This is a genomic window from Brevibacillus sp. HB2.2 (assembly GCF_013284275.1).
Classification (GTDB): domain Bacteria; phylum Bacillota; class Bacilli; order Brevibacillales; family Brevibacillaceae; genus Brevibacillus; species Brevibacillus brevis_D.
The window spans coordinates 57,672-112,868 of sequence record NZ_JABSUV010000020.1 but is presented as its reverse complement, the minus strand read 5'-3'; the positions used below and the strand labels follow the sequence as shown (position 1 = coordinate 112,868).

Below are 55,197 nucleotides of genomic sequence, written 5' to 3'. Positions count from 1 at the left end.
CTTGATCCATAACGGGTCAAGGGCTGTTTTATATTGTGTACTAATACAGGCGAATTTTTTAAAAAAACGTGTTGCACTGTACTAATCTCTGTTATATAATAAAAACAAATTTTAAGAATATTGTTTTAATACAGAAATGGAGGAATGGAGAATGGACTGCTATCGGTGTGAAGGAAACGGAGAACAAAATTGCCCAAGATGTGGAGGCGTTGGTCGTGATGCCAACGGAGCGGCTTGCCACAAGTGCATGGGAGACGGACATGTATGCTGCAGTCATTGTAGTGGCAGCGGGTATCAGGAGTAAGGACATTTTTTTTGTCACTACTGTTATATAATAAAAATAATTTTATCAATCTGTACCATAATAACTTTGAATTGAGGGAGGAGGGGCTGTTTTGACTACCGTACCAACGAATCCATATCCGCTGGAGGTGCAGATTTCCGGTGAGATGCACCCTGGTTATCAAGAAATCCTGACACCAGAAGCGATTCAATTCGTGATGAAGCTGGAGCAAAGGTTTGGCGACAGACGACAACAATTGTTGGCGAAACGCGTGGAGCGTCAATTGCAAATTGATGCAGGTCAACTGCCGGATTTTCTACAGGAAACAGCGGACATTCGTAAAGGAGATTGGACTGTTGCTCCATTGCCCAAAGATTTGCAGGACAGACGGGTGGAGATTACAGGACCTTCGGGTGACCGAAAAATGGTCATCAATGCACTGAACTCGGGTGCTCGGCTTTTCATGGCTGACTTTGAGGACGCGAACTCACCGACCTGGGAGAACACCATCCAAGGCCAAATCAACATGAAGGATGCGGTACGCCGCAATATCTCTTACATCAGTCCAGAGGGAAAATCATACACCCTCAATGAAAAGACAGCGGTTTTGATCGTGCGTCCTCGTGGCTGGCATCTTGAAGAAAAGCACATCCTCCTCGATCAAAAACCGATCTCCGGCAGCCTGCTTGATTTTGGGCTTTACTTTTACCACAACGTAGATGCTCTTATCGCGAATCAGACAGCACCGTATTTCTACTTACCGAAACTGGAGAGCCACTTGGAGGCTCGACTCTGGAACGACGTCTTCCTTTTCGCGCAGGATGAATTAAATATTCCACGCGGTACAATTCGCGCGACAGTACTGATCGAAACGATTCTCGCAGCTTTTGAGATGGATGAGATTCTGTATGAGCTGCGCGAGCATAGTGCAGGACTGAATTGCGGACGTTGGGATTACATTTTCAGCTATATCAAAAAGCTGCGGAATCAGCCTGATGTGATTACACCGGATCGTGCCCAAGTAACCATGACCGTTCCGTTCATGAAAGCATACACAACGCTGGCCGTGAAGACTTGCCATAAACGGATGGCACCCTGCATCGGCGGAATGGCGGCACAAATTCCGGTGAAAAATGACCCGGTACAAAATGCAGAAGCCATCGCCAAAGTGCGCGCTGACAAAGAGCGGGAAGCGTACGATGGACATGATGGGACTTGGGTTGCTCACCCTGGGCTAGTGCCGGTAGCCATGGAAGTGTTCGATCGCCTGATGAGAGAGCCGAACCAAATTTGGTACAAACGTGAAGACGTAGACGTATCTGCTAGTCACCTGCTGGCAGTCCCAGAGGGCACGATTACAGAAGCGGGCGTCCGTACGAACATAAGTGTAGGCTTGCAGTACATCGAGGCTTGGTTGCGAGGCTCTGGGGCTGTGCCGATCAACAATCTGATGGAGGATGCGGCTACAGCAGAAATTTCGCGGGCACAGGTCTGGCAATGGATGCGCCATCGTCACGGAGTCTTGCAGGATGGTAGAAAGGTGACGGAAGGCTTGGTGAAGCAGTGGCTGAGTGAGGAGCTGCAAGCGATCAAGCAAGCAATTGGCCAAGAGAGGTACGATAACAGCAAGTATACGATTGCAGGTGATCTGTTCTTGCAATTGGTAACGACAGAAGATTTCGAAGACTTCCTAACAGTACCGGGTTATCGCTATTTGTAAAAATAAAAAGAGTGGGGGAAATGAAAATGACGAAAGTAAACAAGCAAGACGCGATTCAACAGGTGGAGCAAAGCTGGCAGGGTGAGCGTTTTAAAGGAATTACACGCCCGTATACGGCAGAAGATGTCATTCGTCTGCGCGGTTCCGTACAAATCGAGCATACGCTAGCTCGTCTGGGAGCAGAGCGTCTGTGGGAACTGTTGCATACCGAGCACCATATTAAAGCGTTGGGGGCTTTGACCGGGAATCAAGCGATTCAGCAGGTAAAGGCAGGATTAAAAGCGATTTATTTGAGTGGCTGGCAGGTAGCGGCCGATGCCAATCTGTCTGGTCAGATGTATCCTGATCAAAGCCTCTACCCGGCAAACAGTGTGCCACAAGTCGTAAAAAGAATTAATCAGGCATTGCAACGCGCTGACCAGATCGATCAATCAGAGGGAGGTACCGACACGCATTGGTTTGCTCCAATCGTAGCAGACGCAGAAGCGGGCTTTGGTGGCCCACTCAACGTCTTCGAATTGATGAAGGGTATGATTGAAGCCGGCGCAGCAGGCGTGCATTTTGAAGACCAGCTCGCTTCTGAGAAAAAATGCGGTCATATGGGCGGAAAGGTACTCATTCCGACGCAGGCGGCTGTACGTAATCTGATTTCCGCTCGATTTGCGGCAGATGTGATGGGAGTTCCAACAATTATCGTAGCGCGTACCGACGCCAATGGCGCTTTCCTGATCACCAGCGACATCGACGAGCAGGATAAACCATTCCTGACGGGTGAACGAACAGCAGAAGGATTCTTCCGTCTACGCGGCGGATTGGATGCAGCGATTGCGCGTGGCCTTGCGTACGCTCCTTATGCAGATTTGATCTGGTGCGAGACTTCTGAGCCGAATCTGGAGGAAGCACGCCGTTTTGCAGAAGCGATCCATGCCAAATACCCGGGCAAACTGTTAGCGTACAATTGCTCTCCTTCTTTCAACTGGAAAAAGAAGCTGGATGAACAGACTATCGCTCGCTTCCAGGAAGAGATCGGCGAGATGGGCTACAAGTTCCAATTTGTCACGCTCGCTGGCTTCCACTCCCTGAATTACAGCATGTTTGAACTGGCGCGCGGCTATCGTGACCGCGGAATGGCTGCTTACTCTGAATTGCAGCAGTCTGAGTTCGATAGCGAAGTCCATGGCTATACGGCCACTCGTCATCAGCGTGAAGTGGGTACCGGGTATTTCGATGAGATTGCGCAGGTCATCTCTGGCGGCAATTCCTCTACGACTGCCCTCAGCGGGTCAACGGAAGAGGAGCAATTTGCTCACAATTAAAGAGGAAAAACGAAGGCCTAGGTGGTTCTCTGGTATTCAGAGGGCCACTTTTTGCGTTCACTTCTATTTTTCATAGAGTCTTAATAGCTTTTTAACAACGCATTTATATCAGTTTCATTTTGATTGTTTACGATTGGGTTAGAAAAAGCCAAAAGACCAAACACAAATAAAAACGAAAAGGGGCCTTAAAGATGAGAGGGAACCAGTTAAGCTGGAAACGAACCGTTGTTGTCATGACATCTGTTTTTCTGCTTGCGGGATGTGCCACCGAGACGAAATCAGGCACTTCTCTGGATACGTCGCAATTGACCCTGGATCAAATCGTGGAAAAAGCGAAGCAGGAGGGAGAAGTCAACTCCGTGGGTATGCCAGACACGTGGGCAAACTGGGGGGAGACCTGGAGCAATCTCGGAAAAGAATACGGCTTGAAGCATACCGACACAGATATGTCGAGCGCAGAAGAATTGGCTAAGTTTGAAGCAGAAAAAGAAGACGCGACTGCAGATATCGGTGATGTAGGTATCGCTTTTGGACCGTTAGCCAAGCAAAAAGGGCTGACGCTGCCTTACAAAACCTCTTACTGGAACGACATTCCCGACTGGGCAAAAGATGATGAAGGACATTGGTTGCTAGGGTATACCGGAACGCTGGCCTTTATCACTGACAAGACAAAGGTGCAAAATCCCCCCAAGTCCTGGGCGGATTTGAAAAACGGAAGCTACAAGGTCGCGATTGGCGATGTCATGAAAGCGAACCAGGCGCAATTTGCCGTTCTGGCCGCCGCCTATGCTAATGGGGGAGATGAGAAAAATATTCAGCCCGGCATTGACTTTTTCACTGAATTGGCCAAAAACAAACGGCTCAGTACGAGCGATCCGAGCCTTGCCAATCTAGAAAAGGGTGAGGTCGAAGTCGCAATATTGTGGGACTTCAACGCGCTTGGGTATCGGGACAAAATCGATAAGAACCGCTTTGATGTCCTCATCCCGGAGGAAGCATCAGTCAGCAGCGGGTACGCTACAGTAATCAACAAGTACGCCAAGCACCCACACGCTGCCATGCTGGCTCGTGAATACATTCTCTCCGACGCTGGACAGTCCAATTTGGCTCGCGGCTATGCACGACCGATTCGCGCCAACGCCAAGCTGGATGAATCCGCTAAAGCTATGCTGCTCCCCGATGGTATGTATAAAAACGCACGTCCTGTGGGCGATTTGACTGCTTGGGAAGAGACGGCTAAAAAGTTGCCGCAGTTATGGCAAGAGAAGGTGTTAATCCATGTGCGCTAGCAAGCTCGCCATGATTGTGCTCGACGGATTGAGATTTGACACAGCCGTCTCGCACATGGGGTATCTGCATCACCTGGTCGAATACGGCATTGCGGCCCGGTTTCAGGTGAGATCGGAATTACCCAGTCTGTCTCGTCCCTTGTACGAGGTTCTTTTAACAGGAACTCCTGTGTGGAAGAACGGTATTTCTAGCAATCAGACGGTTCGACTTTCGCATCAGGAGAGTCTCTTTCACCTGACGCAAAAAAACGGGATGTCCAACGCTGCTGCCGCTTATGGCTGGGTAAGCGAGCTTTATAACAAGGCTCCATTCAATCCGTTTCACGACCGAATCCAATTGAACTCCGACAAGCCGATACAAAACGGGATGTTCTACTGGGAGGATCACTATCCGGATACACACTTGTTTGCTGACGCCAACTTTTTGTTGAATGGATACAATCCAGATTTTCTTTACGTCCACTCCATGAATATCGACGATGATGGCCATAAGTATACGGCTGATTCCGCGCAATATCGAAATCGCGTTCTGGCGGCAGATTCGATACTGGCAAATGTGCTTCCTGCGTGGATCGATGCGGGTTATCAAATCATCGTGACAGCTGATCACGGGATGACAGCCGATGGAAATCATGGTGGCACTTCTAGTGCTGACCGGGACGTTCCCTTGTTTGTCATCAGCAACCTGATATCTCCGGGGATTCGCGAGGAGGCAATCCCGCAATTGCAGGTCGCTCCGCTTGCCTGCCATTTGCTTGGCATCTCTCCCTCGAAGGAGATGCAGCCATTGAACGTATGAGGGCTGAGCAAGACGTCTCCCTAAGGGGGCGTCTTTTCCTCTAAGAAAGGAGCTTTTGCGATGAAACGATTTGTCAGTATGTTTTGGGTCACGACGATTCCGTTCTTTGCAATGATCGCTCTGTTTCTTCTCGTCCCGTTGCTTTCCATGATTGGAGGGAGCTTTCAGGCCGAGGGGGGCGGCGGTTTTACCATAAGTAACTATCGTGAGATTTTTTCAAATCCGTATTACTTGCAGGCTTTCGAGAACAGTGTGCTCATCTCGTTCCTGTCTGCTCTCATTGGAATCGTCGTTGCTGTTTTTGCCACCTATGCGATTACCCGTTTCCCACAGGCTCTGCAACAGCGAGTGCTTGTCATTACCAATCTAACCTCCAATTTTGCGGGGATTCCGCTCGCTTTTGCCTTCATTGTCCTGTTGGGAAACAGTGGATTGTTTGTTTTGCTTGCAAAGCAACTGGGGATTGATTTTGGTCAGTCCTTTACTCTGTATTCGTGGGGCGGCTTGACGCTTGTTTATATTTATTTTCAACTGCCTCTGGCGGTAATGCTTTTGTATCCCCTGTACAACGCTATTCAGAAGCAATGGATGGAAGCGGCCGAGCTGCTTGGGGCAAGTCCATGGGAGTTTTGGCTGAGAATCGGGTTTCCGGTACTCCTTCCGGGTATCGTTGGCACATTCAGCATTCTGTTTGCCAATGCAATGGGTGCTTATGCTTCTGCCTACGCGCTCACCGGGAGTAACTACAATCTAGTGCCCATTCGGATTGGTGCGCTAGTATCTGGCGACATTTTTGCAAGACCCGAGCTAGGTAGCGCACTCGCAGTACTGCTTGGCCTGACGCTTGCCGCCGCCCTGATCGTGAACGAGTGGCTGACGCGGAAGATTCGGAGGGATTTATCTTGAAGCGGATCAGTTTGCCATCCTTGTCGTTTGCGTTGGTCATGTTGTATTTGTTTTTGCCAGTAGCTGCTACCATCCTTTACTCACTGGCAACCGAGTGGAATAGCACGGTTTTGCCGGAAGGACTCACAGGAAAATGGTTTGCGGAGCTGTATGCCGATCCCCGATTCTTGCAGGCATTCGGGCGTTCCTTTCTGCTCAGCTTTCTGACGACAGTCGTTGCCGTCGTCATTATTGTTCCTGCTGTATTCTCCATTATCGTCTACGCTCCCCGGATGGAGAGGCTGGTTCAGATTTTGGTGATGCTGACCTACGCCGTTCCGGGTGTCATTATGGCGGTCGGATTGATCCGTACTTATTCAGGAAACGGAATTCCCATGGTCATCATCACAGCAGGGGCGTATTTGGTCGGTTTGCTTCCGTATCTTTATCAGGGAACGCGCAACAGCCTGCTTGCCATGCAGGCACGTTCGTTGATGGAGGCAGCCGAGCTATTGGGTGCGAGCCACTGGCAGGCGTTCGTACGAATTATCGTTCCGAATATCATGTCTGGAATTTTCGTGTCCTCACTCTTGTCGTTCTCTATTTTGTTTGGTGAATTCGTTCTGATTAACATCCTGGTGGGTGGAAGATACGAAACCCTACAGATGTATTTGTACGCCAAGCTATCGTCAAGTGGACATGTCGCCAGCGCGATTACGGTCACTTATTTTGTCCTGATGGCTATCATCACTGGCCTGGTTGTAAAATTCACGCGCCGAAGCTTCGCACGCAAGGAGGTCCCCTGATGAGTTACGTCCAAATCAAAAACTTGTCCAAAACCTTTCACGGTCAACACGTGCTGCAGCAACTTGATCTTGCGATTGAAAAAGGCGAGCTGGTTACCTTGCTTGGCCCTAGCGGGTGTGGCAAAAGTACGTTGTTACGCATCCTCAGTGGTTTGACGGCTCCTGATACAGGCATGATCTACATTGACGGCAAAGATGTGACGGACGTGTCGCCAAAAAACAGGCAGATCGGCATGGTGTTTCAATCGTATGCGCTCTTTCCCAATCTTACGGTCAGTCAAAACATTGCCTTTGGCCTGGAAATGAACAAAATCTCGAAAACGGAGATTCGTCTGCGTGTCCAGGAAATGATTGAGCTGGTGGGATTGGTGGGAAAGGAGCAGGCTTACCCACGAGAATTGTCTGGTGGTCAGCAGCAGCGTGTCGCACTTGCTCGTTCTCTGGTCACCCGGCCAAAAGTACTTTTGCTCGATGAGCCGCTAAGTGCGCTTGATGCCCAGATTCGAAAAAATTTGCAAAAGCAGCTACGCACCATCCAACGTGAGTTAAATATGACGACTGTGCTGGTTACTCACGATCAGGAAGAAGCCATGGCTGTCAGTGATCGCATCTACATCATGAATGGCGGACGAATCGTTCAGCACGGCAGTCCTCAAGAGATTTACACGCAACCTCGTTCTGAATTTGTCGCTCGCTTCATTGGCAATTACAACGTGCTGACTGCCGAACAGCTTACCCGAATTACGCCTAATTTACCTAAGCCGGCAGTTGAACGTTTTGCAATCCGTCCGGAGACGTTTCGTGAGCAGCCTTTGAATGGGGAGGACATCTGTTTGACCGGGAATATCGCTCAGGTAACCATGCTCGGAAACATTACCCGTTATGAGCTGAACATTGGTGATGTTCCTATACTGGTAGACACTCTTCACCTGTCCTTCGAGCAGGAGCAGATAGGCACAACAAAAACATTTTATGTAAGTCCCAAGGATGTGATTCCGCTTTATGACACTATTGCCTGAAGAGCGACAGCAAGTGATTCTGGACGAATTGAACCGTCACGGTAAAATTCAGGTGATGAGTCTGGCTAAAACCCTGGCAGTAACACCGGAGACCATACGACGTGATCTGGACCAGTTGGAGCAGCAGCGTTTGTTAAAACGAGTGTACGGAGGAGCGATTCCTTATCATTTGGCGAAACGCGAGCCGCATTTTGAAAAGAAACAGGCGATCCAACAGACGGCAAAAACGAAAATCGGGCAAATCGCGGCAGAACTTTTGTCTGAAGGGGATACTATCGCGCTCGATGTCGGGACGACAACACTGGAATTGGCACGTGCTATCAAGGGCCTCAATCAATTAACGATTGTCACGAATTCACTCCCCGCCGCTTCTTTACTAAACGAGCTGTTGGAAGCCAATCAATTCAACGGTCAGGTCATTATGCTAGGGGGGCTGACCCATCCGGCCCAAAAATCGGTTGCCGGGGCGTTTACCTGCGAGCTACTGTCTCGTTTTCATTTTGATAAAGCGTTCATTTCTTGTGGAGGGATTACGGCTGATGGCTTCACCGATTATGATATGGAAGAAACGCTGTGCTCGACCATGATGGTACAGCGATCGGAGCAAGTCTATGTATTGGGAGACAAATCGAAGATCGGCCAAACGCAATTTTTCCGTATTTGCGGCTGGCAGGATGTCAGCGCGGTTGTTTGTGACCAGCCGATGCCGGATGAATGGCTATCGTCTGGTATGCAAACTACCTGGATAAGCGAACATCCGGGAAGGAGAGATTTCACATGTTGATCGACTATCATCTTCATCTAGAAGAAGGGCCTTTTTCATTGCGTTGGCTCGACCGTACCAATATGGCCCTCGACCATTTTTATCCGTTATCTGAACCTCGACATACCCGTGCCTGGCTGCTGGGCAGTCTTGCGCGATTAAATAACCGCATGTCTTTGGGGGCATATGACCCATCCTGGATCGATCTGTATTTACGTGAAGCGTTAAACAAAGGCTTGAAGGAAGTGGGGATCGTCGATCATTTATACCGCTTTCGTGAAGCCCGTCCTTACTTTGAACGGTATATGGAGCTGGGGGACACCGAGTTGGGTCGTTTGCAGCGAACGTGGCTTGATCAAGTATGCACCGAGAGTCTCAGTGACTTTTGTGTCGCCATTGAGGAAGCAAAGCAGCGTTGGTCGGCAAGCGGTGTGGAGTTACGGTTGGGGATCGAAGCGGATTACTTTATCGGCGGGGAGGCAGAATTGGAAAGCTTGCTCGCAGGTGCTTCGTGGGATTATGTGATCGGTTCTGTTCATTTTTTGCAAGGATGGGGCTTTGACAATCCCGATACTCGCCATCTGTTTGAGCAGCATGACCTGAAACAGCTATACGCGGACTTTTTCCACACAGTTGAGTCCATGATCAGGAGCAATTTGTTTGATTTTGTTGCCCATCTGGATAATTTGAAAGTGTTCTCCTATCGTCCAGATGAATCGGAGCTTGTTCCTTATTACCACCGAATCGCAACTGCTTTGAAGGAAACGGATACAGCGACCGAAATCAATGCGGGCTTGTACTACCGCTATCCTGTTCAGGAAATGTGCCCTAGTCCCGCTTTCCTCGATGTTTTGGTGGCGCATGGTGTTCCACTGACACTCTCGTCTGACGCGCACTTTCCCGATGATATTGGCAGATATGTGGCGGTGAATCTGGAGATCCTCCATTCAATGGGGGTAACGGAAATTGCCACTTTTTCCGGTCGTCAACGGATCATGAAGCCAATCCGCTTTGCTTGACTGTGAAAAGTAGTATGTTTTGAGCAAAATAGGATTGAGATGCAAAAGACCTTGGAATGCCAAGGTTTTTTTGTTGTCTTTAGATCTTACTTGTATTTGTTCAAGCCATTGCCCCGGTAGAATACCGAATCACACTGGCTGCTTAGACTTTTTTAATTCTGTCTGCTTGGCAGAGGTAAGACTACCACTACAGGGTTTTTATGTTTTTACTGGAAAGTGTAACCTTTTGGTCGTTTCTACGAATAAGTCAATGTAAATCAAGAGCAAGCAGCATCCAAGCAACCAATACAAAGGAGAGAACGTATGAAGAAAAAATTTTCGCAAGCTGTATGTGTGATGGGAGCCATGTGTGTCCTGGCCTCCACGCCTGTAGCTTTAGCCACCAAAGGAGAGTATCAGCAAACAACGTTATCAGCAGGAAAACAAGCAAGTGTAACGGATGATGTCATGAAAACAGTAGACGAAGCACTTGTCAAAGCGGGGAAATTATTGCCGTATCTCAAGGAGTATACGTTCAAGACGGTAACGCTTGATAAAAAGAGACCGAACATTATCTTTGTTCAGCTGAGAAAAGAAAAAGACCAAAATGAGCCGAGAGTAGACATCGAATTTGAAGCGAAAACTGGGAAATTAATAAGTTTCAGGCTAGCAGCAGAGGAACCGGAAGATGAAAAGAAACCAACCTGGCAGGAGTCCAAAGAAAAGGCAACCGCTTTTCTAAAAGAGTGGTACGGTCCAGATATGGATGGTTATCAGCTTAATCAGCTCTTCACTGAAGAGGGTGGATACGGTATTGTGTTTTCCAAATCCGTAAATGGTTTACTCTATCCGAATTTGAATACACGCCTAGAGTTGAATGCCAAAGGTGAGGTTGTCTCCGGCGGACCAAATGGGGGCTTTCCCTATGAGATCCCTTCAATCGAAAAGACCTCTTTCCCTGATCCCAAAGAAGCATTGGCAAAGGAACAGATGACAAAAACAGTAGCTTCCCACATGAAATTGTCCTATTGGGCCGATCAGAAGCTGCTTGCGTATAAGCCCACGTTTTCCGGATATCTGGATGCAACGACAGGGAAGTCCTTGTACGTGTCGGAACAGAAGTACGACCTGCCCGGAGAAATCGTGAAAGTTGCGCCGAAAACGAATAAACTGACAGCCAAAACGAGAGAGGAAGTTTCCTCATACGTCAAACAGGAATTTAACGTAGACATAAAAGCAGAGGAATGGAAGGAAGAGAGTTTTCCGAAAACGGGGATCAAGGTATTTACATGGAAGGAAGAAACCGACGATGAAACGGTAGTAACTGTTGTGGAGAAAACAGGAGAGATTCTATCTTTTTCTAAAGAAGTAACACAAATAAAGAAAGATAGTACGACGAGGGAAGAAGCGCGTTCGCTAGCAATCAAAGAAATGGAGAAATACCTACCCATTGATATGAAAGAAATGATGGAAATCGGTAGTTCAAAGCATATCAATGGCGAAGGAAATGGGAGCTTCGAATTTGAGTTCGTCAAGGTGCACCAGGGGATACCCGTACGAGACAGAAGCTTCTATGTCTACATCGTTAACGGAAAGGTCATGAGAATGGACACGACTAGCAAAGCGAAATTCACCGAACAGCTACCTGACTTGAAGGCAGGGGTAACGGCGGAACAGGCTGCGCAGGAATTCCTCAAGAAATTTCAATTGGAGTATTTTTATCCTGAAAATAACGGGAATAAGGCACTTTTGGTATACAAACTGGCCACGATCTATACAACGGTAAATAAACAAATTGATGCGTTAACAGGAAAGATTGTTCAAAAGGATGGGGACCAAGAGGCCGATTGATGTATCTTGACCAAGGATAGAAAACACGCGGAGAAAGGAGGACGCGCATGTATGACGACCTCAATGAGAAAATGGGGAGCATCTATGAACAGCACTATCTGGCTGTTTACTGCTTCTTGCTTCATTTCACGGGCAATCAGAATGAAACCGAAGATTTGACACAAGAGGTGTTTACCCGTGTCGTGAAAGCATTGCCGACTTACGACGGGCGAGTAGCAGTAAAGACTTGGCTATTCTCCATCGCAAAGCATATTGCGATCGACCATTATCGCAAGCAGAAGCTGTATGAACTGGTTTCCGAAAACTGGCTGATGCGGTTAACAGCAAAGCAAGGGATACCAGAAGTAGAGCTGGATAACAAGGAAGAAATGCGGGAGATCAAGGATGCGTTGCAAAGACTAAAACCATCTTATCGTATGGTCGTCATCTTGCGCAGTGTGGAAGGGTACAGCATCAGGGAGACGGCGGAACTTCTGGCTATTTCGGAGGCCAAGGTCAAGGTTATTTATCATCGGGCGCTGAAAAAGCTTCAGCACTTCCTGAAGGATTCGGTGAAAGGGGGGGTTCCACATGAGCTGGCATGAAGAAGAGCTGGAAAAACGACTGAAACGGCTAAAGGAAACGGAATCACCACCTCGCCCGGAATACGTCAGGGAGACTCATCGTAGTTTACAATTACGTACAAATCAACTGATGCGTCGTTTGCATTTTCAACGTGTGGCAAATCGGGTAGCTGGCGTTGCAGCAATCGTATTGTTGGGAGGATGGGTGTCAACAGAGAGTGGGCAGCAGAGCCTTCAAACTCTGTGGGAGCATACCATCAAGCATGAGCAACCTTCTGCAACCATTGTTCCTGCACCCACTCCCGAATCGACACCGCTGCCGTTTTCTCCTCCTCCAGCAAGCACGCCAAAAGAGAATAAAGTTGTGAATCGTCCGCCCGAAACAAATCGGTCAAAGACGACTACTGTACGTACAGAGCACAAGAAACAGCCAGAAAAGGCTTTACCACCAGTAGCTACCTCTTCGCTCAAGCAGACTGATGCCGTAGCCGATGCAATACCAATCCCTCCCTTGGTGAAAAAAGCAAAAACATACGTGCTGGAGATGTTGGGTGAAAAAGGAGAGCATTACCAATACAATCCTTCCCAGTCTGATCTAAAACGAGGAACCATTGGGTTTAGTCGGGTTGTTCATGGCATACCCTTTTATGAAGCAAGCTACACCGTTAAAATGATTGACGATCAGGTATCCAATTTTGAAATCTTTCAGGACTCCGATCAACTTCTGTCTCTTGCGCAGATTCCCAAACCAACGGCCGTACTATCCAAAGAAAAGGCGGGAGAAGTACTTGCTTCGACATTGCGGTTGGTTTACCGGGAAAAAGGGGGGGAAGTAGCTTCCTTACACTACGAGCTTGACATTGCCGGGTTCATTGATGCCAATACAGGAGCTTTGGTCACTGGCCAAGGCGTTCCCATACAGCGAGAGGAGAGAAAACGCATCGTACCAATAGCTGCTGAGGGGAGAACGCTAAAAGCCGGTGCAAGTGAAGAGACACTTTCCTTGCTAATTCAGGAATTCGCTTTGCCATTTTCTTTCGATAATTGGAAAGGGACGACATCTGTAGGGAGAGACGGGATACGGGAGTATCAGTGGGAGAAGAAAGAAACTGAACTGACGGCTCGAGTACATGAAAATGGGCAATTGCTATCTTATCGGATCAATAGCAAACAAGAGGCAAGGTCCTCTTCTGGAAAAAATCAGGAACCTTTGCCGGAAGCCTTGTTGCAGCCTGCGATTGAGCATTTGCAGCGTTACTTGGACAAGACAATCAAAGAGCTGGAGCTGACAAGCATCAGCAGGGAAGCAGCAGAGGTTCGCTTTCGATTTACCAAGCTGTATCAGGGCATTCCCGTTGAGGATCACTCCTATGAAGTGATTATGGATACGAACACAGGAGAAGTTGTCGGCATGTCAGGTGCGTTTGGACAGGGGGCCACGAGCTATCCCGATCCTGCCAAGGCAATTTCCAAACAAGCTGCTGAGGCAACACTAAGAAAAAATCATCCTCTGGAGCTTGCGTATATTTTTACGGGTAAAAAGGGGACATCTGACAAGCAAGCGCTTCTTGTCTACCGTGTGTACAAGGAAAAAGGAATCAAAACATACATTGATGCGATCACCGGAGCTGTACTGGAACGGACACAGGAAGAACCGTGATCAAATGACAAATAAACAAAGGAGGACCGGGCATGGTCACCTGGTCCTCGATTGCCAAAATCGAGCGATTTCACTATAATGGAAGTGAATGTAAAATGTCCCCGTAGCTCAGCAGGATAGAGCAACGGTTTCCTAAACTGTAGGTCGGAGGTTCGAATCCTCTCGGGGACGCCATTGTAGGGAAAACCTTGGTGTGTCAAGGTTTTTTCTTTTTTATGCATCCCCCCACATCGTTTATTTGGAAAATACTGAGACGTAGATCATGTCTCACACGTATACCTTGTAGCAAAAGACGATGGAGATAAGGGGTGTTTCCTTTGAAAAAAGTGATCGTAAGCATGGTCTTGGCTATTTTCTTTAGCGGCTGTAGCTCAGATGCGGTCGTACAAAATCAGACTGCAGCGCCACCTGCAAAAGAGGCAGCGAACACTGGCACAGAACAGAAACAATCGGTGGACAGCACTACAAGCTATGACAAAATTGCGGGCTATTTGCAAGAAGAGAGCAACAAAGCTTTCTCCCCTTACTATGAGCTGCTCGAGTTTACCCTGTCGGATTATGAAGAGAAAACCGTAGATGGAAAAGTAGAAGCGACATTCGGATATCAAGTGAAATACAAAAACTTTGAGAAAGACCCTGACACCGTGGACTACATCAAGGCTGCAAAAGAAAAGAACGACCCCAACTACAAACAGCTGTATGATGAGTATTTGCAGCCCAAGGACATGAATTTTCATTTGAAAGCGGTAATGGAAGATGCGGACTCCATAACGCTTTACACCAATGTGAGTCCAAAAGGAATCCAATGGGAAAAGGCAGTCATGTCTGATTTCATCCTGAAGAAATAAAATAGCGACTTGATTGTAGGCCGCGTAGTCACGCGGTCTTATTTATTTTTCTCGCACCAGTACTCGTACTCATTGTCGATCCAATCTTTAAGATGGTCGTAATTCTCCCAAGTATCTTCCACGTGATACACACTTGGCTCGCAATCAAAAGCTTCTAGATAATGATAGCGATACTCCCCAGTTTCGAAATCGAAGTAAAACATCGCGAACTGGTTTCCTTCTTCATTTAACATGTCTTTAGCCAATACTCCACCCGTCTTCTCATAGACCTCAGGACCAGTCATCTTCCTTTGTTTAAATTCAGCGATTAGGTTTTCGTAACTCTTTTGAAAATCCTCGCTAACCATATCATTTTCAATCAACCAGCCAATGAAAAAGCCTGTATGTACATATGCCTGTTTTCGAGGAAGATCCTCCTCAAAGTTTTCGTAATGATATTTCGCTTTATCGTATACCGTTGTCATTAGCAAATCCTCTCTTTCTTTGATAACTGGATGAATGGTCAGAATTTTTTGGGTATGATAAAATGTTTACCAACAAATGTGAATCGGAGGAGCATGTTGGATGCAAAATGATAAGCGAATCAAATTCATTAACCCTGAAACAATGCCACCTTCATTTGGCTACACTCATGCGGTGGAGGTTCGCAACGCACGGACGATTTATGTATCGGGTCAGGTGGCTCTCAACAAGGAGGGCCAAGTGGTCGGCACAGGTGATTTAGCTGCACAGACAAAACAAGTTTTCGAAAATATCCAATTCGCGTTAGAAGGGGCAGGTGTCAGCTTTGATCATGTAGTGAAATTAACCTTTTTCGTGACGGACATCTCCAAGATGCACATTGTCCGTGAGATTCGAGATCAGTACGTGAATACAGAAACCCCGCCAGCGAGCTCTGCTGTTGAAGTGAGCAAGCTCATTAGGGAAGAGCTGTTGATCGAGATTGAGGCCATTGCCGTGGCAGATGTGTAGTTGTCTCATCCCCCTTCTGTTCGATTATTCATCGTTCAGAAGGGTTTTTTTATGCTCATTTGGGAAGATTATGGAGCGAGATAAGCGGATCGGAGTTGGTTGCATGAATTATATCATCGCAGGAATAGGTTTGATTACAGTATTTTTGCTTGCTTGGCTGGCAAGTAGTGATAAAAAGCACATTCGGTATCGCCCTATCCTCATCATGATTCTGATTCAGATCGTACTTGGCTTGCTGCTGTTGCGAACCAGTATTGGACTCATTTTCATATCAGGCATTGCCAACAGTTTTTCCACACTCCTGAAGTATGCCTACGAAGGGATTAATTTTGTCTTCGGTGGCATTGCGAATCCGGGTGCGACGCCGTTTTTCTTGCAAGTTTTGCTGCCCATTGTGTTCATATCGGCACTGATCGGCATTTTGCAGTACACGAGGATCCTCCCTTTATTCATTCAGTACGTAGGGCTCGTATTGAGTAAAGTGAATGGCATGGGAAAATTGGAGTCTTATAATGCGATTGCTTCAGCGATTGTTGGGCAGTCCGAAGTGTTTATTACCGTGAAAAAACAGCTCGGTGCCATTCCCGAAAACAGGCTGTATACGCTTTGCGCCTCTGCGATGTCCACCGTATCTATGTCGATTGTGGGTTCCTTCATGACCATGGTCAAGCCGGAGTATGTGGTAGCTGCATTGGTGCTCAACTTATTTGGTGGTTTTATCATTGCTTCCATTATTACGCCGTATGAAGTGGAGCCGGAAGATGACTTATTGGATCAAGAGAAGGGAGAGAAACAGGCCTTCTTTGAGATGCTCGGGGAGTACATTCTGGATGGATTTAAAGTAGCCGTGGTCGTTGCCGCGATGCTGCTTGGATTTATTGCACTCATTGCGATGGTGAACGGGTTATTCAGTGCAGTATTCGGTATCTCGTTCCAAGCTTTGTTAGGGTACGTCTTTGCCCCGCTCGCCTTTCTTATGGGGGTTCCCTGGCACGAAGCTGTACAAGCGGGTAGTATCATGGCTACCAAAATAGTGGCCAACGAGTTTGTCGCCATCCTCGAATTTACGAAGATTCAAAGCCAGTTAAGCGAAAGAACGATCGCCATCGTGTCTGTGTTTTTGATCTCGTTTGCGAACTTTGGCTCCATCGGGACAATTGTTGGCGCGGTAAAAGGCTTGAATGAAAGACAAGGAAATGTCGTCGCCCGGTTTGGATTGAGGCTGTTATACGGGGCAACACTCGTCAGCATTTTATCAGGAATTATCATCAGCGTTGTGGTGTAAGGGGGACCCTTTCCGGGGTCTTTTTTGGTTAGGGACAGTTTCGTAACCAAATGATGGGGAGTAGCGTCTATCAATTGAGATATTCGTCTTTATTTCTCGGATCGTATCCTTCATCAAAGGAATGGGAATCACGGTTGTTACGCTCTATGAGGATTCTCTGCTTCCGGCGCTTGGCAATCCAATCGATGATAGCTCCAATCAGCAAGAGACCTCCGAAAATAAGTACGACGAGTAACCAGAGTGGCATTCATCCAACACCTCACTTTTTACTAAAAGATACGTCATACCAGTGGGGAAGTTGCGATGAGACCATTCAAAAGGAGATAAAGGAGCGAGGTCGGATGAGAAAATGGGTGTGTATGATCGTAACCGCAGGTTTGATTGTGGGAGGCTGTTCATCTGAAACGAGCTTACCAACAGATTCTAAGCAACAGCCTGTAACCGAGCAGAAGCAAGGGGCGGGAAATAGCGAGGGCGCCCAAAAGCAAGAAAATCAATCCGCCACCGTGCACCAAATCACTTTGGATGATCAATTTTTAAAGCTGCTCGCCAAAAACGAAATTAGTGGCTTCGATATCCACATCGGGATGAAGCGGGATGAGGTTTCTGCGCTATACGGTAAGGTAACGAAACAGGATTATTGGGATGGTGGGCGTTATGAAGTCTTTGAGAAGCTAAATAGTGCGCTCATTTATTTCGATGGGCAAGATCGCGTATATGGAATTGATTTGGCCGGTCTTCATCTCAATGAAACGAATCTGGACACCATTCGTAAAAATCTGGGGGCGCCCGTTAGTGAAGAGAAGAGCATGGCCGATGAGGATTATGTCATGTTTTTTGAAGCGGGAGACAACTCCGTATTTATTAGTGCAAAGGACGAGCAATCACCAGCAGACAAAATAAGGGTCATCAATAAAAAAATGATCGAGGAATCACCGCAAAAGGAATAAAAAAAGCCAAGTCAGAGGGCTCACAAATGTGCCCTTCGACTTGGCTTTTATATGTTTCACAATGGTATTACTCAACCGATCTTTTTCCAAACAGAATTGCGTCGAGTGCGAACTTGGTGCTGCCGCTGATACCAAGAGCAACCAACATCGCAAGCAAGGCCAGATCCAATTCATAACCAGCTCCACCTTCACCGCCCATGAAGCCGGCAGCGAGCTTGGCCTTAAAGATCGCACCAAGCATGACAACAGACAACGCACCTGCGAACACGCGAGTACCCAGACCCAGAATCAAGGCAATACCACCTACTACCTCCAAGAAGGCTACCAGATAAGCAATGAATGCAGGGAGTCCCATGGTCCCGAAGAAACCAGCGACATTCTCCAGCCCCATTTGGAATTTAGCCACTCCGTGAATGGCAAAAGTCAGACCAGCAATCACACGTAGAATAAGTGTGCTCCATTCAAAACGATTAGACATGTATGAATCCCTCCGAAAATTTAAATGCGTAATAAAGTTACTTTTCGTTAGTAAGTATACAATAATAATTTCCTAAGTCAAGTGATTCAATAAAATTCCAGTAGTTGGCAAGTGCGATTTTCAAGGTTGATTCACATCATTGGTTTTGATGGATGGAACAAAGAGCGGTATACTGAAAGGAGAATGAGGTGATACCTATGAAGCAGTCTACCCTCTGTCCAAAGTTCGAAAAAGGTATGCAGTTGTTGGGGAAGCGATGGACAGGTCTAATTCTATTCCAGTTGTTGTCGGGACCACAGCGATTTTGTGCATTGGAAGGGGCCCTGCCAGTAAGCGGAAGGCTACTTTCTGAGCGTTTGAAGGATTTGGAGAAGGAAGGACTCGTGCATCGGCAGGTGTTTACTGATTCTGCTCCTGTCCGCGTAGAGTATTCCTTAACGGAAATGGGGAAAGCTTTGACTCCAGTGCTCAAAGGAATTGAGTCTTGGTCGCAGAGCTGGATCGAGTTGAATGCAGACGAAATGGCGAACGACAGCGAAGAATAACACAGCCTATATAAAAAAGCATCAGGAGAGTATGCCTGACGCTTGCCACGATGAAAACCCCTGGAGACAGGGGTTTTTCTGTTATCGGTTAGTTAATCTTCAAGAAGGATTTTCGTTCTTTTCTTGCAAAGCCTTCCACTTTAAAAATTCAATATGGCGCTTGACCTCAACTAGATCCTTCTCTGTCAGGCCATCGACATCCAAAAAGGTCGCCGGTGTTTCCCGGACAGAACCGCGTTGCCAAGATGGTTCCTCCGTGCGACCGTGGAGAAAATCGGTGGATACTTCAAATAAATCTGCGACTTTGGAAATCAGATGAACATCGACGCCCTTCTTTTCACCTGACTCGATCCGCGAAAGTACTGTATTATGTATGCCCAGCTTTTCAGCTAATTGAAGTTGTGACCATTGTTTTTGTTCGCGCAGCCATTTTATGCGTTGACCAACTATGGACATCGTGAGACCACCTCTATCGTTTTGGCAATTCCATTCTAACAATTTTCCAAAACGGAAAAAACAAGATTGCTAATATGACAAAATCTGTATTGACTTTGCTAAAATTGAAAGGCTATGATGTAACTATAAATATTTGCCATTTTTGCAAATCAGGAGGGGATAACTGGTGGAACGGCTCAACCTCCCGTTTATCGCGCAACGACGTAATGAGTGCAAGCTAACCTTGCAAGAAATGGCGGAAGCACTCGGGTTTCGAAATGCTTCGACATACTTGAAGTACGAGAAGGGAGAATATGACTTCAAGGCTAATCATTTGCCAGTGTTGGCGAAAAAGCTACGATGCAGCATGCTTGATCTTTTTATCAGAATGGTTTGCTGATTTAGCAAAAGGGGTGGGATGGGTTGAACGCTTGGGAGGCAAATAAAAGGCAGCTGGAAATATGGAGAAAGACCGTCGCTTACGAAATTGAAATGATGGCGCCACAGAGTATGCCGGCTTGCGAGGGATTTCTCGAGCGCTTAGTCATGTTTGAAAAGGAGTTGGAAAACAACGCGCGATGCCCATATAGTACGACACATGGTGGGAATGATGCCGGGTCGCGTCCGTTACCCATTCAGGAAGCAGAAAAAAGCCCGGTACGGATTTCACCGTGACCGGGCATTCTTTATCTTTTACAGCTTGCTAATCTCTTCTTTTAGTAGCTCGGAATGGGTTCCGAAGACGACTTGCACGCTTCCTTGACCCAGTCGCATAACACCTGCTGCACCGAGGTCCTTCAAAGCTTTGTCATTGACCTTCTTGTCGTCCTTTAAGATGAGACGCAAACGAGTGATGCAAGCGTCTACGCTAACGACGTTTTCTTTTCCACCAATGTGAGTGAGCACTTGGATCGCTTTATCCTGCATCGAATTGTTCCTTCCCGTAGCTGTAGTTGTCATTTCTTCGTCGTCCTCACGTCCCGGTGTCTTGAGGTTCAGCTTCACGATTAGGAAACGGAACAGGGCGTAGTAGACCACGGCGAATGCCAGACCAATCGGGATGATCATCCAAGCATTCGTAGAGAGGTGGTAGTTGATACCGTAGTCGATCAGACCCGCTGAGAATCCGAAGCCGTGCTTGATGCCCAAAGAGGTCACGATATACCCGGACACACCCGTCAATATTGCGTGAACAAAATACAAGAGTGGAGCAGCAAACATAAACGCAAACTCAACTACCTCGGTAATACCAGTCAGGAACGAAGCGAGAGCTGCACCAATAAACATAGAAGCAACTACTTTGCGTTTTTCAGGACGCGCTGAGTGAATAATAGCGAAAGCCGCTCCAGGAAGTGCGAACATCATGATCGGATAGAAGCCAGTCATAAACATTCCTGCTGATGGGTCTCCCGCAAAGAAACGATGCAAGTCGCCGTGTACCACTTTTCCTGTCGCATCGGTAAAGTCACCGATTTGGAACCAGGCAATCGCATTGAGTACGTGGTGCAGACCAAATGGAACGAGCAATCGGTTGAAGAATCCGAAGAAGAAGGAACCAGTTGCGCCGAGACCTACGATCCAAGAACCCAATGAGTCAAGGGCAATCTGGATCGGCCCCCAAATGATTCCGAAAATCAAGCCGACGACAACCATGGAAAGGGAAGTGACGATCGGGACGAAGCGTTTTCCACCAAAGAAGCCTAGCCATTCAGGCAGCTTGATCGAATGGTAGCGGTTGTAGAAAAACGCTGCAATAGCACCCGCCAAAATACCGCCAATGACACCCATGTTCAGTTTTACATCATCCGCAATGAAAGGCATGGCAGCAGGAACAGCTGCAAGTACTTTCGTCAATACGACGTAGGCAATGACGGCGGCCAAAGCAGCAACAGCATCTCCAGCCAAGCCAATCGCAACACCGATAGCAAAGATTAATGCCAGGTTGTCAAAAATGGCTGAACCGCCAGCAGCCAAAAGCGGAGCGATGTACGTGTCCATAAATGCACCAAAGGCGCCGAGATTGAGATCCTTCTCGAATTTGAGAAGACCAAAGCTTTGCAAAATCGCTGCGGCTGGCAACGTTGCGACCGGGAGCATGAGGGCTCTCCCAATCTTTTGCAGAAAAGCGAGCATAGGATAAAACCTCCTTGGAATGGGATGAATTTATCAGGGAAGCCGCTCTCCGGATGAATGGCAAAATGATGAGGGCACAAGGAATAAGCCGGAGAGAGACTATTCTGATCGACAATATGGAAGCGCTTTCACTACTCGGGCGACAAAACCTTTTATAAGGCTTTGTCTTTCAGATACTGAACGACCTCGTCTACAGTAGAGAGTGTAAGGACGTGTTCAGCCAATCTTTTCGCTTCCTCTAAGCTGGTGGAGCGGATACGTTCTTTGACTTTTGGCATGACTGAAGCGGCGCCGCTGAACTCATCGAGCCCCAATCCGAGCAAGAGCTTGGTTGCCAACGGATCTCCCGCCATTTCCCCACACAGCCCGGTCCAAATACCTGCCCGATGGGAAGCCTCGATGACTTGGGAAATCAGTCGTAATACGGCTGGATGGTAGTAGCTGTACAGCTCGGCGATATTGGCATTCATCCGGTCTACTGCCAGCGTATATTGAACGAGATCATTCGTGCCGATGCTAAAAAAATCTACCTCTTTCGCAAACGCATCTGCTTGCAGGCAGGCACCCGGAATCTCCATCATCATGCCTATTGCGATATTCTCGTCAAAAGCGACCCCTTCTGCCCGTAGCTCTGCTTTTGCCTGCTCGAGCAATCGTTTGGCTTCACGCAGCTGCTCCATATGGGAAATCATCGGGAACATGATCAGCAGGCGACCGAATGCACTGGCACGCAAGAGCGCGCGTAATTGCACCAGGAACAATTCCGGTCTCGCTAACGAGATGCGCATGGCGCGGAAGCCAAGGAACGGGTTTTCCTCCTGTGGAAGCGCGAGTGCTGGCAAATGCTTGTCGCCGCCAACATCCAAGGTGCGAATGATGACTGGCTTGTCGCCAAAAGCAGCGGCTACATACTTGTATGCAGCAAATTGTTCGGCCTCATCGGGAAGGGTGCTTCGATCCATGAACAAAAACTCGGAGCGGAACAAACCGATTCCTTCTACACCCGATGCGATCAATGCATCAGATTCTTCTGGCACAGCCATGTTTGCCATCAGGTGAACACGGTGGCCATCGGTGGTTTCGGCAGGCAGTTCCTTAATGGCTTCGTACAATTGGCGTTCCTTTTCTTCCTGCGCGGCTTTTTCCTGATAGGCAGCCAGTGTACCCGTATCAGGTGAAACAATCAGTTGTCCAGAGGTTCCATCGATGATCAGCAAGCTTCCGGAGTCTACTTTTTCCATCAAGGCATCGCCTGCACCCATGACAGCGGGAATTCCGAGAGAGCGTGCCAAGATGGCTGCATGAGAGGTAGCGCCGCCTTTTGCCGTGACAATTCCTCGTACATGCTGGAGTGGAAGCTGAAGTGTCTCGGATGGGGTGACGTCCCATGCAACCAGGATAAAAGGCTCCTCCGGGTAGGAGATGATGGTGTCACCGCCCGAAATATTTCGAATTAGACGGCGGCTCACATCACGAATATCATCCGCGCGCTCTCTCATGTAGGCATCGTCCATACTCTCAAAGAGAGCGATGAACTGATCGGCTACTTGCGAAACGGCGGTAGATGCCGCGAGTTGTTGATTTTCGATGAGCGCACTCATCTCCCCGACAAATGCCGGGTCATCCAGAAAGGCGATATGAGCAGAGAGGATGGCTGCCTTTTCCGAGCCTAATTGTTCCTCTGTCTGTGCTTTTAGCTTTTCTAGTTGTTCGCGTGCTTGCTCTACACTCTTGCTAAGTAGTCCAAGCTCCTGAGTCGTATCTACTGGAGTGATGGACTCTGCCTGCGTGATGGCTGTTTCGTGTGTGAGGCGTAAAACAGGGGCAATCGAAATGCCAGCGGAAACCGGGATTCCTTTTAACATACATCCTTCACCTTCCTGTCCGTCGTTTACACTATATGTTTGACGAGGATTGCTCCAATAGCTGCTGAATCGCAGTTGCTACGTTTTGTTCATCCGCTCCGTCGATCTGAACGGTCAGGGTATCGCCTTGGGAGACACCCAACGTCATGATGCCAAGAATGCTTTTGCCATCTGCGTGTTTTGTCCCTTTGCTCAGCGTAATCTTTGACTGAGATTGCGACGAACAATTCACGAGTAGAGCAGCTGGTCTCGCGTGGAGCCCACCCTCTACATTGACGGTTACTTCAAATTGAACCATGTTGTACCTCCCCCAACCATGCACTTCGTTTATTTTAAGACGACAGTCATGAGTGGCTCTTGACCTGCTTGCACAGTTGCTTTTGCCACTACATTTTTTTCAGCAACCCGATCACCGTTTGTAATGACGATGGGTGTCACAATCGGACAGCCCGCATCCTCCAGTACGCTCTTGTCGAATTGGATGAGCTTGTCGCCAGCTTTCACTTGATCGCCAACCGAGACAAATGGGGTAAAGCCCTTCCCGTTTAATTTCACGGTATCAATTCCAATATGCATCAATATCTCAAGACCACTTTCAGTCGACAGCCCGATAGCGTGGTGAGTAGGGAAAAGATGCGTTACCTTTCCATCGACAGGGGAGACGAGAGTGTCTGCACTTGGCAGAATTGCTACACCATCACCGACGACTTTACCTGCGAATACAGGATCAGGAACTTCGGACAGAGGGAGTACGGTACCTGTTAATGGTGCAAGAAATGTTACCTCTTGTTGTTGTTTTTTCCGGGAAAAAAGACCGCGTAGCATAATATCCTCCTTTTGCGTCTGAACCAAAAAAGGCATGAGACGGTTGAATTCATACGACGACATACTTACTATGTCCGTATGATCTCACCGCTCATGCCTAGTCGAGCTAGTAACACGCAGGATTATGATTTAATTTTGTTGTAATAAGCGATAAAGGTGCAGAGCCATGTAACCAACCTCGTCTTCTGGTACAGCGATCTCAAGACGGGTGGAGATGTATTGAGCCAGCTCTGTTGCCAATTGATAGGCTTCTGGCATGGTGGTTTTGACTCGGTCCAGAAGCGGGTTCTTGATGAATTTTTGTTGACGGATGCGCTCAACTGCAAAGCGCAAATGGGTAATGAGGCGAACGTAATCAATCGTACTGCGTTCAATCGTAATGGCTGTTCGCTCTTCAATCAGGCTTACCAGCTCTGTGATGATGTTGGTGAATTGGACAGCCTTTTTTACTGGGACGTAGCTGATCGCGGAATGAATGTGCAAGGCCAGAAATCCGATTTCACTGTCGGGAATGTCCAGGTCGAATGCGTTTTTGATCATATCCGCTGCCCGGTTCGCCAGTGCGTACTCCTTCGTGTACAGCGTCTGGATTTCGAACAAGAAGGGATTCACGATCTCCATGCCGTTATTGAGCCGATAGATAGCAAACTGGATATGGTCAGGCAAGGCAACGTGGACGTGTTCGTTCAATTCTGGCGTGATCTCACTCGCAATGAGAGCGATGATTTCTTCCGCAATTCCTACGACAGCAGGATCTACTTGGCTCAGAATGTTCTGATACTGCTTCTGATGACTTTCATTTTCGAGCCTGAAGCGCTTTTCCACTCGCAAGTCATGGGCGGGGATGGTATTCCCGGGTTTTGCGCCAAATCCGATTCCTTTTCCGAACAGGACAATTTCTTGTCCGGATCCGGGTTCTTCCACGAGTACGACATTATGGTTCAACACACGCGTAATTGCGTACGTTTTTTCCTTTTCACGGGACAATCCATTCCACCACCTTTAGATAGACAAAAACGGTCCATGACCGTATTTGCTTACCGCAAGCGGTCACATCCAATTTAATGAAAAACGCCGATGAACCATGACGTTAATCAGAAAAAAGAGCCGAAAAAACCTTTTTAACAAGAAAAAGATCTTCTCGGCTCATGCCTGCATTACCAGTAACACGCCTTGTGAAAACGCTTCAATTAAAGCTTATGATAGCTCACGTCTCGTACATTGTCAATCACTCTGTGAGCGGGAAAAACACGGTGGGCAGGAGATGCAGCAGCCTGTCCCGAATTGTTTGAACCAACAGGATAAGGGCAAAACAAAGCCAGGCGGACGCCCCATTAGCAATCCGCCTGTTTTGTTACTTGGTGTACTTGTCGGCAATCGTAGATGCACAGAAGGAGTTCGGTTTGATCTCGGCACGAAAGTGATTGGTTTCTGCTAAGCTCAACAAAGACTGGATAAACTTACGGGTAGGACCATTCGTGCCGATATCAAAATGCAGGCGGATGGGAGTATCTAAGTGGCGGTCCCGCAAATATTGGCGTACTTCTGTGGCAAGTCCGACTGCGTACATCGCTTCCTGGAATATACGCTGCTGCAAGGATGAGTACCGGCGTTCCTGAAATTTGTGATAAAAGAAGGTACCCCCATGGCCGGGACGGATCACTGTGATAACAAGAGCAAAAAAAGTCCCGCGGCTTTTTAATTGAGAGTCGGCCCCCACAATAATTTCAAATGGACCACCTATTGATGAGATGGTATGTTCGATGTGGGAAAACACTTCTTCTTTTGCCAGTAGACCTCTAGTCGGACTGTGAAAGCGATCAAATAACGTATTTGCAGAGGTTAAGCCCACTCACATCCCTCCAGAAAGAGGCTAACAATGATTTGCATACTTCTTCCTTACATCATTAATGTATGTAATCTCGCAGATAGTATGTGAACGGGTAGGGACAAAAACATCTTGAATCAACTTTTTTGGGTAAAAGGGTCCGTTTGTTCGGGACGAAAGAATGTTTTTTGAAGGAGCTTTAGGGAAACGTGATACAAGCAAATGAACATGATTACTATATGAAACAAGCCATGGAAGAGGCCCGGAAAGCCGCTGCGATTGGTGAGGTTCCAATCGGTGCGGTCATCGTGCGCGACGGGGAAATCGTAGGTCGCGGCTACAACTTGCGGGAAACACAAAAAGACCCTACCTTGCACGCGGAATTGATCGCGATACGGGAGGCGAGTGAACGCTTGGGTGGATGGCGCTTGATCGGGTGTACGCTGTACGTGACGTTGGAGCCGTGTCCAATGTGTGCGGGCGCAATCGTTCAAAGCCGCATCGAACAGGTCGTGTATGGCGCTCGCGATCCTAAGGCAGGATGTGCCGGGACATTAATGAACCTGCTCGCGGAGCCACGCTTCAATCATCAGGTGCCAGTTATCGAGGGTGTGCTTGCAGAGGAATGCGGGCAGATGCTCAAGGACTTCTTTCGTGGATTGCGCAAAAAAAGACAGCCGGTACAGGAATGACCGGGCTGTCTGGAAAAACCGTCTGCCCTAAAATGCAGGCGGTTTTTATTTGTTTACGTTTTGCAGCATGTGCAGCTCTTCTTCGGTCAGTTCGCGATACTCACCAGGGGCCAGTGACGGGTCAAGGTGAAGCGGGCCCATACGAATCCGTTGGAGATAGGCAACATGCAGGTCGAAAGCAGCAAACATCCGCTTTACCTGATGGAACTTTCCTTCCATGATGGTGACACGAATCTCTGACGTTTCTCCCGAAGAGATAATCTCCAGCTTGGCTGGCAGTGTAGTGAAGTCCTCTAATTCTACGCCTTTGGCAAACTCCTGAACATGACGCTCAGTGACCCGGCCCTCGATACGTGCAAAGTACTCCTTGTCCACTTTCTTTTTCGGGGACAAGAGGCTATGGGAGAGATGACCGTCATTGGTCAAGAGCAGAAGACCCTCTGTATCAATATCCAGTCGGCCTACCGGATGCACTTTGATTGCCCACTCGTACGGGAGCAAGTCCACTACGGTTTCATGGACATTGTCCTCTGTAGCTGAAACCACCCCCGGCGGTTTGTTCAGCAAAACATATACCCAGCGCTTAAAGTTAAGCGGTTCTCCATCCACAAGGATTTCTTGCTCCTCGGCAATGACATGCATTCCTGGGTCTGTTGCGACAACGCCGTCTACGACGATCAGTCGCTGTTTTACTAATGCTTTCACTTCCTTGCGCGTGCCGATTGCCATATTGGCCAGCACCTTGTCCAAACGTTCACGTTTCATATATGTTCCTCGCTTTTCTTCTGATCGGATACCAATCGTGTGTGCTGTTATTAGTTTGGCCTAATGAGCCGCGCAAATCAAGGGGCATACAGAGGAATGAGTCTTGCATTTTTGACTGTATTTTGCTATAGTAAGTAATGTTTCTGACAAACTAAATATGGAGAGATACCCAAGTGGTCATAAGGGGACGCACTCGAAATGCGTTAGGCGTCGTGAGGCGTGCGTGGGTTCGAATCCCACTCTCTCCGCTTAGATTTTTCGGATCGAAGAGAATGAAGCATATTTTTGCCAGTGCGGCAGAGATATGCTTCATTTTTTTATATCAAAAAAACTGTAAGCAAATCTCATTTTTGCGTCTAATAAGGTACAAACCCATAAAAAGGAGCGTACGAATGGATTCCGATGACCGAATAGAGCGATGGTTCCAGCAATACGGCCATGATATTTACAATTACCTCGCGTATTTTACCGGACGGAGAGATGTCGAGGATTTAGTCCAGGAAGTTTTTACGAAGGCGCTAAGAGCCTTATCAAGCTACGAAGGAAGGGCACAGCCCAAGACATGGCTTCTGACCATCGCACGCCATACAGCGATTGATAATAGGCGAAAGCAAAAAATGATGGACTGGTTCCCCGAAAACGTCCTCCGACTCCTCACTTCCAAAGAGCGTACACCTGAGAAGGCATTGGTGTTAAAGGAACAATTGCAAGAGGTATATGAAGCGATGAATCACTTGAAAAGCACGTATCGAGAAGTTCTCATCCTGAGGTTGATCGAGGGAGTATCTACAGCAGAGACAGCAGAAATCTTGGGCTGGAGTGAAGCAAAAGTCAGCACGACGCTCCATCGTGCGATCAAGGAATTGCAAAAACAAATAGGCAATAGCGGCAGGGAGGTTAATCTACATGACGCCATCTTTTGAAGAAAAAGAGATAAGCACAGTGCTGCAAGCATTTCCGTCGCTTCAGATGGACGAGGACAAACGACGTGAAATCGCGAGTCATATCCGTCGAGAAAGGGAGCTGCTCCAACAAATGAAAAAGCGCAAAAAATATGCCAAGGTAATCGGAGGTGCAGTTGCTTCATTGGCTTTATTGTTTATCGCTTATCAGTGGATGCCTTCGGAGGCCGTGCCGAGCGCACAACAGAGGAATACAGAGGGGAGTCAAAAGGCACAAGCCGCAGGAACGACATCCCAAACAGATAAGGTTCTTACCCTCGATTCACAAATTCAGGAGTATATAGAAGAAGCGATACATAAGACCAACAAAGCCTATCAGCCTGAAAATATGACGGTAATTGTTACCGATCCGAATAACGGAGAAATTCTTGGGATGGGGAATCTGAAAAGACCGACTGACCGAATTCCACACATAGTCAGGGCGATGTCAGATCCTGTGGTCGCATTTCCGATCGTGACGTTGGCGGCTGCTATTGAAGAGGGGAAGTATAAGAACTACGAAACTTATGAGTCCGGAACTTACGAGATTACCCCGGGCAAGTTTATAAAAGACAACAATAATGGTATAGGTTGGGGGCAGATTTCGTATTTAGAAGGTATCCAACGTTCTTCAAATGTCGCTTTTGCCAAGCTCAGTGAACAGATACCCAATGATTCATTACAGCAATATTTTGAACGGTTCGGTTTTGGAGTGAAAACTGGTACCGAACAAATCAATGAACAGCCTGGAAAGATACCAAACATGGGTACTCCCTATGATAAGGCAATGGCAGCTTATGGACTTGGGGGTTCTGCCTCTCCTATTCAACAAGTAGCTGCTGTCGGGGCCATCGCCAACGGGGGTGAATTGATGAAACCACATGTCACGAGGGAGGAAACGAATCACATTGACAAAGGGCGTCGAGTCATATCAGTAGAAACAGCAAAACAGGTTCGAGAAATTTTAGAGACGTTAGTAAACAACAAACCAGGCTTTGATACAGCCTTTTCCATAAAAGATTATGCAGTCGCTGGGCGAACAGGAATCGCAGAGAAACGCGACCCGCAAGGAAACATCATCGATGGAAAATATACGTATTCTTTTATCGGATTTGCACCCAGCGATAATCCAAAGCTATTGGTTTACATAGCTGTTGATAATCCAAATACAGACCTCTGGGTAAGATTATGGGGACAAGAAATTGTTGCTCCCCCTTTCAAAGAAATCATGGAAAACAGTTTGCAGTATCTCCAAAAACGATAATCAACCCATCCATCAAAAAAGGAAGCATAGCGCTATACCCCTAAAGGTATCCGAATGCTTCCTCTTTTTGTTTTCCCCATTCTACTTCTTACAAAAATAAGGCCCACACCACTTGGTTTCATGGGTCTTCACATACGTCCACGTAAAGTCCTTATCCACGACGTACACATCGTATTCCTTTTCCAAGTCCGCGACAGAAAACCTCGCAGCATTTTCCAAGATCAACACCTCGTTGGAAAGCTGGTAAAACACATAGTACGACTCATGGGCCACCTGCTGAAAGGCTTCATCCGCTTCCTCGCGTTCAAGACAATCCCTCAGTTTATAGCTGAATAAATGCCACAGATACCCCTGGTAGCCGTCTTTATTTTTGAGAAAAATCCTCTCTTTATCCTCTTCGGTCAGATGGCTCGCAAAATGCTTTTCCCATTCTTCCCGTAAGTATGGTCCCCAAATAGACAGCTCTGTTGTCTTCGTGTTCTTTTCCTTCATCCGGTCAGCTAGTTTCATTGGGCGCCTCCATGTTGATACAAGTTCATTTCTAAGGAAATACGTATGAAAGAGTAGGTCGGTCACGTTTCGACTATTGACAAAGAAAAACGAGGCGCATATTATAATACCCATAGGGGTATACGTATAAAATTGATCAATCACATTTCCATTCAAAAAGTAGGAGGTAGACAACATGTCCGTACAATCGAATTTTTCTGCTGATAAAACATTAGATTGCAAAGGCTTGGCATGTCCAATGCCTGTCGTACGCACAAAAAAAGCAATGGAAGAGATGTTACCGGGTCAAGTGATGGAGGTACAGGCGACGGATAAAGGGTCATTGGCTGACCTGAAGAGCTGGGCAAACAATACGGGGCATGAATATTTGGGCTCGATTCAGGAGGGGGAAGTATGGAAGCATTTCCTGCGAAAAGCGAGTACCCATGAGGTGAAAGAGGAGACGAATTTCTTGCGTACCATTTCTAATGAAGAACTGCAAAAAAAGCTGGAAGCCAACGAGAAGCTGACGCTCATTGATGTGCGAGAACCGGCAGAATACGCTTTTCACCGCATTTCTGTAGCCATCTCGATACCCCTCGGAGTATTGGAGCAGCGCTTGGATGAGCTACAGCTCGATGACGACATCTACATGATCTGCCGATCCGGCAAACGCAGCGACATGGCATGTCAGTTGCTGGCCAAAAAAGGTTTTACCAAAATCACTAATGTGCTACCGGGTATGTCCGGCTGGAATGGCCCGGCAGAAAAACAATAAGGGGGAGGGAAAGATGATGGAACAACAAACAAGTGTGAAGGCGATGACAGCACACGAGCTAACACAGCTTCTTTTTGCGCAGGAGGAATTGTTTATTCTAGACGTTCGAAATACGAGCGATTATGAGAATTGGCGAATCGAAGGGCATCGAGTCGTGAGCATGAACATCCCTTACTTTGATTTGCTGGATGGGGTGGAGAGTGTTCTTGAGAAAATTCCTGTGAATCAAAAGGTGTTGGTCGTTTGTGCAAAAGAGGGCTCGTCTATTTTTGTCGCAGAGATGCTGGCAGAAGCGGGTTTTACGGATGTTTCTTACCTGCAAGGAGGCATGAAGGCGTGGAGTGAGCATCTGGAGCCAGTGAAGGTAGGAGACCTCCGTGATGGCGGTGCGATTTATCAGTTTGTCCGCATTGGAAAAGGCTGCTTGTCTTACATGATCGTATCAGGAGGGGAAGCGGCTGTCGTCGATACATTGCGGATGACGGATGTGTACGAAGCATTTGCAGCAAAGCATCAATGGACGATTAAGCACACCATCGATACCCATCTGCATGCCGACCATATTTCTGGTGGAAAGAAGCTGGCAGATCGACTCGATGCATCGTATTGGCTTCCAGAAAAAGATGCGGAAGAAGTTACGTACTCCTATCGTAAGCTAGAGGAAGGGCAGGAAATCCAGGTGGGTGCAACCAAAATTGCGATCCTGCCGATCTACTCCCCCGGACATACCATCGGAAGTACGTCACTGCTTGTCGATGATACGTATTTTCTCACGGGAGACAGTCTGTTTGTCGCTTCGATCGGACGTCCGGATTTGGCTGGGAAAGCCGAAGATTGGGTGGGAGACCTGCACAACACCTTGTATAATCGATATAAAGAGCTTCCCGAGCATTTAGTCGTGCTGCCTGCTCATTTTGGCAGCTACACGGAGCTTGGTCCAATGGGTGTCGTATCTGCCCGGTTGGGTGACTTGTATCGCAACAATCCAGGGCTAACGATTGCGGATGAAAGTGAATTCCGGCATATCGTTACGCATCATTTGCCGCCGCAGCCGAATGCGTACCAAGAAATTCGTCAAGTGAACATGGGGAAATTAAAACCGAGCGAAGAGGAACAACAAGAGATGGAAGTAGGGCCAAATCGCTGCGCCATTCACGATAAATAACCAAGAGGTAGTTCAAAAAATCGTCTTTTGATCACGCATTTATATAACAGGAGGAATAAAAAATGGCGGATATGGTGGTAGATACAAAAGGCTTGGCTTGCCCGATGCCAATCGTCAAAGCAAAAAAAGCAATGGACGGAATGCAATCCGGTCAAACCATGGAGGTACTCTCGACGGACAAAGGCTCTCTGAACGACTTCACCGCTTGGGTCAAGCAAACCGGGAATGAGCTGGTTTCCCATGAGGTTGAGAACGGTGTATACAAATTTTTAGTGAAAAAGCTGTAGGAAGACAGAAGCGAGCACTTTTGGATGAAGCCGCTAACGGTTCGTGTCGTGCTCGCTTACTCCTGATTTTCATAAACAATACGTACGCCAAGGTGCGTATAGATTTCTTCTTTGTAGTGGCCATTTGGGCACTGCTTTTCACTGAACAAGGCATTATTGTGTGATCGCAAAGGTTCTTGGCAGGTGGGACACCGATGCTGAAAAATGGATTTGAAAAAGGGAATCATCGAAATCACCTTATTCACAGTTATTTACTTGGGATTAATTTTACTTGAAGATGGTTCATTTGAAAAGAGGGTTGAGCATTCCGATGTGTTAGGTAGGAATGCAAGGAGGATATATGGACGTTTTGCTGCTTCTGCTAATGGTCTCTATCGGTTTTGTCGGCTCCTTTTTTTCCGGGTTGCTTGGGATTGGCGGAGCGATCATCAGCTATCCGATGCTCCTGTTTATACCACCGGCACTAGGGGTAGCGCAGTTTTCAGCCCAGGAAGTTTCGGTGATATCGATGTTTCAAGTATTTTTCGCGTCGCTGTCTGGCGTACTGGCTTTCCGCAAAAGAAACGGGAAAAACTCGCCCCTGATTCATAAAGGACTCGTCAGAGATATGGGGGTAAGCATTTTGACGGGAAGCCTGATTGGTGCAGCTCTCTCCCGATACTTGTCGAATGAAAGCATTAATTTGGTGTACGGGATACTGGCAATCATCGCTGTGATTTTGATGCTCGTGAAAAATAGAGGGACAGAAGCGGCAGCAGGGGAGGTCGCATATAACCGCTTCATTGCTGCTGGTGCTGCGTTTGCCGTAGGAATCGTATCCGGGATTGTCGGTGCAGGGGGAGCGTTCATCCTCATTCCGATCATGCTGACCGTGCTGAAAATACCTACGCGGGTGACGATTGCCTCATCTTTGGCTATTGTATTCATCTCCGCAATAGGTGGTGTGATCGGGAAGCTGTCGGGTGGGCAAATTCCGCTCCTGCCCGTTTTGTATACGGTCATCGGAAGTGTTATGGGGGCACCGATTGGCAGTATGGTCAGCGCCAAGAGCGATGTGAAATATTTGCGTTATGGCCTGATTGTGCTGATCTGTGCAACGGCGATCAAGATTTGGAGTGACATTCTATAAGGAAAGACGCTTTTCGTTGCAAAAGCTTCTTTTGCTTATTTTTATACCTATACAAGTATGAGTATTATGAAGGAGTGTTCTTACATGGAAAAACAAAAAGAAAAAACGACGATTGTGTTGTTTAGCGGTGACTTGGATAAAGCAATTGCAGCCTTTATTATTGCGAACGGAGCTGCTGCCTATGATCATGATGTCACGATTTTCTTCACCTTCTGGGGACTCAATACGATGCGCAAGGACGAGATCGTGAAGGTAGAAAAGGGATGGCTTGAAAAAGCGTTCGGTTGGATGATGCCAAGGGGCGCCAAGAAGCTCGGACTGTCTAAAATGAACATGATGGGCATGGGTCCAGAAATGATCAAGCATGTCATGAAAAAGCACAATGCCCTGACGCTTCCACAACTCATCGAGCTGGCACAGGAGCAGGGAGTGAAGCTGGTCGCTTGTACGATGACGATGGACTTGCTTGGCCTCAAACAGGAGGAATTGCTCGACGGAATGGAGTATGCGGGTGTAGCTGCTTATTTGGGGGATGCCACACAGGCAAAAGTAAACCTGTTTATTTAATACAGCCCGCGTAGGCGCTTGGCTTGACATTGCCTGTATTTCGCATAAGATACCTGTATGTAAGGTAGTTCCAAGATTGAACGTATGCCTTGTCGGGAAACAGGAGGAATTCATATGGATTACAACTATAGTGACGATATCAAAAGACGTTTAAAACGAATCGAAGGACAAGTCCGCGGTGTGCTGAAAATGATGGACGAGCAGAAAAACTGCAAAGACGTAGTAGCTCAGCTCTCTGCCGTTCGCAACGCTTCAGACAAGGCGATTGCCCAGATTGTAGCGGAAAACCTGCAACGCTGTTTGCTAGAGGAGCAGGCTGCTGGAGGAGACACGAGCAAGCTGGTGAAAGAAGCCGTAGAGCTTTTGGTCAAGAGCCGTTAAACCGATTTTGGAGAGGAGCTTCCTATGAGTTTCACTACGATTCTTTTGCTGTTCGCCTATGCGGTCATTATTTGGTATATCATCTCTCGCTTCCTTCCTGTAAAGGGATTGGAAAATCTCAAATCAGATCAGTTCAAGGAACGGGTTAATCAAAAAAGCAGGGTGCTGCTCATCGATGTACGCGAACCGCACGAATATAAAGCGGGTCACATTCCATCAGCAGTGAATATCCCTTTGTCTACGCTCGACCAACGTGCAAAAGAAATTTCCAGCAAAAACGATATATTGCTATACTGCCGGAGCGGGATGCGTAGCAAGCAGGCAGCAAAAATTTTAAAGAAACACGGCGTTTCGCAGATGGCTCACCTGCAAGGCGGGTTCATCACCTGGAATGGTCCGAAAAAAAAGAAGTAACAGCTGGCACCTGGTGTATGTGCGAATACCCCGGTGCTTTTTTATGTGTTAAAAAAACAGGGTTGACATTTCGTTTCGTTGTAACTAAAATGATTACAACAAGGCGATGCGGTAAACGCCTATTCTTTTTGGAAGTGTTGTAACTAATTAAGTTACATCTAAAACATACAAAACGGAGGGAATATCATCATGAAGATTGCAATTGTAGCAGCAAGCGGTAAAGCAGGTAAGGTAATTATGAAAGAGGCGTTGGATCGTGGCCATCAAGTGACAGCGATTGTGCGTGATGCATCCAAAATCGAGCAAAAAGATGTAGCTGTGATTCAGAAAGATGTGTTTGACCTGACAGCAGCAGATTTGAATGGATTTGACGTAGTCGTAAACGCTTTTGGCGCACCAGCAGGTCAAGAACATCTGCATGTCGAGTCAGGGAAGGCTCTGATTGAAGCATTGAAGGGTGCTCCTTCTACTCGTTTGCTCGTTGTAGGTGGTGCAGGCAGTTTGTTTGTAGACGAAGCCAAAACACTGCGCCTAGTAGAAACTCCTGATTTCCCTAAGGCTTACTTGGCAACTGCACAAAAGCATGGAGAGTACTTGCGTGTATTGGAAGAATCAAACGGCATTCAATGGACGTATATCAGTCCATCTGCCTTTTTTGACGCAGCAGGAGAGAGAACAGGCGCGTACCGACTCGGAAAAGACCATCTGTTAGTGAACGCGAACGGACAGAGCTATGTGAGCTACGCTGACTATGCAGTGGCGATGCTCGATGAAATCGAAAATCCGAAGCATCAAAATGAGCGCTTCACAGTAGGCTCCTAATCTCGATTGGAATTAGGCTCTACCTGAACAAAAAGACCAGCTTCCTACCAAAGGATAGCTGGTCTTTGTCGTGTATCGAGATTATCGGCCAATCCCACCAACGAATGGGTAGGAAAACGGGCGTCCATTTAAGGAGTAAAGGATACCTTTAATCGGGTAGTAGATCGCCATCAGTCCAAACACAATCAGGAACGGAATCCCGATCAACAAGAAGGTGAAGAACCAGGAAATCGCGATGAGCACCGTCATAATGATGTGGAAGAACAAAGCTTGCAGCGCCATATTTTTGGCGTCACGATTTTGTACGAGCAGCCAGACCAGAATGGGCACAAGGATCGGTGCAAAAAATGTGCTAGCGTGCGTGATGACTTTTACACCTCTATAATCCATAAATAAGTCCTCCTTGATTCGATGTAAAACTTGATCTAGTGACATTGTAACGTATAGAAATCCCTCAAAAAACCATCATAAGCGTGATTATTTACTCCGACTATAGACGGAGGAATTTTTATTTACATTCGTTTACTGTTATAGTAGTAAGAAAATCTTTTGTTTTTGGTAGATAATTCGTAATGTTTTTTGGATATGATATATGGATAAGCAAGAACTGAGAAGGGAGTATATAAACATGATGATCGATTGTCATCATCCATCCAGCATGAAGGATCGGATGATGTTCTTCTATAATTTTTTGCGGTCGCCTGGCCAAGTTGGCAGTATTACTCCTAGCTCCCGTGCGCTTTGTAAACAAATGGTTGCGCCCATCGACTGGGAGCAAGCACATACAATTGTGGAACTAGGAGCAGGAACGGGGATTTTTACGAAGTGGATCGAGCAAAAGAAAAAACCGGAAGCCGTACTGGTATCCTTTGAAAAGGAGACCAAGATGCGCATGAGGTTGGAACCACAATTTCCCGATGTACGATTCCACGAAGATGCGGTAGATTTGAATCGGGTTCTTACGGAAGCAGGCTTGGGGAAAGCCGACTGTATTTTGTCAGGATTGCCATTTGCCAACTTCCCACAAGAGCTGCGTGATCAAATTATGGATCAGGTATATCATGCGCTAAAACCAGGCGGAGTATTTGTCGCCTTTCAATATTCGCTGCAAATGAAAAAGCAGCTTGCCTCTGTATTTGAACAAGTATCGGTGAAAATGGTTCCATTGAATCTGCCACCTGCCTTTGTCTACATCTGCCGAAAGGATGATGGTAAGGGTGTCGGCTAGGAGGATTTCAAAATGATTGTCGATATGCTGTCCGAGTCTGTGGGTCAGTTTGGCTATTTTGCGCTTTTCTTTATGTTATGGCTAGGGATTGTTGGTATGCCGATTCCTGACGAGGTGATCGTGCTGTCTGCGGGAGTGCTGACCTCGATGGGACTTCTGCATGTCTTTCCTGCATTTATTGCAACCTATTTGGGTGTTGTGTCTGGGCTGTCATTGGGATATGTGCTCGGGAGATGGCTAGGTGCACCTGCACTGAACTGGATTAGTCGCAAAAAAGGAATGAACAAGTACGTAGAGCAAGCGCAGTCGCTGCTCGATCGTTACGGAAGCTACGCTCTATGTATCAGCTATTTCTTTCCTGTCGTCAGGCATGTGGTTCCTTACTTGGTCGGGATCGGGAAGATGACGTTTCCACGGTACGCTCTGTTTTCGTACACAACCGGCTTTGTATGGACACTGATCTTGTTTTTGCTCGGTCATTTCATGGGAAATAAGGTGGAGCTGCTTACTTCCTATGTGGCCTTGTTAAATAATCGAACTGTGATTTTTTCTGTATTAGGTGTACTGGTTCTCATTGCTGCTGCTTATTATGGATTTACCGTTTGGAGAAAACAAAAAAGCATGGCAGCTACGCCACAGCCACTGATGATCGATCCTGATCGAAAAGAGTAACCCGAATGGAATAATGACGAAGTCAACAACCCCTCTGCGTGGAGCAGAGGTTTTTTTATTTTTATCATAAAAAAACCCGTCCGTCTGTGCGGTAGTGGCACAATGGATGGGCTTTGGACAACGTTTATGAGGTAACCTTGTTTCTTCGAAAGTTTCGTTGGCGCAGCCATTCCGGCAAGAAGATTCCGAGTAAAATAATCACGACACCGCTCACTTGGAGTATAGAGACAGATTCATTCAGAATGACATAGGAGGAGAGTACAGCCATAGGTAGCTCAGCTGCTCCCAATATGGCTCCCATCCCCGGTCCGATGTGGGGCATACCATAATTGAAAAAAACCGTCGGGATCAAAATCCCGAAAAAGGCGAGTAAAAATACGTATGGAAACAACCCGTCCAACAATGCTCCGTTGAATAGAAAAGCAGGTGGGTAAATCAGGCAGGCCAACAAAAAAGAGCCCGTCGCCATGCTGGAACTACGAAGCCACGGATTAACAGAAATGGCGGTTTTTCCGCTGAACAAAATAAACAATGTAAAAGAAACGGCTGAGAGAAGGCCGAATATGACACCCAGGATATGAAATTGGGCCAATCCACCGCTCTCAAAAATTCCTCCTGCAAAAAGTGTCCCTGTCAGCAGCAACAGGAGGGAAAAAATCGTCTCCTTTCCAGGCATCTTTCGAGTCATCATAGCTTCAATCAGTACGCCCATCCACGTGAACTGGAACAAAAGGACGATGGCGATCGAGGCTGGGATATATTGCAGGGCATTGTAGTACATCATTCCCGTCGAACCGACAGTCAGACCGACAGCGACCAATAGTAGCAACTGGCGAAGGGGAGGCTTGGTCCGCAGGAAGAAAAGGGCGGGTATCCAGGTCAGCACAAAGCCCAAAAACATTTGCCCACCAATTACTTCTGCGGGCGAATAGCCTTGCTTGTAGGCAATCTTTACGATGGTTGATAGTATGCCGTAACTACATGCTCCGAGAAAAACCAGGAGGATGTATCTCATTTGATGCATCTCCTCACATACGATAATAATTCTTAGCTAGAATATTACGACTGCGTCCGTTTGTCTATGGATGAAAAAGATTCCATTTTTGGTTCGGACAAAGGTTTGAGTTTGATCCCAGCGGGAAATAGTGAAGTGACACTATATAATCGTACCCACTACAAATGGTGTAGCTATAGGATTAGTGAACAGCTGAGAAAAAAGGGGGAGGCTTGTGTACCTGAAGTGGAGGGATCGATTATTTTCCACATTTTTATTATTGATTCTAGGTCCTACTATTTTTATTTGCTTCCTTTTTTATGATCAAGCCAAAGAGGCAGTATTTGAGCTATACAAAACGAACATGGATGCGAATATAGGACTCGTGGATGAACGTCTCTTGTCTCTTTTTCAGTCTATCCAAAAAGATACCGATGAATTGGCGATTAGGCTGACTGTGCGTATGACAGAGGGACCATCTTTTGTCGAGGGAAATAAAAATGGCATCCGGCGTGGATGGCCATCGCAGGAACAAGCCGTCCAAAATCTATTCGAGCGTTTCTCCCACAAACAAAACGTGGTAGGCAATATTGTTTTTCTCGGTGAAGATGGGAGAGTCTTCTCCTTACGCGAAGATAAGAGCTGGAGTGCGGATAATCAATTTATGGAACGAGAGCATTGGGGAACTGGAGAAAGCAGGGTAGATTTTCTAACCAAAAGGGAGAAAGAGGAGTATCCAAGATCATTTTTTCTCGAGAAGCGCCTGGAGAGTTCGAATCCAGGAGCTACGGGGCTTTTATTGGTGGAAATCGATCTGGATAAACTGACTGACTGGGTCCGTACCTACGTCGTTCCAAAAGAGTATGGCATGATGGTTCTTTCCCCCTCCCGAACCATTATGATCCACACCGATAAAGCGATGATTGGAAGCCATGTTTCGGGGCTTCCTCATTATGAAATCGTGCGCAATCAGTGGGAACAATCCAATGAAAAAGGACTCTTTTCTTTGCTCATCCAAGGCAAGGACATTTACGTATACCGTCAAGTATCTGAAAAAAGCGGTGGTGCTTATTTTGAGTGGTTGCCAAGAGACGGGATTAATGAACGGTTACAACGATTGAACCTCATCTTTTTTTTCACCCTTTTAATCGTTATTTTATTTGCCTGTTATGTGGCTCATCGTTTATCAAAATGGATTGGTGAACCGATCTATAGCTTGGTATCCGCCACTGACTCCTTGTTGAAAGGGGACTTTTCTATACGCGTCCCGATACAGGGAATGAAAGAAATAACGCTATTGGAGAATAAGTTCAACACCATGGCAGAACAGATGCATTCGTTAATTACCCGAGAGCGGGAGTATTCGCAACAGAGCCTGGATCAAATCGTTCGCAGCTTTTATTTAGCCGTAGAGATGAAGGACCCTTATACAGCAGGACATTCAGAACGAGTTACACACTACGCCCTTATCATCTATGATTATTTACAGCAACAGGAGCAGCTTGCCGTTTCACGAGATGATTTACGTTATGCTGGATTAATGCATGATATCGGAAAAGTAGCCATTCCGGATCACGTCCTTTTAAAAACAGGGAAGCTCTCATCTGACGAGTATGAATGCATGAAAACTCATTCCATCATCAGTGGAAAAATTGTGGGGCAGATAGAAAACCTGTCTCATATCAGTCCAGGGGTGCGGCATCATCATGAGCGATGGGATGGAAAGGGTTACCCTGACCAGCTCAAAGGGGAAGAGATTCCGCTGATCGGGCGTATTCTTGCCGTTGCAGATACGTTTGATGCGATGACTTCTACACGTTCCTATCGCAAAGCCATGTCAGCAAATGAGGCATACGAAGAAATTCTGCGATGCCAAGAAACACAGTTCGATCCCTCCATTGTTTCGATTTTTAAGAAGGCTTTTGAGGATGGAGCTATTCAGATTACACAATCGGCGGATTGCAAGGGAAGAGTTAGTAAGGATAGAGAGATTTCCTAACACTGGATAGGTTTACTCCTTGCTATCGGCTATTAACTTTGGTATTCTAATTCTACCGTGCTAGACGGGGAGGTTGCGGTGCCCTGTAACCTGCAATCCGCAATAGCAGGGTTGAATTCCTATCCTAGGTTTTCTTATGTGAGGCTGCCTTATGGCGGCGGTGTTGAGGAGCGGGTCCTGTGCAACGCGAACCCATGAATCTGGTCAGGTCCGGAAGGAAGCAGCCATAAGTGGATCATCGCGTGTGCCGCAGGGTAGCCTGCTCTGAGCTGCTACCATAAGTAACGCTTGGATAAGAATTATCGAAGATAGGTGCACGGTACTTATCACGCATGTACAGATAGCATGTTTCCAAAGGGAAGCATGCTATTTTTGTTGGTGTTTATTTTACGATCCAATTATTTTTTGTTGGAATTTGACGATAACTAGCGAAACATTTCCATGCTTTTCAAGCGGATAGAATGAAGGTTTTATGAGTATTTTCACGAATTTTCATAATAGGCGGAAAGGATTTCGGTTTCTTTCCTTTCAAAATACGTCATAGGCCAGGAGGGACAAGCAATGAGTGCACTTTCTTCGTTACATCTCGTTGGCTCGTCCGGTCGATTGCAGCGGTTCATGCATCAACTGCCTACTGCCGTTTTATTGGTGAATCAAGCGGGTAGTATCGTGGAGGTCAACGAACAACTGCTTCGTGTAACCGGATATTCACGCGATCAACTAGTCAATCAGCCAATCAGCTCTCTTCTTCCCCATCGAGGTTCCATAGAGCACCTGTATGAGGAATATTTGCGAAGGGAAGAAGAAGTGGGAACCAAAGGCGAGGTCGAACTGGAATGGCGTGATAAACAAGGGAAATGCAGGAACACATCTGTCATGATCATGGCACAGCAAGCAGAAGAACTTCTGTACATGATTCATTTTCCCCAACTCCTAAAAGAAAGCGATCAGCTTTTATCGCAACGATTGCTGACCAAACTGACCTATGATACAAGCATGGGCTTGTTTATCCTCGACGAGAAATCAATCATTATCGAAGCCAGTCAGACGGCGTGTAAGCTACTGGGTATGGAGAGACTGGACGTCATCAATAAGCACGTCGATCAAGTATTTAGCGGCATCCCCGAACCACATCGGTTCATTAAAAAAGAACTGTTGGAAGGCGTAAAGCTGCAAAATGTCGCGACTTCCTGGACTAATGACAACCAACGCTATGAGCTGATTGTCGACGCAAATACACTCCAAGACGAGTCAGGGAAAATAGTGGGGGCGTTTATTCTTTTCAAAGACATAACAAACCTGCGATCCTTTGCCCAAAAGCTCGAGCGGAATGAGCGCTTGGCGATGATCGGGCAAATTGCTGCTGGTACAGCACATGAGATTCGCAATCCCCTTACCTCGATCAAAGGTTTTCTGCAAATGTTCCTCAAGTTATTTGGTGACAGTGGCATGGAGAGGGAGAAAACGTACACCGAAATCATGCTCACAGAAATCAATCGCATCAATTCTTTAGTCAGTGAATTCCTGCTATTGAGCAAGCCGCGTAATATTCAATATTCCATGGTCGACTTAAATACCGTTTTTGAGGAAATTTTGCCGATCGTCGAGTCGCAGGCGAATCTGTACGGAATTGATGTCCAGTTTGCCTCTTGCGGTAAACTTCCGATGGTCGTCGGGGATAACGAGCTATTGAAGCAAGTGTTCATTAATATCTGCAAAAATGGAATAGAAGCAATGGGAGAGCAGGGGTCGCTTCAGATTTCCCATCATTTCGATCAGGATGGCGACAAAGTGAGTATCGATATTCACGATTCAGGTCCAGGCATTCCGCTTTACATTATTGATAAGATTTTTGATCCGTTTTTTACGACAAAAGAGGAAGGGACAGGGCTCGGATTGTCTGTCTGCCAAAAAATCATTCACGATATTGGCGGTCAAATCCGTGTCTCCTCCAAAGGGTTTGGGACGACCTTCCATATCATGCTGCCATATTAGGTGTAGAATGCGTCCCGCACAATTGTGAACGGGGCGTTTTTTAAGTGAGACATGTCCGTTCACTTTGTACGAACGGTGGCAATCGTGTATACTGAATAGGATATAGAAGAGGACTGTGCAGATGGGGAGTGTCACACGAACATGGCTTATACCGCGCTATACCGCGTATACCGACCGCAGACTTTTCAAGACGTAGTCGGACAAGAGCATGTTACGACAACCTTGCGTAATGCTTTACGCGAAAATAGGCTGTCCCATGCCTATTTATTCAACGGTCCCCGAGGTACGGGAAAAACAAGTGCAGCCAAAATTATGGCGAAAGCAGTGAACTGCGAGCAGCCCATAGATGGCGAGCCATGCAATCAATGCGATACGTGTAGAGCCATCTCCAACGGTTCTGTAACGGATGTGCTGGAAATCGACGCGGCATCCAACCGTGGTGTTGAAGAGATCCGCGACATTCGCGACAAAGTGAAATTTGCCCCGAGCGACGTCAGGTATAAAGTGTACATCATCGATGAGGTGCATATGCTGACGACAGAGGCATTTAACGCTTTGTTAAAAACACTCGAAGAGCCGCCGTCCCACGTCATTTTTATTTTGGCGACGACAGAGCCGCACAAGCTGCCAGCTACGATTATCTCTCGTTGCCAGCGCTTTGATTTTCACCGAATTCCTCTGAGAGTGATGGTCGATCTTTTGCAAAGGATTTGCCAATCACAAGGGGTGCAGGTGGAGGAGCAGGCCCTGCAGCTCGTAGCGAAGATGGCTGAAGGTGGAGCCCGTGATGCTCTTAGCTTGTTGGACCAAGCGATTAGCTATAGCAAGGACGAGGTTCGTGCTAGTGATATTATGCAGATTACGGGCACAGTTGCCCAATCTTACTTTTCTGTGCTTGCGCGACATATTGCCGAAAATGATATTGCGCAGGTCATGGAGCAATTTGATAAAGTCATGGTGCAAGGGAAGGACCCGGAGCAGTTCCTGCACGATTTCCTCTACTATTACCGCGATATGCTGTTATTGAAGACAGCGCCGCAGCTAGAAGAGATTGTCGAGCGGACCATGATTGATGACCAGTTTGCAGAGGTTGCAAAGCTGTACTCGTTTCCGGTACTTTACGCAGCGATTGAGACCTGCAATCAGGCTTTGTCGCAATTAAAATGGTCGACCTATGCAAGGGTGTTGGTTGAACTGACCCTTGTCAAAATGTGCCAGCCTAATGCGAATGCGACGGAATCTATGGGAGCCTCACCCGTTAACAGCGAGGAACTGACCGCGATGTCCAATCGTATCCGCGTTTTGGAAGAGCGTTTGGTTCAAGTGATGCAAGGTCAGGTGAGCATTCCCGGCCAGCAAAAGGCCGAAGAAACGCGCAAGAGCGAACCAAGGCGCATAGCTGCGGCTTCTGGTGGTTCACGAACCCCGATGAATAGAGTCAGGGAAGTCGCGAAGGCCATGGATGAGAATTTGACGAGACAAGTGCGTGGGCAGTGGAGTCAAATTTTGACCGAACTGAAAAAGATCAAGATCCAGTACCAGGCTTGGCTAGTCAATGGTCAACCGGTAGCTGCCGGCAATGAAGCGGTTGTCGTTACCTTCAACAGTGCTATCCATTGCGATAAGACGATGGAGGCAGAGCTTCGGAGCGTGATCGAGCGCGTTATGTCTACGGTGTTGGGCAGGCCCTTGCAGCTCTTGTCTGTCATGGAGGAAGAGTGGCAAAGTGTAGACCAGCAGGTTGGTCAAAAAGACGCTTCTGATGAGCCAGAAGAGGACCCGTTTTTTGCGGAAGCCATCAAGCTCGTCGGAGAAGGTCTTGTTGAAGTCAAAGACTAAATCATACACTCATAACCATTTAGGGAGGATACCTCAATGAAAAACATGCAGCAAATGCAACAAATGATGAAGCAAGTGAAAAAAATGCAGGAAGAAATGCAAAAAGCGCAAGAAGGCTTGAAAGAGAGAATCGTGGAAGGCTCTGCTGGTGGTGGTGCTATCACTGTGAAAATCGATGGACATAAGCAAATCAAAGACATCGTGATCAAGCCAGAAGTAGTAGACCCTGAAGATGTAGAAATGCTGCAAGACCTGGTGCTCACTGCTGTGAACGATGCACTGCGCAAAGCAGATGAAATGGTAGGCAAGGAAATGGGCAAATTTACTGGAGGCATGAACATCCCAGGCCTGTTCTAAAAATTGGGCAGGAAAAGAGGAGTAGGCGATGTTTTATCCAGAACCGGTCTCAAAGCTCATTGATGGTTTTATGAAATTGCCCGGCATTGGTCCCAAAACGGCTGGGCGGCTTGCCTTTTTTGTGCTCAATATGAAAGAGGACGACGTGCTTGATCTGGCAAAAGCATTGGTCAATGCCAAGCGTCAGCTTCATTACTGCTCGGTCTGCAACAATATTACCGATCTCGATCCATGTCATATTTGTCGGGACAAACGCCGTGACGGCTCCATCATCTGTGTGGTGCAAGAGCCGCGAGACGTGGTAGCGATGGAGAAGACGCGAGAGTTTGAAGGGTATTATCACGTTTTGCACGGGGCGATTTCTCCTATGGATGGGATCGGTCCGGAGGATATTCGCATTCCTGACCTGTTGAAGCGCCTCGGTGACGAGCAGGTGAAGGAAGTCATTTTGGCGACCAACCCGAATATCGAAGGGGAAGCAACAGCGATGTACATTTCCCGGCTGATTAAACCTTTTGGCATCCGCGTGACGCGTATCGCCCACGGCTTGCCAGTCGGTGGAGATTTGGAGTACGCCGATGAAGTCACGCTGACCAAAGCATTGGAAGGCAGACGCGACCTATAAAGGAATTTTAAAAAGTCGTCCTTTGATCACGATGTAGTTCTAGATGATCATTCGACATCGAAATTGTCGTTCACCTTCGAAGTCCGGTGCTCATGTAGGTCCCCTACACTCCGCTCCTCCTTCTTCAGGTTCTCGCCACTTTCTCGGTGCTGAAAGGACGACTTTTTAAATATTATCCTAAAGTACGCTATAGATAGAAAAGAAGACGGGGTCTGCCTGTCTTTTTTTCGTTTCAAGAGGAGGATGCAGGATGCCAGTTATTCGTATGGAGTTTTTGATAGATGCTCCGCGACAGGTCTGCTTTGATGCTGCCAGAAGCATTGATTTGCATATGGAATCAACCGCCAGTACGAAGGAGAGAGCCATTGGAGGAGTAACGAGCGGACTGATAAACCTGGGGGAGACTGTTACCTGGGAAGCCATTCACTTCGGTATCAAACAAAATTTGACGGTGAAAATCACAGAGATGGAGGAACCGAGCTATTTCGTGGATGAGATGGTTTCTGGCGCATTCAAACGGTTTCATCACACGCATGAGTTCATTCCGATTACGGACAATCAGACGAGGATGATCGACATTTTTGATTACACATCTCCGCTGGGTATTTTGGGAAAGCTCGCGGATTCGTTGTTCTTGGAGGCGTATATGACGCGGTTTTTACGAACGCGCAATGAATATCTCAAGCAAGTGGCAGAAACACAGATCAAAGCTTTGCAATCTTGATGAGAAATGCCGGACTTTTTTGAATGGACGAGACATACAGTGAAATAGGAGCGTGAGGAGATGCTGACAGGACCAGGACTGTCGCTTGCGAGTGGGATACGGCGACAAAAGTCCACTCCATGGGCGATCATGCTGTTTATTGGGTATTGGCTCATGTTTGCTGCGGAGTTATCCATGATTCGTTTTCACAAGGGGGTAGACGGAAAGTGGGTCGCTAGTACCGTCGGGCAACCGGAGGTGTGGTTAGGATTACTTGCATTTGGGGTGACGGTATTTAGCTTCATTGCGACCGTTGGTTTCATTGTGAGCCTGCTAAAAGAAAGACGGCAGCTGACGTCATGGCTATGGCAATATGACGAGCTTACAGGGAATGATGTACTGCATATTGTAGCTTGGCTGCATGTGTTTCAAACGGGCGTACTGCTGTTGTATGGGTTTTTATTGGAAGGTACCTTCTTTTCCATCGGTACGATCGGAGGGATATTGGAATCAGCTATTTTTCAACTGTTCCTGTTGATTTTGATTCCGCTGTGGTTTCGTGGACGACTGGGGGAAATCGGTGTTCGCCGACCTGTACGACTAGGCCGGATGCTGTTGATGCTCGCTGCTCTGTTTCTTTTGATTGCACTAGTGATGGATGCGGTGGTGACTAACCCAATTGCCGACTGGTTTGGACTGTCTCTATCTTCAGAGCGAGAGCAGCAGATCGAGAAAGAGATTGTGCAGGCGAAAGAAACGGATATTTTGGCGGCGCTCACCTCACTCGTGGTCATTGGCATCTTGGTTCCGATTGCGGAGGAGATTTTGTTTCGGGGCGTGATTCAGACTTATCTGGTTCAGAGAATTGGGCCTCTTTTGGGTATTTTCCTGAGCAGTCTCTGGTTTGGGCTCCTACATATGGATCTAGCCCTATTTGCTCCACTTTTTGTCATTGGACTTTTACTCGGATTCGTTCGACATCGGTACCAATCAATCTGGGGAGCCGTTTTGTTGCATGCGTTGAACAACATGACAGGGGTACTTTACTACTTTCAATGAGGGGGAAGCTTGCTGGTGAGTAGGTGGAGAAAAAGAGCACGGTTCGTGGTGGAATGGAATGAAGCGAGCTTGGATGTGGCAGTCAATCAGGCGCGAATGGACTGGCAGCATGCCCGCCATCTTGTGGAGATCAGTGAACCGGATGGCGGTTTGGATGATGTTATTTACTATTTGCATGTGACCGAAAAGCGGTATATGTATTTGCTCGCGCAAGCAAAGCGCGAAAGGAATCGCCAACAGGCATAGGAGGAAAAGCCGATGACTACAGGGTGGGTTATAGCACTGATTGTAGTTGGAATTTTGCTGGTGATTGCCGTCAGCAAATCTGTCACGAGCCCGATCAGGTGGATTGGATTTGGGATCATGCAAGTCGTGATTGGGGCACTATTGCTGTTTTTCACCAATCTGGTTGGAGAGCTGGCTAACTTCCACATCCCGATAAACCCGGTGACGGCTCTGCTCGTCGGACTTCTCCGTTTGCCTGGATTGGCGGCGTTGATTGTCATCAAGCTATGGGTTATGTAAAGGTGTATCGATTCGGTTATCCATCGGTAAGCAAAAAGGCAACGCCGCGATCCTCGTATTTCACACGGCTATGACTTGGCTGACGAAAGGAAGCAAGGAGGGCGAGGAGGCGTGGCAGCGAGATGATCAACGTTCCGGTGATCAAGGTGAGCCCGTATCCTTCCGAAAGCCACACATAAGCCCCGGCTGTAATCGCCATACTCCCCACGTTTACCGTCAGCTCACTTCCCCGATAGACAGAGAGCGGGATGGGAAGTGGATAGCCTGCCCCCCACCATGGAGAGACGAGCATATCGGCAGTTGTCTTTGGCTTATGGCCGCGCAGAAGAGCATACAGTCGAAATAAGACCAAATGACAGATCGGTATTACGGGTAGAATCGCTAAAGTCACAATCAGCGTATAAGCGGGGACTTGTAGCATGAATGAGTGCCAAATAAGGGACAAGCCTAATAACAGCAGTTGAAAAAGGTAGCCGACGAATCGCCAGCGAAAACGATAGAGCAGCTTGTAGCTATAGATCGTATGGGCGGCGGTTTCTTTCATGAGAAGTCACTTCCTTTGACAGCGGTCTGGATGAATGAAAGTTTGCGTTTCCATTATCGCACAGTCGCAAATCTTGAGAAAGCTCATACAACGAATGAAACAAGCCGTTTGTCTAGCCTGATTAGACTGACGGCTTTTTGTTATGGAAAGGATAAAAGGAATGATAGGGGTAGGGCGTAAGGAGGGAAGAAGAGCGTGAAGCTTTCGGTCATTTCAGAGGAGGTCGTAGCCAGATTCGGAAATGAGCTAGGAGCATGTGGAATCGAGCTGGTTGTTTGCAGCACAGATGCCATTCAAGAAGGCGCCAATGGATTTTTGCTGACAAAAGAGAGTGATGGCAAGCTTTTGCAGGAAAGGGTGCAACAGCTGGGGACGGGGCCATGGCTTGCGCTTGTCTACGGAAGTGATGTGCCATACGACTGGGCGGATACTTTACATACCCAATACGAGCACACCGGGGAGTATGAGGTCATTCGCATGGCGTTATTTACCCACGAGCGTGCTTTGCTTGGAGGGGAACCTGATGGGAGATGGATGCGATTCCTCTGTAGGCTGCTCGCTCGTTACTCACTGGTGACGATGGTATGCGGGATGCGCGAAGTGGATGAAGCGCTTCGGCAATTGCCGCGCTATTTGGCGTGGAAGGAGCAGTTTTATATCGAACTTGGTGCCAGCTGCGATGAGAAGGGAATTTCTCTGCTCCAAGTCAGTCGCGCGCTCGGAATGGACAAACGAATCGGTCACGGCTGGCTCTACCCTTCCCGTCAGGACCCTTCTCTCATCGTTCGATGGCTTGAAAAAGAATGCAGGCTCGTTCTACAAAAAGCCAATATACAGCGGATCGTACTTTGGGGAGAGGATTCGCTATGGGAGCAGATGTCTTCTGACTGGTTGGCTGGAAAGGACGTTGCCATGTACACGGGGGAGGACAAGCCAATTCCGAACAAAAGGATGACGCGTTGGACGCTATACGATTCGTGGCAGGATGCTATAAAGGATGCGGATTTGCTCGTGATCGGGAATGCTGCGGGAACGACCATTGCAGAGCTGCCGTTATCAGAGCTGGTTAGCAGAATGAAGCATTCCTATGTCATTGATGCGGCAGCTTGCTTCCCTGTGCAGGAAGCCCAGTCCTACTTCCAAGCCTACCGAGCTATCGGCGAAAACACGAACGTTTGGGAATGATGCTGACTATAATAGGGTATAATGATTGGTATATTGAGGAAAAGGGCAGGCGTTTTCACTATGGAAAAAGTTGCTCAGCGATGTATCGTCTGTGAACAGGAGCAGAATGACGGAATCGCCATTTGTGAGCAGTTTATCTGTCAACGGTGCGAACAGGAAATGGTCAATACCGATGTACAGGATGAAAAGTATCCGTTTTTTATTCATCAGATGAGACGCATTTGGTTGCGAAAAGATGCGTGAAGAAAGAAGGCATCGGTGCATTCCGGTGTCTTTTTTTTGCTGGATTCATGCGTGTCCAAATCATGCTAAAATAGGGGAATAAAAATAAAGGACGTGAGTCGCGCGTGTTGGAGAGAGATGTTGAATTTCGGGAGCGACAAAAGCGTGCGCCCCTTTATGAACAGCTTGAACGGCACGCCAAGCATCGGCCGCATCCGTTTCATGTGCCAGGACATAAAATGGGCCACAGCTTTGACAACCATGCGAAAAATCGTTTTCAAGACATTTTGGAGCTGGACGTAACGGAAATTAGCGGGACAGATGACCTGCATCAGCCACAGGGTGTCATTGCAGAAGCGCAGGATTTGGCGGCGCAAGCCTTCCATGCGGAACAGACCAAGTTTTTGATCGGAGGAAGTACAGTAGGAAATATCGCCCTCATCATGACGGTATGCAGACCGGGCGACAAGATACTCGTACAACGCAATTGCCATAAGTCTGTATTCAACGGCATTATGATGGCGAGAGCAACCCCGATCTTTTTAGTACCTGCCGTCGATCTGGCAACAGGAGTCGCTGCGGGTGTAAGGCGCGAAGATGTAGAGCGTGCGCTGCTTGCACACCCCGATGCGAAGGCAGTTTTTTTGACGAATCCGACCTATTATGGAATGGGTATCGATTTGGCGAAAATGGCGGCTACTGTCCATCGGTTTGACGTACCGCTTTTAATAGACGAAGCCCACGGTGCCCACTACGGTTTCCATCCTGCCTTTCCGCGTTCTGCCATGCAGGAAGGTGCAGATGCTTCGGTCCAATCGACACACAAAATGGGAACAGCGATGACGATGTCCTCGATGCTGCATATTCAGGGGGAGCGGATTGATCGTGAACGGTTGTTCCGCCATCTCGCCATGCTTCAGTCTTCCAGCCCATCCTATGTGCTGATGGCTTCGCTCGATGTAGCCAGACGTCATCTGGTGTTGGAGGCGACCGAGGAGTGGAACAGGTTGTTGCCGCTTTTGGACAAGTTTCGGGAGCGACTCGATCGACTGGACTGGCTGGATTGGCCGCGACTGTCCACGAACAGCGTATACGCTACGCTTGACCCGTTGAAGCTGTTTTTCCATTTGCGAACAGCCCAATTCAGTGGATTTGACTTGCAGAAATGGATGGAAAAGCACGGGATTTTCTCGGAGCTGGCGGATGACTCTCATGTACTCCTTGCAGCCTCGACAGGAACAGGCTCCCGTGACCTGGAAGCTTTGTGGAGATTGCTTGAATCGATGGCGCCACAAGTAGAACCGGGGGAGGAGCGCATTCTTTTGGCGGGAGTCGTGTCTTCCCATTATTTGCGCGAGCAGGCATTGCCGATGCATGAAGCCGTTGACTGCCCGAGGGAGTCGATTCTTTTGGAGCAGGCTCTGGGACGCATTGTGGCAGAGATGGTGATTCCATATCCGCCAGGGATTCCGGTGCTGGTGCCAGGCGAGCGGATCGATGAAGAAAGTCTAGCGATGCTAAAGGAATTGGCGAGAGGACAAACACGATTCCACGGCGTACAAGACGACCAGCTACAAACGATACAGGTTTTACGATAATTTAAGCAACTGGCCTGCTACAACAGGGGTGGAAGGAGTATGGAAGTGGCAACAGGAAAAAAAGGCCGATTTATTACGATAGAAGGCGGAGAAGGGGCTGGGAAATCCACCGTCATCGCCAAGCTGTACGAAGAGCTGAAAACGCGGGGAGTCGATGTGCTTTTGACTCGTGAGCCCGGTGGAATTGATATCGCCGAAAAAATTCGGGAAATTATTTTGAATCCGGCCCACACGCAGATGGATGAAAGAACAGAGGCTCTCTTGTATGCGGCAGCACGTGGTCAGCATTTGGCGGAAAAGGTGTTACCTGCTTTGGCAGAGGGCAAGCTGGTACTGTGCGACCGTTTTATCGACAGTAGTCTCGCCTATCAAGGACATGCGCGGGGATTGGGCATTGATGCTGTCTACCAGATTAACCGATTTGCTGTCGGGGACTGTATGCCGGAATTGACTTTATTCTTTGATGTACAGCCCGAAACCGGATTGGCACGGATTAATGCCTCTCGTGGACGAGAAGTAAATCGTCTCGATCTGGAAGGGATGCGTTTCCATGAGCTTGTTCGGGAAGGGTATCAGCTGGTCATGAAACGCGACCCAAAGCGCTTTGTCGTCATTGATGCCGAGCAGCCGATGGAACAAGTATATCAATCTGCCCTACAGGCACTGCTAGACAGATTGTAAAGGCTGTAAGGTTCCCTGTACCGCAGGATGATGTACATGCTGTATAATATGTTTAAGCGAAATAACGTACCAAGCCTACGTGTTTTTCATACAATGAAGAAGCCAAATTGGGAATGGATCATGGGAGAAAGGGTGATAGCCGATGAAAATGGTAGTTGCGGTCGTCCAAGATAAAGATAGTGGTCGTCTGTCTCAACAACTGGTGAAAAAAGGTTTTCGTGCTACGAAGCTGGCTAGTACGGGTAGCTTTTTACGCGCCGGTAACACAACTTTTTTGATCGGTACGTCTGACGAAAGCGTGCCGGAAGTAATCGACATCATTGCGCATAATTGCAAATCCCGCAAACAAATGGTCACTCCCGTCTCTCCACTCAGTAATGCTGTAGACTCGTTCATGCCCTATCCGCTGGAAGTACAGGTGGGTGGTGCGGCAGTATTCGTATTGGATGTCGGGGAGTTCCACTCATTTTAATGTGGTTCCTTCTCTCTTTTTTCGCAGCTTTCGTATATACTTGATCTCATGGGGACAAACCCTGTATTGGATCGGGCGACGGAGGTGGCGATATGAAAATCAGTGATGGGTTACGGCCTAAACTGGACTTGATTAAAACGACGGATTCACGCAAGAATCCTCAACTGGAAAAGCTGAATTTTGGCACGATGATTCAAGGAGAAGACGAACGTATGTCTCAGGAGAAGCTTACCCGGCTGCTGACAGACATAGACAAGCAGGGACAGATTCTTGCTCGTTCCCGCGCTGTTCGTGACTTCTATGCTTATAAAAATCTCGTCAAGCAGTTCATGGAAGAGGCTGTGAAGTTTGGCATTGCCTTAGATGACAGACGAGGAATGAATCGACGTGGTCGCAGCAGGCTGTACAAGGTCGTCAAAGAGGTGGATGCAGAGCTGCTCAAGCTGACAGATGAGCTCTTGAGCGAGCAGGCACCAACGATTGATTTGTTAGCCAGGATTGGCGAAATCCGCGGCATGTTGATCAATTTGTATTTTTAGTGGGTGTGAAACCATCATGACATGGACCCGTTTTTCTCAGCAGCCACGAGCACAGGAACTGCTGTCTCATAGTTTGCGCAACGAACGACTGGCACACGCCTACTTGCTGGCGGGTCCCAAAGGTTCAGGTAAAAAGCAGATGGCCCTGCATCTGGCGAAGTCCCTTTTTTGTTCAGAAAGGGAGGCAGACGCCTGCGGGGCCTGTGTTACATGCAGGCGCATAGAGGGTGGCAACCACCCGGATGTGTTGTTTATTACGCCTGATGGGGCTTCGATTAAGATCGACCAGATCCGTTCGCTGCAAAAAGAAATGGCGATGCGCGCCGTCGAGTCGTCACGCAAGGTATATATCATCGAGCACGTCGATAAAATGACGACACAGGCTGCCAACAGTCTGCTCAAGTTTCTGGAGGAACCGCCCGCTGGTGTACTGGCACTACTTTTGACAGAGCACAGCCATGCGATTCTTCCTACGATTTTATCTCGATGCCAAATCGTTCAATTTTCACCACTTTCTGCAGAATCGATTGCGGAAAAGCTGCGTGCAGAGGGCGTTTTGGCGGGAATGGCGCAGGTTGCCTCCCACATTACGACAAATGTGGAAGAAGCTATGACACTCAGCCAATCAGAATCGTTTGCACAGCTAAGAAATCTAGTGATACAATTGGTGCAGGAGTGCAAACAGCGCAATTCATCTGCACTCTTAACGATCCATGATATGTTGCAAAAGAGCGACAAAAGTAAAGAGGAACTACCCCTCTTTTTAGATTTGCTCATCCTTTGGCTGCGCGATATCCTGTATTTGCAAGTAGGCAGGCATGCCCATCTCATTAACAGCGACCAACAGGATGTGCTGCAAGGACAAGCACTGGTATGGACAAAAGCTGAGCTCTTGCGTGGGATAGATTTGGTCATGGAGACGAAAAATCGGATAGAGCGAAATGCCAACGCACAGTTGGCTCTTGAGCGGTTGGTTCTTCAATTCCAGGAGGGATAACCCTTGTACGAGGTTGTTGGGGTCCGCTTTAAGAAAGCGGGCAAAATATATTACTTCGACCCTGACCGACTGCCGATTGAGCAAGACTGCACCGTCATCGTGGAAACGGCGCGAGGGGTCGAATTTGGCAAGGTCGTCATTGGCAAAAAAGAAGTGGCTGAGTCTGATGTCGTATTGCCGCTGAAAAAGGTCATTCGGATGGCAGACGAGCGAGATGCAAAACAGGTGGATGAAAACAAGCAAGCCGCCAAGAATGCTTTTGCTGTATGTCAGACGAAGATCAAAGAGCACAAGCTCGATATGAAGCTGGTCGATGTGGAATACACGTTCGACCGCAACAAGATTATCTTTTATTTTACTGCTGACGGCAGGGTTGATTTCCGTGAGCTGGTAAAAGACCTCGCCTCCGTATTCCGCACCCGGATTGAGCTTCGCCAGATCGGTGTGCGTGACGAAGCCAAAATGCTCGGCGGGATCGGTCCTTGTGGCAGGTTGCTTTGCTGTTCGACGTTCCTCGGCGATTTCGAGCCAGTCTCGATCAAAATGGCCAAGGACCAAAATCTTTCGTTGAATCCAGCCAAAATCTCCGGTCTATGCGGCCGGTTGATGTGCTGTTTAAAATACGAGAACGACAACTATGAAAGCTCGAAGGATGAGATGCCGGACGTCGGCAAATTGGTCACCACCCCGATGGGGAATGGACGAGTCGTTTCCGTAAACGTGCTTGACCAATCTGTTCAAGTAGAGCTTTCAATTGACAAACGTGTCACCGAATTCGGATTGGATGAGATTGCGATAGGTCTCCCCACCTTTGAATAAAGTGTGGGGGTAGGGGAGAGGTGAGCTAGTGGACAAACGGGAAATCTTCGTCAAGATGGCGAGCATTGAAGAACGTATTGGCGACCTTTATAAGGAAATTGGTGAACTGAAAGACGTCATCGTTGTTTTGATGGAGGAAAACGCCCAATTACTCGTTGAAAACCAGCACCTTCGCAACCGACTAGACAGGAAAAAGACCGGCTCCCAACCAAAACAAAAGGGAACAAGCCCTGTCGCGAAGGAAAAAGCCAAAAAGGCAGTGGTCGGCGAAGGATATGACAACCTAGCCCGTTTGTACGCGGAAGGATTTCATATCTGTAATGTGCATTTCGGC

At 47.6% G+C, this 55,197-nt stretch carries 66 protein-coding genes, 2 tRNA genes and 1 other RNA gene (1 of these 69 cut by a window edge); 54 read left to right on the top strand and 15 right to left on the bottom strand.

The genetic code is table 11. From position 1 onward, the window contains the following. Positions 1-167 precede the first annotated feature (167 nt). The 15 genes from HP401_RS29915 to HP401_RS16175 all read left to right on the top strand — a co-directional run bounded on the left by HP401_RS29915 (position 168) and on the right by HP401_RS16175 (position 14,800). Positions 168-335 (top strand): hypothetical protein, encoded by a 168-nt coding sequence (locus HP401_RS29915; RefSeq protein WP_234126079.1) that lies wholly within the window; start codon positions 168-170, stop codon positions 333-335. 60 nt (positions 336-395) lie between these two features. Continuing rightward, positions 396-2,003: a malate synthase A gene (gene aceB / locus HP401_RS16240; RefSeq protein ID WP_012683801.1), complete on the top strand. Its 1,608-nt coding sequence runs from the start codon at positions 396-398 to the stop codon at positions 2,001-2,003. A 26-nt stretch (positions 2,004-2,029) separates the two neighbouring features. After that, on the top strand, positions 2,030-3,319 hold the full coding sequence (gene aceA / locus HP401_RS16235) for an isocitrate lyase (RefSeq protein ID WP_173605715.1): 1,290 nt from the start codon (positions 2,030-2,032) through the stop codon (positions 3,317-3,319). Positions 3,320-3,510: 191 nt separating this feature from the next. Further along, on the top strand, positions 3,511-4,608 hold the full coding sequence (locus HP401_RS16230; protein WP_173605714.1) for an ABC transporter substrate-binding protein: 1,098 nt from the start codon (positions 3,511-3,513) through the stop codon (positions 4,606-4,608). Beyond that, on the top strand, positions 4,598-5,407 hold the full coding sequence (locus tag HP401_RS16225) for an alkaline phosphatase family protein (RefSeq protein WP_173605713.1): 810 nt from the start codon (positions 4,598-4,600) through the stop codon (positions 5,405-5,407). The genes HP401_RS16230 and HP401_RS16225 overlap by 11 nt, the downstream gene beginning before the upstream one ends. Before the next feature lie 60 nt (positions 5,408-5,467). Then, positions 5,468-6,313 (top strand): ABC transporter permease, encoded by an 846-nt coding sequence (locus tag HP401_RS16220; RefSeq protein ID WP_173605712.1) that lies wholly within the window; start codon positions 5,468-5,470, stop codon positions 6,311-6,313. Further along, positions 6,310-7,098 carry an ABC transporter permease gene (locus tag HP401_RS16215; protein WP_012683806.1) on the top strand — a complete coding sequence of 263 codons (789 nt, stop codon included), beginning with the start codon at positions 6,310-6,312 and terminating at the stop codon, positions 7,096-7,098. The genes HP401_RS16220 and HP401_RS16215 overlap by 4 nt, the downstream gene beginning before the upstream one ends. Then, positions 7,098-8,117 (top strand): ABC transporter ATP-binding protein, encoded by a 1,020-nt coding sequence (locus HP401_RS16210; protein WP_173605711.1) that lies wholly within the window; start codon positions 7,098-7,100, stop codon positions 8,115-8,117. The genes HP401_RS16215 and HP401_RS16210 overlap by 1 nt, the downstream gene beginning before the upstream one ends. Further along, positions 8,101-8,901: a DeoR/GlpR family DNA-binding transcription regulator gene (locus tag HP401_RS16205; RefSeq protein WP_173605710.1), complete on the top strand. Its 801-nt coding sequence runs from the start codon at positions 8,101-8,103 to the stop codon at positions 8,899-8,901. The genes HP401_RS16210 and HP401_RS16205 overlap by 17 nt, the downstream gene beginning before the upstream one ends. Next, entirely contained in the window at positions 8,895-9,899 is a 1,005-nt protein-coding gene (locus tag HP401_RS16200) for a histidinol phosphate phosphatase domain-containing protein (RefSeq protein ID WP_173605709.1), read from the top strand. Before HP401_RS16205 ends, HP401_RS16200 begins: the two co-directional genes overlap by 7 nt. Positions 9,900-10,202: 303 nt before the next feature. After that, a complete protein-coding gene (locus tag HP401_RS16195) occupies positions 10,203-11,729 on the top strand; it encodes a YcdB/YcdC domain-containing protein (RefSeq protein WP_173605708.1) in 1,527 nt (508 codons plus the stop codon). A 47-nt stretch (positions 11,730-11,776) separates the two neighbouring features. Continuing rightward, the gene (locus HP401_RS16190; RefSeq protein WP_173605707.1) at positions 11,777-12,313 is read left to right on the top strand and encodes an RNA polymerase sigma factor; all 537 of its coding nucleotides are present in this window, start codon (positions 11,777-11,779) and stop codon (positions 12,311-12,313) included. After that, positions 12,300-13,952 carry a YcdB/YcdC domain-containing protein gene (locus tag HP401_RS16185; protein ID WP_173605706.1) on the top strand — a complete coding sequence of 551 codons (1,653 nt, stop codon included), beginning with the start codon at positions 12,300-12,302 and terminating at the stop codon, positions 13,950-13,952. The genes HP401_RS16190 and HP401_RS16185 overlap by 14 nt, the downstream gene beginning before the upstream one ends. Before the next feature lie 97 nt (positions 13,953-14,049). Then, positions 14,050-14,126, top strand: a tRNA-Arg gene (locus tag HP401_RS16180). 134 nt (positions 14,127-14,260) lie between these two features. Beyond that, entirely contained in the window at positions 14,261-14,800 is a 540-nt protein-coding gene (locus HP401_RS16175) for a hypothetical protein (protein ID WP_309145133.1), read from the top strand. Positions 14,801-14,838: 38 nt separating this feature from the next. On the opposite strand, the gene HP401_RS16170 is transcribed toward HP401_RS16175, so the two are convergent. Beyond that, positions 14,839-15,264 (bottom strand): DUF7832 domain-containing protein, encoded by a 426-nt coding sequence (locus HP401_RS16170; RefSeq protein WP_087347098.1) that lies wholly within the window; start codon positions 15,262-15,264, stop codon positions 14,839-14,841. Between the two features lie 100 nt (positions 15,265-15,364). Here HP401_RS16170 and HP401_RS16165 point away from each other — a divergent pair, with 100 nt between their 5' ends. Both HP401_RS16165 and HP401_RS16160 read left to right on the top strand, forming a co-directional pair. Further along, positions 15,365-15,772: a RidA family protein gene (locus HP401_RS16165; protein WP_173605705.1), complete on the top strand. Its 408-nt coding sequence runs from the start codon at positions 15,365-15,367 to the stop codon at positions 15,770-15,772. A 103-nt stretch (positions 15,773-15,875) separates the two neighbouring features. Further along, a complete protein-coding gene (locus tag HP401_RS16160; RefSeq protein ID WP_173605704.1) occupies positions 15,876-17,057 on the top strand; it encodes a NupC/NupG family nucleoside CNT transporter in 1,182 nt (393 codons plus the stop codon). 70 nt (positions 17,058-17,127) lie between these two features. Here the strand turns inward: HP401_RS16160 and HP401_RS16155 are convergent, their stop codons facing one another. Continuing rightward, the gene (locus tag HP401_RS16155) at positions 17,128-17,304 is read right to left on the bottom strand and encodes a hypothetical protein (RefSeq protein WP_170207346.1); all 177 of its coding nucleotides are present in this window, start codon (positions 17,302-17,304) and stop codon (positions 17,128-17,130) included. 94 nt (positions 17,305-17,398) lie between these two features. Here HP401_RS16155 and HP401_RS16150 point away from each other — a divergent pair, with 94 nt between their 5' ends. After that, positions 17,399-18,007 (top strand): hypothetical protein, encoded by a 609-nt coding sequence (locus tag HP401_RS16150; protein WP_173605703.1) that lies wholly within the window; start codon positions 17,399-17,401, stop codon positions 18,005-18,007. A gap of 67 nt (positions 18,008-18,074) precedes the next feature. Here the strand turns inward: HP401_RS16150 and HP401_RS16145 are convergent, their stop codons facing one another. Next, positions 18,075-18,485, bottom strand: coding sequence for a DoxX family protein (locus HP401_RS16145; RefSeq protein ID WP_012683815.1), 411 nt, complete (start codon positions 18,483-18,485; stop codon positions 18,075-18,077). A gap of 197 nt (positions 18,486-18,682) precedes the next feature. On the opposite strand from HP401_RS16145, the gene HP401_RS16140 reads away from it, so the two are divergent. After that, on the top strand, positions 18,683-19,030 hold the full coding sequence (locus HP401_RS16140; protein WP_012683816.1) for a winged helix-turn-helix transcriptional regulator: 348 nt from the start codon (positions 18,683-18,685) through the stop codon (positions 19,028-19,030). A gap of 99 nt (positions 19,031-19,129) precedes the next feature. Here the strand turns inward: HP401_RS16140 and HP401_RS16135 are convergent, their stop codons facing one another. After that, positions 19,130-19,486: a helix-turn-helix domain-containing protein gene (locus tag HP401_RS16135; protein WP_254457094.1), complete on the bottom strand. Its 357-nt coding sequence runs from the start codon at positions 19,484-19,486 to the stop codon at positions 19,130-19,132. A gap of 166 nt (positions 19,487-19,652) precedes the next feature. On the opposite strand from HP401_RS16135, the gene HP401_RS16130 reads away from it, so the two are divergent. Both HP401_RS16130 and HP401_RS16125 read left to right on the top strand, forming a co-directional pair. Continuing rightward, on the top strand, positions 19,653-19,865 hold the full coding sequence (locus tag HP401_RS16130) for a helix-turn-helix domain-containing protein (protein ID WP_012683818.1): 213 nt from the start codon (positions 19,653-19,655) through the stop codon (positions 19,863-19,865). 23 nt (positions 19,866-19,888) lie between these two features. Next, the gene (locus HP401_RS16125; RefSeq protein WP_173605702.1) at positions 19,889-20,140 is read left to right on the top strand and encodes a hypothetical protein; all 252 of its coding nucleotides are present in this window, start codon (positions 19,889-19,891) and stop codon (positions 20,138-20,140) included. An 18-nt stretch (positions 20,141-20,158) separates the two neighbouring features. Here HP401_RS16125 and nagE read toward each other — a convergent pair whose 3' ends face one another. The 6 genes from nagE to HP401_RS16095 all read right to left on the bottom strand — a co-directional run bounded on the left by nagE (position 20,159) and on the right by HP401_RS16095 (position 26,140). Beyond that, the gene (gene nagE, locus HP401_RS16120; protein ID WP_016740874.1) at positions 20,159-21,598 is read right to left on the bottom strand and encodes an N-acetylglucosamine-specific PTS transporter subunit IIBC; all 1,440 of its coding nucleotides are present in this window, start codon (positions 21,596-21,598) and stop codon (positions 20,159-20,161) included. A gap of 152 nt (positions 21,599-21,750) precedes the next feature. Further along, positions 21,751-23,463: a phosphoenolpyruvate--protein phosphotransferase gene (gene ptsP, locus HP401_RS16115; RefSeq protein ID WP_173605701.1), complete on the bottom strand. Its 1,713-nt coding sequence runs from the start codon at positions 23,461-23,463 to the stop codon at positions 21,751-21,753. Between the two features lie 31 nt (positions 23,464-23,494). Next, entirely contained in the window at positions 23,495-23,761 is a 267-nt protein-coding gene (locus HP401_RS16110) for an HPr family phosphocarrier protein (RefSeq protein WP_012683821.1), read from the bottom strand. Between the two features lie 29 nt (positions 23,762-23,790). Then, entirely contained in the window at positions 23,791-24,288 is a 498-nt protein-coding gene (locus HP401_RS16105) for a PTS sugar transporter subunit IIA (RefSeq protein WP_012683822.1), read from the bottom strand. A gap of 129 nt (positions 24,289-24,417) precedes the next feature. Beyond that, positions 24,418-25,275, bottom strand: coding sequence for a glucose PTS transporter transcription antiterminator GlcT (gene glcT, locus HP401_RS16100; protein ID WP_064202267.1), 858 nt, complete (start codon positions 25,273-25,275; stop codon positions 24,418-24,420). A gap of 367 nt (positions 25,276-25,642) precedes the next feature. Next, on the bottom strand, positions 25,643-26,140 hold the full coding sequence (locus HP401_RS16095) for a ribonuclease H-like YkuK family protein (protein WP_012683824.1): 498 nt from the start codon (positions 26,138-26,140) through the stop codon (positions 25,643-25,645). A 185-nt stretch (positions 26,141-26,325) separates the two neighbouring features. Between HP401_RS16095 and tadA the strand changes: the two genes are divergently transcribed. Next, a complete protein-coding gene (tadA, locus tag HP401_RS16090; RefSeq protein ID WP_016740879.1) occupies positions 26,326-26,808 on the top strand; it encodes a tRNA adenosine(34) deaminase TadA in 483 nt (160 codons plus the stop codon). A 45-nt stretch (positions 26,809-26,853) separates the two neighbouring features. On the opposite strand, the gene HP401_RS16085 is transcribed toward tadA, so the two are convergent. Continuing rightward, positions 26,854-27,573, bottom strand: coding sequence for a pseudouridine synthase (locus tag HP401_RS16085; protein ID WP_142498779.1), 720 nt, complete (start codon positions 27,571-27,573; stop codon positions 26,854-26,856). A 159-nt stretch (positions 27,574-27,732) separates the two neighbouring features. On the opposite strand from HP401_RS16085, the gene HP401_RS16080 reads away from it, so the two are divergent. From HP401_RS16080 to HP401_RS16070, 3 genes are all read left to right on the top strand, one after another. Next, positions 27,733-27,821, top strand: a tRNA-Ser gene (locus HP401_RS16080). 144 nt (positions 27,822-27,965) lie between these two features. Further along, positions 27,966-28,496: an RNA polymerase sigma factor gene (locus HP401_RS16075; RefSeq protein ID WP_142498780.1), complete on the top strand. Its 531-nt coding sequence runs from the start codon at positions 27,966-27,968 to the stop codon at positions 28,494-28,496. After that, complete coding sequence (locus tag HP401_RS16070) at positions 28,480-29,778, top strand: peptidoglycan D,D-transpeptidase FtsI family protein (protein ID WP_173605700.1); 1,299 nt, start codon at positions 28,480-28,482, stop codon at positions 29,776-29,778. The genes HP401_RS16075 and HP401_RS16070 overlap by 17 nt, the downstream gene beginning before the upstream one ends. An 81-nt stretch (positions 29,779-29,859) precedes the next feature. On the opposite strand, the gene HP401_RS16065 is transcribed toward HP401_RS16070, so the two are convergent. Continuing rightward, entirely contained in the window at positions 29,860-30,288 is a 429-nt protein-coding gene (locus HP401_RS16065) for a DUF4275 family protein (protein WP_173605699.1), read from the bottom strand. 175 nt (positions 30,289-30,463) lie between these two features. Between HP401_RS16065 and HP401_RS16060 the strand changes: the two genes are divergently transcribed. From HP401_RS16060 to HP401_RS16025, 8 genes are all read left to right on the top strand, one after another. Next, the gene (locus HP401_RS16060) at positions 30,464-31,045 is read left to right on the top strand and encodes a sulfurtransferase TusA family protein (protein WP_173605698.1); all 582 of its coding nucleotides are present in this window, start codon (positions 30,464-30,466) and stop codon (positions 31,043-31,045) included. 13 nt (positions 31,046-31,058) lie between these two features. Next, positions 31,059-32,210, top strand: coding sequence for an MBL fold metallo-hydrolase (locus HP401_RS16055; protein ID WP_173605697.1), 1,152 nt, complete (start codon positions 31,059-31,061; stop codon positions 32,208-32,210). Between the two features lie 62 nt (positions 32,211-32,272). Further along, positions 32,273-32,497, top strand: coding sequence for a sulfurtransferase TusA family protein (locus HP401_RS16050; protein WP_012683833.1), 225 nt, complete (start codon positions 32,273-32,275; stop codon positions 32,495-32,497). Between the two features lie 340 nt (positions 32,498-32,837). Continuing rightward, positions 32,838-33,626: a sulfite exporter TauE/SafE family protein gene (locus HP401_RS16045; protein ID WP_173605696.1), complete on the top strand. Its 789-nt coding sequence runs from the start codon at positions 32,838-32,840 to the stop codon at positions 33,624-33,626. Positions 33,627-33,710: 84 nt separating this feature from the next. Beyond that, the gene (locus HP401_RS16040; protein WP_007719857.1) at positions 33,711-34,193 is read left to right on the top strand and encodes a DsrE/DsrF/DrsH-like family protein; all 483 of its coding nucleotides are present in this window, start codon (positions 33,711-33,713) and stop codon (positions 34,191-34,193) included. Positions 34,194-34,307: 114 nt separating this feature from the next. Next, a complete protein-coding gene (locus tag HP401_RS16035; protein WP_012683835.1) occupies positions 34,308-34,574 on the top strand; it encodes a metal-sensitive transcriptional regulator in 267 nt (88 codons plus the stop codon). Positions 34,575-34,598: 24 nt separating this feature from the next. Next, entirely contained in the window at positions 34,599-34,988 is a 390-nt protein-coding gene (locus HP401_RS16030) for a rhodanese-like domain-containing protein (protein WP_173605695.1), read from the top strand. Positions 34,989-35,177: 189 nt separating this feature from the next. Then, positions 35,178-35,810: an NAD(P)-dependent oxidoreductase gene (locus HP401_RS16025; protein ID WP_012683837.1), complete on the top strand. Its 633-nt coding sequence runs from the start codon at positions 35,178-35,180 to the stop codon at positions 35,808-35,810. Positions 35,811-35,891: 81 nt separating this feature from the next. Here HP401_RS16025 and HP401_RS16020 read toward each other — a convergent pair whose 3' ends face one another. Further along, entirely contained in the window at positions 35,892-36,200 is a 309-nt protein-coding gene (locus tag HP401_RS16020; RefSeq protein ID WP_012683838.1) for a DUF4870 domain-containing protein, read from the bottom strand. Positions 36,201-36,438: 238 nt separating this feature from the next. Here HP401_RS16020 and HP401_RS16015 point away from each other — a divergent pair, with 238 nt between their 5' ends. Next, positions 36,439-37,038, top strand: a complete 600-nt coding sequence (locus HP401_RS16015; RefSeq protein ID WP_173605694.1) for a class I SAM-dependent methyltransferase — start codon at positions 36,439-36,441, stop codon at positions 37,036-37,038. A 12-nt stretch (positions 37,039-37,050) separates the two neighbouring features. Further along, positions 37,051-37,710: a DedA family protein gene (locus HP401_RS16010; RefSeq protein WP_173605693.1), complete on the top strand. Its 660-nt coding sequence runs from the start codon at positions 37,051-37,053 to the stop codon at positions 37,708-37,710. Positions 37,711-37,834: 124 nt separating this feature from the next. Here HP401_RS16010 and HP401_RS16005 read toward each other — a convergent pair whose 3' ends face one another. Continuing rightward, entirely contained in the window at positions 37,835-38,725 is an 891-nt protein-coding gene (locus HP401_RS16005) for an EamA family transporter (RefSeq protein WP_173605692.1), read from the bottom strand. A gap of 214 nt (positions 38,726-38,939) precedes the next feature. On the opposite strand from HP401_RS16005, the gene HP401_RS16000 reads away from it, so the two are divergent. The 10 genes from HP401_RS16000 (at position 38,940) to HP401_RS15955 (ending at position 47,806) form a co-directional block, all read left to right on the top strand. Next, positions 38,940-40,703, top strand: coding sequence for an HD-GYP domain-containing protein (locus tag HP401_RS16000; RefSeq protein WP_173605691.1), 1,764 nt, complete (start codon positions 38,940-38,942; stop codon positions 40,701-40,703). Positions 40,704-40,758: 55 nt separating this feature from the next. Then, an RNA gene (gene ffs, locus HP401_RS15995) (signal recognition particle sRNA large type) lies at positions 40,759-41,023 on the top strand. Positions 41,024-41,264: 241 nt separating this feature from the next. Then, complete coding sequence (locus HP401_RS15990; protein WP_012683843.1) at positions 41,265-42,698, top strand: PAS domain-containing sensor histidine kinase; 1,434 nt, start codon at positions 41,265-41,267, stop codon at positions 42,696-42,698. 141 nt (positions 42,699-42,839) lie between these two features. Continuing rightward, positions 42,840-44,537 carry a DNA polymerase III subunit gamma/tau gene (gene dnaX, locus HP401_RS15985; RefSeq protein ID WP_173605690.1) on the top strand — a complete coding sequence of 566 codons (1,698 nt, stop codon included), beginning with the start codon at positions 42,840-42,842 and terminating at the stop codon, positions 44,535-44,537. Between the two features lie 45 nt (positions 44,538-44,582). Beyond that, positions 44,583-44,894 carry a YbaB/EbfC family nucleoid-associated protein gene (locus tag HP401_RS15980; RefSeq protein ID WP_026134079.1) on the top strand — a complete coding sequence of 104 codons (312 nt, stop codon included), beginning with the start codon at positions 44,583-44,585 and terminating at the stop codon, positions 44,892-44,894. A gap of 28 nt (positions 44,895-44,922) precedes the next feature. Then, positions 44,923-45,519 carry a recombination mediator RecR gene (recR, locus tag HP401_RS15975; RefSeq protein WP_012683846.1) on the top strand — a complete coding sequence of 199 codons (597 nt, stop codon included), beginning with the start codon at positions 44,923-44,925 and terminating at the stop codon, positions 45,517-45,519. A 250-nt stretch (positions 45,520-45,769) separates the two neighbouring features. Next, positions 45,770-46,243, top strand: coding sequence for an SRPBCC family protein (locus HP401_RS15970; RefSeq protein WP_173605689.1), 474 nt, complete (start codon positions 45,770-45,772; stop codon positions 46,241-46,243). A gap of 60 nt (positions 46,244-46,303) precedes the next feature. Next, a complete protein-coding gene (locus HP401_RS15965; protein ID WP_173605688.1) occupies positions 46,304-47,281 on the top strand; it encodes a CPBP family intramembrane glutamic endopeptidase in 978 nt (325 codons plus the stop codon). 15 nt (positions 47,282-47,296) lie between these two features. Further along, a complete protein-coding gene (locus HP401_RS15960) occupies positions 47,297-47,527 on the top strand; it encodes a DUF2508 family protein (RefSeq protein ID WP_173605687.1) in 231 nt (76 codons plus the stop codon). A gap of 12 nt (positions 47,528-47,539) precedes the next feature. Further along, positions 47,540-47,806, top strand: a complete 267-nt coding sequence (locus HP401_RS15955) for a pro-sigmaK processing inhibitor BofA family protein (RefSeq protein WP_173605686.1) — start codon at positions 47,540-47,542, stop codon at positions 47,804-47,806. Between the two features lie 16 nt (positions 47,807-47,822). Here the strand turns inward: HP401_RS15955 and HP401_RS15950 are convergent, their stop codons facing one another. Further along, positions 47,823-48,350 (bottom strand): hypothetical protein, encoded by a 528-nt coding sequence (locus HP401_RS15950; RefSeq protein ID WP_173605685.1) that lies wholly within the window; start codon positions 48,348-48,350, stop codon positions 47,823-47,825. 195 nt (positions 48,351-48,545) lie between these two features. Between HP401_RS15950 and HP401_RS15945 the strand changes: the two genes are divergently transcribed. The 9 genes from HP401_RS15945 to yabA all read left to right on the top strand — a co-directional run. Continuing rightward, entirely contained in the window at positions 48,546-49,535 is a 990-nt protein-coding gene (locus HP401_RS15945) for a hypothetical protein (RefSeq protein WP_173605684.1), read from the top strand. A gap of 60 nt (positions 49,536-49,595) precedes the next feature. Continuing rightward, positions 49,596-49,778 (top strand): sigma factor G inhibitor Gin, encoded by a 183-nt coding sequence (locus HP401_RS15940; RefSeq protein ID WP_007719893.1) that lies wholly within the window; start codon positions 49,596-49,598, stop codon positions 49,776-49,778. A gap of 104 nt (positions 49,779-49,882) precedes the next feature. Continuing rightward, the gene (locus HP401_RS15935) at positions 49,883-51,355 is read left to right on the top strand and encodes an aminotransferase class I/II-fold pyridoxal phosphate-dependent enzyme (protein ID WP_173605683.1); all 1,473 of its coding nucleotides are present in this window, start codon (positions 49,883-49,885) and stop codon (positions 51,353-51,355) included. A gap of 39 nt (positions 51,356-51,394) precedes the next feature. After that, positions 51,395-52,036, top strand: coding sequence for a dTMP kinase (gene tmk, locus HP401_RS15930; RefSeq protein ID WP_173605682.1), 642 nt, complete (start codon positions 51,395-51,397; stop codon positions 52,034-52,036). Positions 52,037-52,178: 142 nt separating this feature from the next. After that, positions 52,179-52,508, top strand: a complete 330-nt coding sequence (locus HP401_RS15925; protein WP_007719896.1) for a cyclic-di-AMP receptor — start codon at positions 52,179-52,181, stop codon at positions 52,506-52,508. Between the two features lie 92 nt (positions 52,509-52,600). Continuing rightward, positions 52,601-53,047, top strand: a complete 447-nt coding sequence (locus tag HP401_RS15920; protein ID WP_173605681.1) for a YaaR family protein — start codon at positions 52,601-52,603, stop codon at positions 53,045-53,047. 16 nt (positions 53,048-53,063) lie between these two features. Beyond that, the gene (gene holB / locus HP401_RS15915) at positions 53,064-54,044 is read left to right on the top strand and encodes a DNA polymerase III subunit delta' (RefSeq protein ID WP_016740906.1); all 981 of its coding nucleotides are present in this window, start codon (positions 53,064-53,066) and stop codon (positions 54,042-54,044) included. Between the two features lie 3 nt (positions 54,045-54,047). Further along, complete coding sequence (locus tag HP401_RS15910) at positions 54,048-54,863, top strand: PSP1 domain-containing protein (RefSeq protein WP_012683857.1); 816 nt, start codon at positions 54,048-54,050, stop codon at positions 54,861-54,863. A gap of 28 nt (positions 54,864-54,891) precedes the next feature. Continuing rightward, positions 54,892-55,197: the 5' portion of a DNA replication initiation control protein YabA gene (gene yabA, locus HP401_RS15905; protein WP_173605680.1), read on the top strand. 66 nt of this gene lie beyond the right edge of the window; 306 of the gene's 372 nt are visible here — the first part of the coding sequence; it begins with the start codon at positions 54,892-54,894; its stop codon lies beyond the right edge, outside the window.

What these genes read in the sequence shown, in the direction of transcription:
- aceA (WP_173605715.1), top strand. Translation starts at nt 2,030, where the DNA reads ATGACGAAAGTAAACAAGCAAGACGCGATTCAACAGGTGGAGCAAAGC.
- HP401_RS16230 (WP_173605714.1), top strand. Translation starts at nt 3,511, where the DNA reads ATGAGAGGGAACCAGTTAAGCTGGAAACGAACCGTTGTTGTCATGACA.
- HP401_RS16225 (WP_173605713.1), top strand. Translation starts at nt 4,598, where the DNA reads ATGTGCGCTAGCAAGCTCGCCATGATTGTGCTCGACGGATTGAGATTT.
- HP401_RS16220 (WP_173605712.1), top strand. Translation starts at nt 5,468, where the DNA reads ATGAAACGATTTGTCAGTATGTTTTGGGTCACGACGATTCCGTTCTTT.
- HP401_RS16210 (WP_173605711.1), top strand. Translation starts at nt 7,098, where the DNA reads ATGAGTTACGTCCAAATCAAAAACTTGTCCAAAACCTTTCACGGTCAA.
- HP401_RS16205 (WP_173605710.1), top strand. Translation starts at nt 8,101, where the DNA reads ATGACACTATTGCCTGAAGAGCGACAGCAAGTGATTCTGGACGAATTG.
- HP401_RS16200 (WP_173605709.1), top strand. Translation starts at nt 8,895, where the DNA reads ATGTTGATCGACTATCATCTTCATCTAGAAGAAGGGCCTTTTTCATTG.
- HP401_RS16195 (WP_173605708.1), top strand. Translation starts at nt 10,203, where the DNA reads ATGAAGAAAAAATTTTCGCAAGCTGTATGTGTGATGGGAGCCATGTGT.
- HP401_RS16190 (WP_173605707.1), top strand. Translation starts at nt 11,777, where the DNA reads ATGTATGACGACCTCAATGAGAAAATGGGGAGCATCTATGAACAGCAC.
- HP401_RS16185 (WP_173605706.1), top strand. Translation starts at nt 12,300, where the DNA reads ATGAGCTGGCATGAAGAAGAGCTGGAAAAACGACTGAAACGGCTAAAG.
- HP401_RS16170 (WP_087347098.1), bottom strand. Translation starts at nt 15,264, where the DNA reads ATGACAACGGTATACGATAAAGCGAAATATCATTACGAAAACTTTGAG.
- HP401_RS16165 (WP_173605705.1), top strand. Translation starts at nt 15,365, where the DNA reads ATGCAAAATGATAAGCGAATCAAATTCATTAACCCTGAAACAATGCCA.
- HP401_RS16160 (WP_173605704.1), top strand. Translation starts at nt 15,876, where the DNA reads ATGAATTATATCATCGCAGGAATAGGTTTGATTACAGTATTTTTGCTT.
- HP401_RS16155 (WP_170207346.1), bottom strand. Translation starts at nt 17,304, where the DNA reads ATGCCACTCTGGTTACTCGTCGTACTTATTTTCGGAGGTCTCTTGCTG.
- HP401_RS16150 (WP_173605703.1), top strand. Translation starts at nt 17,399, where the DNA reads ATGAGAAAATGGGTGTGTATGATCGTAACCGCAGGTTTGATTGTGGGA.
- HP401_RS16145 (WP_012683815.1), bottom strand. Translation starts at nt 18,485, where the DNA reads ATGTCTAATCGTTTTGAATGGAGCACACTTATTCTACGTGTGATTGCT.
- HP401_RS16140 (WP_012683816.1), top strand. Translation starts at nt 18,683, where the DNA reads ATGAAGCAGTCTACCCTCTGTCCAAAGTTCGAAAAAGGTATGCAGTTG.
- HP401_RS16135 (WP_254457094.1), bottom strand. Translation starts at nt 19,486, where the DNA reads ATGTCCATAGTTGGTCAACGCATAAAATGGCTGCGCGAACAAAAACAA.
- nagE (WP_016740874.1), bottom strand. Translation starts at nt 21,598, where the DNA reads ATGCTCGCTTTTCTGCAAAAGATTGGGAGAGCCCTCATGCTCCCGGTC.
- ptsP (WP_173605701.1), bottom strand. Translation starts at nt 23,463, where the DNA reads ATGTTAAAAGGAATCCCGGTTTCCGCTGGCATTTCGATTGCCCCTGTT.
- HP401_RS16110 (WP_012683821.1), bottom strand. Translation starts at nt 23,761, where the DNA reads ATGGTTCAATTTGAAGTAACCGTCAATGTAGAGGGTGGGCTCCACGCG.
- HP401_RS16105 (WP_012683822.1), bottom strand. Translation starts at nt 24,288, where the DNA reads ATGCTACGCGGTCTTTTTTCCCGGAAAAAACAACAACAAGAGGTAACA.
- HP401_RS16085 (WP_142498779.1), bottom strand. Translation starts at nt 27,573, where the DNA reads ATGAAACGTGAACGTTTGGACAAGGTGCTGGCCAATATGGCAATCGGC.
- HP401_RS16075 (WP_142498780.1), top strand. Translation starts at nt 27,966, where the DNA reads ATGGATTCCGATGACCGAATAGAGCGATGGTTCCAGCAATACGGCCAT.
- HP401_RS16070 (WP_173605700.1), top strand. Translation starts at nt 28,480, where the DNA reads ATGACGCCATCTTTTGAAGAAAAAGAGATAAGCACAGTGCTGCAAGCA.
- HP401_RS16065 (WP_173605699.1), bottom strand. Translation starts at nt 30,288, where the DNA reads ATGAAACTAGCTGACCGGATGAAGGAAAAGAACACGAAGACAACAGAG.
- HP401_RS16060 (WP_173605698.1), top strand. Translation starts at nt 30,464, where the DNA reads ATGTCCGTACAATCGAATTTTTCTGCTGATAAAACATTAGATTGCAAA.
- HP401_RS16055 (WP_173605697.1), top strand. Translation starts at nt 31,059, where the DNA reads ATGATGGAACAACAAACAAGTGTGAAGGCGATGACAGCACACGAGCTA.
- HP401_RS16050 (WP_012683833.1), top strand. Translation starts at nt 32,273, where the DNA reads ATGGCGGATATGGTGGTAGATACAAAAGGCTTGGCTTGCCCGATGCCA.
- HP401_RS16045 (WP_173605696.1), top strand. Translation starts at nt 32,838, where the DNA reads ATGGACGTTTTGCTGCTTCTGCTAATGGTCTCTATCGGTTTTGTCGGC.
- HP401_RS16040 (WP_007719857.1), top strand. Translation starts at nt 33,711, where the DNA reads ATGGAAAAACAAAAAGAAAAAACGACGATTGTGTTGTTTAGCGGTGAC.
- HP401_RS16035 (WP_012683835.1), top strand. Translation starts at nt 34,308, where the DNA reads ATGGATTACAACTATAGTGACGATATCAAAAGACGTTTAAAACGAATC.
- HP401_RS16030 (WP_173605695.1), top strand. Translation starts at nt 34,599, where the DNA reads ATGAGTTTCACTACGATTCTTTTGCTGTTCGCCTATGCGGTCATTATT.
- HP401_RS16025 (WP_012683837.1), top strand. Translation starts at nt 35,178, where the DNA reads ATGAAGATTGCAATTGTAGCAGCAAGCGGTAAAGCAGGTAAGGTAATT.
- HP401_RS16020 (WP_012683838.1), bottom strand. Translation starts at nt 36,200, where the DNA reads ATGGATTATAGAGGTGTAAAAGTCATCACGCACGCTAGCACATTTTTT.
- HP401_RS16015 (WP_173605694.1), top strand. Translation starts at nt 36,439, where the DNA reads ATGATGATCGATTGTCATCATCCATCCAGCATGAAGGATCGGATGATG.
- HP401_RS16010 (WP_173605693.1), top strand. Translation starts at nt 37,051, where the DNA reads ATGATTGTCGATATGCTGTCCGAGTCTGTGGGTCAGTTTGGCTATTTT.
- HP401_RS16005 (WP_173605692.1), bottom strand. Translation starts at nt 38,725, where the DNA reads ATGAGATACATCCTCCTGGTTTTTCTCGGAGCATGTAGTTACGGCATA.
- HP401_RS15990 (WP_012683843.1), top strand. Translation starts at nt 41,265, where the DNA reads ATGAGTGCACTTTCTTCGTTACATCTCGTTGGCTCGTCCGGTCGATTG.
- dnaX (WP_173605690.1), top strand. Translation starts at nt 42,840, where the DNA reads ATGGCTTATACCGCGCTATACCGCGTATACCGACCGCAGACTTTTCAA.
- HP401_RS15980 (WP_026134079.1), top strand. Translation starts at nt 44,583, where the DNA reads ATGCAGCAAATGCAACAAATGATGAAGCAAGTGAAAAAAATGCAGGAA.
- recR (WP_012683846.1), top strand. Translation starts at nt 44,923, where the DNA reads ATGTTTTATCCAGAACCGGTCTCAAAGCTCATTGATGGTTTTATGAAA.
- HP401_RS15970 (WP_173605689.1), top strand. Translation starts at nt 45,770, where the DNA reads ATGCCAGTTATTCGTATGGAGTTTTTGATAGATGCTCCGCGACAGGTC.
- HP401_RS15965 (WP_173605688.1), top strand. Translation starts at nt 46,304, where the DNA reads ATGCTGACAGGACCAGGACTGTCGCTTGCGAGTGGGATACGGCGACAA.
- HP401_RS15955 (WP_173605686.1), top strand. Translation starts at nt 47,540, where the DNA reads ATGACTACAGGGTGGGTTATAGCACTGATTGTAGTTGGAATTTTGCTG.
- HP401_RS15950 (WP_173605685.1), bottom strand. Translation starts at nt 48,350, where the DNA reads ATGAAAGAAACCGCCGCCCATACGATCTATAGCTACAAGCTGCTCTAT.
- HP401_RS15940 (WP_007719893.1), top strand. Translation starts at nt 49,596, where the DNA reads ATGGAAAAAGTTGCTCAGCGATGTATCGTCTGTGAACAGGAGCAGAAT.
- tmk (WP_173605682.1), top strand. Translation starts at nt 51,395, where the DNA reads ATGGAAGTGGCAACAGGAAAAAAAGGCCGATTTATTACGATAGAAGGC.
- HP401_RS15925 (WP_007719896.1), top strand. Translation starts at nt 52,179, where the DNA reads ATGAAAATGGTAGTTGCGGTCGTCCAAGATAAAGATAGTGGTCGTCTG.
- HP401_RS15920 (WP_173605681.1), top strand. Translation starts at nt 52,601, where the DNA reads ATGAAAATCAGTGATGGGTTACGGCCTAAACTGGACTTGATTAAAACG.
- holB (WP_016740906.1), top strand. Translation starts at nt 53,064, where the DNA reads ATGACATGGACCCGTTTTTCTCAGCAGCCACGAGCACAGGAACTGCTG.